Source organism: Holdemanella sp. DFI.5.55, assembly GCF_020593575.1.
GTDB lineage: Bacteria > Bacillota_I > Bacilli_A > Erysipelotrichales > Erysipelotrichaceae > Holdemanella > Holdemanella hominis.
The window spans coordinates 1-47,473 of record NZ_JAJDMK010000011.1 but is presented as its reverse complement, the minus strand read 5'-3'; the positions used below and the strand labels follow the sequence as shown (position 1 = coordinate 47,473).

Sequence of the window (47,473 nt, the reverse complement as noted above, 5' to 3'; positions counted from 1 at the left end):
ATGCCTCCCTGTCACGGAGGAGATCGTGGGTTCGAGTCCCATCTGGACCGCCATTCATGCAGATGTAGTTCAATGGTAGAACACAGCCTTGCCAAGGCTGATACGGGGGTTCAATTCCCCTCATCTGCTCCATTTAAAATTAAATATTGGTCCAGTGGTGTAGTGGTTAACATGCCTCCCTGTCACGGAGGAGATCGTGGGTTCGAGTCCCATCTGGACCGCCATTTAGAAATTTAAGTCATCTTAGGATGATTTTTTTTCTTTATATTGACTATTATTTTGTTTCTTAGTTTAATAAAACTATGATTATTAATGCGAGTGGAAGAACAGATATTGTAGCATATTATATGGATTGGTTTGTGAACCGATGGAATGAAGGATATTTTGATGTAAGAAACCCTTTTAATCCAAAACTTGTCAGTCGTATCTTTGTATCTGATGTAGATATGATTGTATTTTGTACAAAAAATCCATTGCCATTGTTAGATGCGATTCATTTATTTCCTGTGCCCATTCAACTACAAGTCACTATCACCGGATACTTTAAAGATATAGAGCCTAATGTTCCAGATAAGAAACAAGTCATTGAATGCATTAAAAAGCTATCATCCTATTTAGGCAAAGAAAATGTATGTGTGCGATATGATCCAATCCTTTTGAATTCCAAATATAATGTTAATTATCATATTCGTGCCTTTAATAAATTATGTAAAATGTTAAAAGGATATGTATCTAAAGTGATTGTCTCTTTTGTGGATGATTATAAAAATGTTCGAAATAATCATTTGGATTATCATGAACCCTTTAATGAGGAATATCTTAAATTAAAAGAAGCTTTTGAAAAGAATGATATAAAAGTTGTGAGTTGCATGGAAAATAAATATCATATTGGTGATGAAAACGATTGTTGCGTCAGCATTAAATATGCCTTTGAAAGAACTGGCAAGCTCTTTAAAGAGTGGAAGGCAAGAGACTGCCATTGCGTAAATATGGTGGATATAGGAGCTTATAATTCTTGTTTACATGGCTGCAAATATTGTTACGCCAATTTTGATTCGAAACAAATTGCGTCAAACTATAAGATGCATGATATAAATTCTAGTTTGTTGATTGGACATTTGAGCTTGGATGATCAAATCAAGATACGTAAAAAATAAGAGTGAAGCTATTTTGCTTCACCCATTAATTTTGTATAGATTTGTGTTAATTCTTTTTTTTCGTCATCTGTCATTTTTCTTTCGGTCGCATCATGACTTTCTAATGTTCCTTCATGTCCATCAATGGCTTTTCCATTCTTTACAACCAACACTAGAGGAACATATAAGGTTAGAATACCTTCATCGTTATTTGACATATAATCTTGGATATATGGTTCAATAATCGCTTTTTGCTCATCTGTATAAAGACGATTCTTTTCTTCGTCTCTTACTTTTACATATTGGATGTCGATTCCATTGTCTTTTGCGACTTTCTTTAAAATGGGTTTAGCTTCTTTGCACCAAGGACAACTTGAAAATTCGAAATATAAAACACCCGATTTTTCTTGCGTGAAATATTGAATGGCTTCATCAAAGCTGATTTCATTGAATGTTGTCTTTGTATCATCTTTTGAATTACACGTTTCTTCTTCGCTTGTGACATCACAAGCTTTTTTTGAAGATGAAGCTGTGTATTTTGTCTGCGATTGACAGGCACATAGCGTTAAGCTTAAAAGAATCAATAATAATTTTTTCATGTCCCTAATATACAAACAATTCAAAAAAAGTAAAGAAAAAGCTCCGATTTCTCGAAGCTTAAAAATCTTAGTGGGGCGGCTGACGCGATTCGAACGCGCGAGTGACGGAGCCACAATCCGCTGTGTTAACCAACTTCACCACAACCGCCATGTTTGCTTGACGCTTAAATAATATACCATGTGATTCTGTACTTTGCAAGTAAAAAAACAAAATAAATTAAAAAAAGTGTATTTTTTTTCGTATAAGAGTATATGAAGGTAAAAGAGATGGAAGTGGAACAGCGCCCACGAGAAAAAGCGCTACGCTATGGCTTAGAATCCTTGAGCGATTTAGAGTTGGTTGCCTTGATTCTTCAAAGCGGGAATAAAAATCGTTCTGTATTCGAAATTGCATCCGATGTATTGAAAGAAAGTGAAGGTTTATCAAAATTAATGTCAATGCATGTAAATACACTGATGCAGATTCAAGGAATACGAGAAGTTAAAGCTTTACAGCTTCTGGCAAGTGTGGAACTCAGTAAACGTGTCATTAGATCAAAGGTGTATCATGCCTCCATTATGAGACCTGAAGATGTGATTGAATGGTTTGAATTTGAGTATGGCTCTATGCCACAAGAATGTTTTATTGCTCTGTATTTAGATACAAAAAGTAAACTCATTTCTCATCGCGTTTTGTTTAAGGGAACGTTGAATGAAAGTGTAGTACATCCTAGAGAAGTGTTTAAAGAGGCTTTTCTTCAAAACGCAAACTCCGTTTTACTTGCCCATAATCATCCTTCTGGTGATTGTACACCATCCAAAGCAGATTTTGAGGTAACCTATAAAATGGTTCATGTCGCAATGACAATGGGAGTGAATTTAATTGATCATATTATTGTAGGACAAAATCAATATTATTCATTTAAAGAGCATAAATATCTCGATTGAAAGAAGGAGGCTTTATCGCTATAATATAAGTTAGTTTGGGGGATATTATGCGTAAATTTACTCGAATTCAAAAAAGATTACTTACGACAATTGTCGTTTTATGTATACTAGCATGTGCAATGTTTGGCTTAAGACAAAACTCCATCACGAATATTGGATATAGTGCATGGACATACTTAAAATATGGATTAATTCAATATCCGTTGTCTTCAATCGGAAATGCAGTTAATGATTTTGCGAATCTTTGGCATGCTTATGATGATAATGAATATTTGTCAAAACAATTGGCAGAACAAAAGAATTATCAGACGGCATATGAAGATGAAAGAAATAAAAATAAACAACTTGAAGGGTTGCTTGAAATGAAAGGCGGATTTGGAGATGCTAAAACAATTAGTGTATCTGTTTTAGAACGTTCAAGTGATTCGTGGTTGCAGACAGTGACAATTTCAGCTGGCAAAAAACAAGGGGTAGAAAAGAATATGCTTGTGGCAACAAGTGATGGTGCCATTGGCTTGGTAGAAAGTGTTCAAACAATGACGAGCACTGTACAATTGTTGACAAGCCAGCATTTAAGTAATGATATTGCGATAAAGATGTCTTTGGAAGATGGTACAAGTGTAGAAGGTGTTTTACAATCGTATGATACAGAAAAAAAGGCATATCGAGTATCTTTGTTTGACAATGATGCGATTGTCACAAAAGGACAAAAAGTTGCGACAAGTGGTAAAGGTGGAAACTATCCGAGTGGAATTTTGATAGGTGAAGTAAAAGATGTATCTTTAAATGATGACTCCATTATTTCAACTGTCTATGTATCACCTGTATCCAATATGAAAAGTTTTGACTATTGTCTTGTGATTGGAAAAGAGGAGAGTAAATGATAAATAAGGAACGTTATTCATTTATTTTCTTAGCCATTTTAGCGATGTTAGATCAATTGATTGCTTCTTTGTTTGGCGTTGATTTTACATATTCCTCACTATCTTTAGTTAGCCATCTATGTTTTTGTGGATGTCTATTAGTAGTGTTTCATGAAAGAAGTTTAAATCGGTTTCTATATGCTTGTTTATGTGGCCTTTGTGTGGGAATGTTTTTTACTTCAGACTGGCTTGTTAAGATGCTTTTGTTTGGCTTGTTTGGCTGGGCTATTGGCTTTTTTCAAGAAGCGATGGATCAAGATCACTGGGTACAATTCGGTATTGTATTCCTAATGATGTTTGCGAATGATTTAATTTGTTTTTTTGGCGCAAAGATCTTCGGATATCTCACAATGAGCTTTGTGAAATGGTTTATTCACATTGAAGCTTTGACTTTGATTTTTAATGGTGTGGCTATATTCGTGTTGATCTATATTATTACAGTATTCATGCGATATGCGACAATCAAAGATATTCGATTTAAGCGGATGGAAAAGTTGAAAATGCAAAATATTCGAAGGAAATGAGTCAGGGATTCGTTTCCTTCTTTTCATATATGTTAAAATAGAAGAAAAGAGGTACGCGTATGAAAAAACTATTATTATTAGATGGAAACTCCATGCTATTTCGTGCATATTATGCAACGTTATATACACATAGAATGACTACATCCAATGGCATTCCAACCAATGCGGTTTATGGCTTTGTGATGATGTTGAACAAGGCAATTGATATTATTGAACCAGATAAGATTTTAGTGGCTTGGGATGCAGGAAAACCTACGTTTAGGCACAAACAATTTGAAGCGTATAAAGGAACACGAAAACCATTGGATGAAGAATTGATTGTACAATTTCCAATTGTTAGAGAATACTTGGATGCGGCTGGAATCAAACGTTATGAACAAGAAGGCTATGAAGCTGATGACATTATTGGAAGTATGGCCAAATGCTGCAAAGATGTTCAAACTACAATTCTGACTAGTGATCGTGATTTATTACAGTTGATTGATTCAAGTACACATGTTCTTTTGATGAAAAAGGGCTTAAGTGAAATGGATCTAATGGACGAACAAAATTTAATGGATACGTATGGAATTACTCCAAGTCAAGTTATTGATATGAAAGGATTAATGGGTGATACAGCCGATAATATTCCAGGCGTAACCGGTGTTGGTGAAAAGACAGCCTTGCGTTTATTGAATCAATATTCCACTGTAAAAAATGTTTATGCTCATATTGATGAGGTAAAAGGGAAATTAAAAGAAAAGCTAGAAAAAGATAAAGATAATGCCTTCATGTCTTTAGAATTGGCTACTATTTATACAAAGATGGAATTGCCATTTGAATTATGCGATTGTGAGTTTACAGGAATTCAAGATAATGTGAATGCATTCTATGAGAAATATGAAATGCGATCATTGGTAAATCGTACTAAACAGACTAAAGAGGAAAAATGGCCTTTAAAAGAAGTGGACCATTTTGAATTTGAAAATATGGATGACGTTATGGTTATGCCAGTATGTACTCAAGAGCCTTATTTAGATCAAAAATTGTATGGTTTTATGATTCCAAAAGATAAAACTGTTTATTATATTTCAGTAGAAAACGCATTAGAGGATACAAATTTTAAAACATTGTTGGAAACAAAAGAAATGAGTACATGGGATACAAAGGAAATGATGCATCTATTAGATCGCTATGGATTTAAATGGAATACTTTTAGTAATGACTTGCATATTGCTGGATTCTTATTGAATTCTACCGCAACAGATAGTGATGCAGTCTTAGAAGCACTTCAAATTCACCTTCCAGAATCTTTCCATGATGTATCTAAGAAGACAAAAGAGTCTCCTGCTTATAGTTTGGAAAGAGAAAAGGCAATCTATCATAGCTTGACTCAGCAACTATATGAAAAAAAGGATAAGCTTCGTGCTTCTTTAAAAGAAGAAAATGTATTGTCTTTATATGAAGATATTGAAATGCCATTAACACATGTCTTGTTTTCAATGGAACAAGAAGGTATTTCGATTCAAGAAAGTTTTTTAGATGAGTATGGAGCTTCATTAAACGAGAAATTGGGTGCTCTTGCTCAAAAAATCTACTCACATGCAGGTATGATTTTTAATATCAATTCACCAAAACAATTGGCGAATGTCTTATTTGATGAGTTGAATTTAAGTTCAGGTGGAAAAAAACGTTCAACATCCGCAGATGTATTAGAGAAGCTTCGTGGAAAACATCCAATCATTGATGATATTCTTGAGTATCGAAAAATTGCGAAGGTATCCAGTACATATATTGATGGCTTGAAAAAACATATTCGTTCGGATCAAAAGATTCATACTTCTTTTAATCAGACAATGACACAAACTGGAAGACTTTCAAGTAGTGAACCAAACTTACAAAATATTAGTATTCGAGATGAGTTAGGTAAAGAAATTCGTAAGGCGTTTGTCGCCGAAGATGGCTATCACTTATTGTCTGCTGATTATTCGCAGATTGAATTAAGAATGTTGGCACATATGGCCAATGAGGATCACATGATAAAAGCGTTTAATGAGGGTTTGGATATTCATACAAAAACGGCAACTTTAATTTTTGGGTGTTCACCAGAAGAGGTAGATGAACATAAAAGAAGAATTGCCAAGACAGTTAACTTTGGTATTGTATATGGACAAACTGAATTTGGTTTATCTTCACAATTAAATATCACACGAAAAGAAGCGGGTGAATTTATGAAGATGTACTTTGAAAGTTATCCTCAGATTCACGAATATATGAATCAATTGATTGATTTCTGTAAAGAACATGGATATGTCGAAACATTATTCCACAGAAGAAGAGAGATTCCTGAAATCAACGATAAGAATTTTATGACACGAGAATTCGGTAAGCGAGCTGCCATGAATGCACCAATTCAAGGTAGTGCAGCCGATTTGATCAAGATTGCGATGTTGAAAATGGATCAAGCTTTAAAGGATGCTAATGTAAAATCAAAAATGCTTCTTCAAATCCATGATGAATTGATTTTCTTGGTGCCAGATGAAGAATTGGACTTGATGCAAAAACTTGTTAAAGAAACAATGGAAAGTGCAATGGAATTAAAGGTTCCATTAAAGGCAAGTATTAGTGTTGGAAAGTCATGGTATGAGGCAAAATAATGCCGGAAGCACCAGAAGTACAAACCGTATTAAGTACGTTGGAAACACAAATTAAAGATGTTTCAATTGAAGATGTATTGATATATTATCCTAAGATTGTTGATAATGTAGAAGTAGAAACTTTTAAAAATCAATTAATTGGGCAAACATTCCATTCATTTAATCGACTTGGAAAATATTTGATTTTTGGTCTGGATGACTATGATCTAGTTGTTCACTTAAGAATGGAAGGTAAATTTTATCTTTATAATATGCTTTGTGAGAATAAACATATTCATATAGTATTTAAATTAAATAGTGGAACCTATATGTCGTATCATGATACAAGAAAATTTGGAAGAATGTATTTGTATTCTAAAAAAGAAGATATTCATGCATATCCTTGTTTTAAAAATGTTGGATATGATTATATGGATGAAAGAGTGAATGGAATGTATTTCTATACCTGTGTTCATTCGTTAAAACGAAATTTGAAGTCCTGCCTGTTAGATCAATCGATTATGGCAGGTGTTGGAAATATTTATGCGGATGAGATATGTTTTGCCTCAGGATTAGATCCAAGAAGCCGTGCCTCAAAGCTTTCAAAGAAAGATTGTGAGAAAATAGTTTTTCAGACAAAGCGAATCTTGCAGGGAGCTACACGTTTTGGCGGAACAACCATTCGTTCTTATACCTCAAGTTTAGGGGTAACGGGACGTTTTCAACTCTATTTGAATGTACATGATCAAACACAATGTAAAGTGTGTCATCATGCTATTAAAAAATTAACTGTATCACAAAGGGGGACTTATCTATGTCCAAATTGTCAAAAAAGAAAGTAATAGGAATCACTGGATCTATGGGTTCAGGAAAGAGTGAGATTTCTCGATATTTAAGAAAAAAATATCCTGTTTTAGATTGCGATCAGGTTAATGCGGATTTATTAAAAAAGGGAAATTTGGGTTATCAGAAATTAAATGATTTGCGTATTGTTGAATTGGATTCAAATGGACAAATCATTAAGGAAAGTTTAGCTTCATATATGTTTTCTAAGGCAGAACATAGAAAACAAGTGGAAGCCATCTTGCATCCTTTGATTTTTGAACAGATGCATAAATGGATTTATGAACAAGAGAGTTCGATTGTCTTTGTGGAAATGCCAATTTTATTTGAGATTTCTGCACAAGATCATTTTGACTCAATATGGTGCGTTGTGGCTGATTTAGATGTAGCCTTATCGCGCCTACAAACCTATCGCAATTTTACTAGGGAACAAGCTTTGGCAAGACTTGTATCACAGATGAATCCGGAAGAGAAGATGGCAAAAAGTGATATTGTACTGCAAAATAATGGTACGGTAGAACAGTTGCATAAACAAATAGAAGAAGCATTAAAAGAGGAGAAGGTACATGGCGATTGAAGTGCGTTGCATAGAACATTTATCTGTTGAACAAAGACAATCTTTGCATTTGTTGTATGGTCCTTTGATGGGGAAAAGTTCAATTTGTCTATATGAATTTTTAGGTTCTATTCAAAATTCTGTTGAATTAGAAGACGTATATTTACTGTTGAATATAAATGCTTCACAATTTGATAAGGCACGAAATTATTTAGAGCAATATCATTTAATTGAAACCTATGTTCATGAAGATGACATGTTGATTTTATTGTATGCTCCATTATTACCAGATAAATTTTTATGTCACGATACGTATTCAAGATTGTATTTGGCAAGTGTAGGATCGAAGTGTTTTGATAAAATAAAGGCAATGCTTCATAAAGATAAGACGATTTCTTCTGTATATACCAAGGTAGAAAGTTCTTTGGATGTTTCAATTTTAGATTCGTGGAACGAATCTAAAGAGATTGCGTACGAAAAGGTGAAACCGACAATCAACCAAAAATATAATTTTGATTTTGCAACACTCTTCAAAGGGATGGATCGTGTTTTTCCGGTGCGTTATCGAACTAATGAAAATTTAGATCGTATTGCACAGATGGCCCAAATATATGGAATTGATGCCAAAGATATGCGTAGATACGTGCAAAGAAGTATTAATCCTTCAACACATGTATTTGATTTGGACAAATTAAAAGAGATGGTTATGCGTAATCGTAAGGTTATGGAAACAAGTAAAGATCCATATCAGATGCCACCTGTTAAATTTTTGCAGAATAAACAAAATGGTATTCCTGTTGTGAAATCGGATCAGGCATTGATTGAACGTTTATGCACACAATTCCAGCTTTCAGTTGAAGTTGTGAATACTTTGATTGAATATACTTTACATCAAACACATCAACAATTTTCTCGAAATTACGTTGAAAAAGTTGCGGCAAGCTGGGTTCGCCTGGGCGTGGATTCTAGGAAGAAAGCATTGGAAATTATCAACCAAGCGCCAACAGAAAATAAAAGAGAGAAAAAAGAAGAAAAGGTTGTACTTGATGAGAAGTTCTATACGCAAAAGGAAGAAAAATCAGATACGCAAATCCAACAGGAGATGTTAGAACTTCAAAAGATGTTGAAAGAAGGTAAGTTGTAGTGAATTTAAATATTAAACTTTCAGAAGAGCAAATGATGGAAAGACAAAAGAATATTGCTCGTTTAAAAGAGAATGAATGGATTCAAATATTTCTTGAACAGAATCATTTAGATGCATCTTTTGTAGAAGAAAATAGTGGCGTTTTGTTGCAGTGGATCAAGAGTGTGAGCGTATGTAGAAACTGTAAAGGATTGGATTATTGTGTACAGAAGATTCGTGGTAAAGCTACAAAATTAAAAATTGACGATTCTGGTTTCTTGAATGAATATTATGCTTCTTGTCAGTATGAACAAAAAAGAGATCAGCAATTGGCTCATCAAAGTAAATTTCGCTTCTCTCATATGTCTTTAAATGATTATTTAATCGATTTAAATGATGCCTGCTTTTTAAGTGCTGTCAAAGAAAAAGATTATATGACAGCTTATACCCAAAGTGTGAGTAGTATACCACTAAATCAAGGTGTGTATTTATATGGAAATCCAGGGACTGGAAAGTCTTATTTAATGAAAGGAATCTGTAATTACTATGCCAAAAATAATAAGAGTGTTTCTTTTGTACAGGTTCCATTATTAATTCAGGAATTGAAACAGTTTATGACAGATAATGAATATCGTCAAAGAGTGATGAACCATTTACGCTACAGTGATGTTTTGGTTTTAGATGATATTGGAGCTGAAAGTATTACGCAATGGACGCGAGATGAAATCTTACTTCCTGTTTTAGATGAGCGTATGAATAAAGGAATGAAAACATACTTTACATCAAATTATTCAATGGAAGAATTAGAACAGCAGTATCGTCTTGTGAATAAACCGAATAATACAATTGCGAGTCTAAGAATTCTAGAAAGAATTCGTACTTTGTCCAAACCTGTTGAATTATCCGGAAAATCACGTCGTTAGTTAATAATTTCACTTTTCAAATTAGGCGTTATGGAGTAGAATAGTTATGACAGAAATGTTTAAAGGAGGAATAGAGTAATGTTAGTATCTGCTACTGAAATGATCAACAAAGCTCACGAAGGGCACTATGCGATTGGTGCTTTCAACATCAATAACTTGGAATGGACAAAAGCTATCTTAGCTGCTGCTGAAGAAGCTAAATCACCAGTTATGTTAGGAGTATCTGAAGGTGCTGCTAAATACATGTGTGGTTTCAAAACAGTTGCTGCTATGGTAAAAGAAATCCACGATGCAATGGGAATTACAGTTCCTGTAGCTTTACACTTGGACCACGGTTCATATGAAGGTGCAAAAGCTGCTATCGAAGCAGGATTTACTTCTGTAATGTTCGATGGTTCTCACTATGCATTTGAAGAAAACTTAGAAAAATCAAAAGAAATGATCGCCTTAGCACACTCAAAAGGATTATCAATTGAATGTGAAGTTGGTGGAATCGGTGGAGAAGAAGACGGTGTCGTATCTGCTGGTGAATTAGCTGACCCTGAAGAATGTAAAACTATCGCTGACTTAGGTGTAGACTTCTTAGCAGCTGGTATCGGAAATATCCACGGTAAATATCCTGCAAACTGGGCTGGATTAAACTTTGATCGTTTAGGAGAAATCCAAAACGCAACAAACGGAAAACCATTAGTATTACACGGTGGTTCAGGAATTCCTCGTGAACAAGTTCAAAAAGCTATCACATTAGGTGTTTCTAAAGTTAACGTTAATACTGAATGTCAGTTAGTATTTGCTGAAGCAACTCGTAAATACATCGAAGCTGGAAAAGACCAAGAAGGAAAAGGATACGATCCACGTAAATTATTAAAACCAGGTGCTGATGCAATCACAGCATTATGTAAAGAAATGATGGAAAACTTCTTTGGTTCTGCTGGAAAAGCTGAATAATTAAAGTTTTTAAATAAAGCAGGCTTTAAGCCTGCTTTTTGCATAATTTGGAGGGAAAATACATGAAGTCAGTTGAAATTAATGATTTATTGTCTTATCACTTTTATGGAAATTTAAAAGTGAAAGATGAAGTAAAAGTTTTTGTTGATGGAGTAGTAGCAGAAAAAGAAAATGCTTATGAATATACTTTAAAATGCGTAAAGGACGATAAAGTATATGATTTAACTTCTTTTGGAAAAGAAGCAGGGTTTTATATCGAAAATGAAAATTCGGTTCTATTCTGTGGAAATCGTAAAAATATTGAAAAATCTACTTCTTTATATCGTTTATCTTTGAATGGTGGAGAAGCCAAAGAAATCGCTCGCTTTGATAAACCAGGAATGAATGTTTTGGGATATTTAAACGAGAATACTTTGGTTTTGATGACTAAAGAAAAACTTGTTGAAGAAGAAAGTGATTATGAAGTGTTTGATGAGATTCCTTTCTATATGAATGGTCAGGGAATCACCAATAAACATCGTACGCATTTATATACATATGATTTAGACACAAAAGAACTTGTTTGTGTTACAGAAGGTACTTTTGATGTGTCAAACGCAAAGATTCATGATGGTGCTTTGTATTATACAGGACAAAATTGGACAAGAAAACAAGCTTTATATGAAAATCTTTATAAATATGATGGGTCTGTAAGTACAGTTGTAGATGCTAAGGAAAGAAGTATTCAAAGTTTTGATTTTGTGGATGGTAAATTGGTTCTTATCGCAAGCACACATGAAAAATATGGTTTGAATGAGAATCCAAAATTCTTTGATCAAGACTTTAATTTAATTGCTGATTGGCAAGAATGTGTTGGAAACAGTGTAGGTACAGATTGTGCTTTAGTTGCAGGTAATGCGACTCTAGTAAATAAAGATGCGTTATATTTTGTTTCTACGATCTATGATCACAATAATTTGTATAAATTAGAAAATGGAACCATTGAACTTGTATTTGAATGGCCAGGAACAATTCAATCTTTCGCATTTGAAGATGACACATTATATTTTATTGGAGCTGATGTGGCAAGTCTTCAACAATTGTATAAAGTTGTAGATGGTAAAGCCGTTCAATTATCTGATTTTAATAAAATGGAAGATACATATGTGGCAGATCCTGTAGAAGTTAATTTTAGTGAAGATTTAACAGGATGGGTATTATTGCCTAAAGATTATGATGAAACAAAAAAATATCCGGCTATTTTAGATATTCATGGTGGACCTAAAACAGTATATGGAAAAGTGTTCTATCATGAAATGCAAGTGTGGGCAAGTAAGGGATACTTTGTATTCTTCTGTAATATTCATGGTTCAGATGGACGTGGCAACGAGTTTATGGATATTCGTGGAAAATATGGTACGATTGATTATGACGAATTGATGCAGTTTACAGATAAAGTCTTAGAAACATATCCTCAAATTGATTCAAGCAGAGTTGGTGTAACTGGAGGAAGCTATGGTGGATTTATGACAAACTGGATCATTGGTCATACGGATCGTTTTGCGTGTGCTGCTAGTCAAAGAAGTATTGCCAACTGGATCTCATTCTCTCAGACAAGTGATATTGGACCATACTTTGCACAAGATCAACAATCTGCTACATATGATGAAAATCCAGAAAAATTGTGGTGGCATTCACCATTGAAATATGCACGTAATGTGAAAACACCAACATTATTTATTCACTCTGATGAGGATTATCGTTGTCCACTTTGTGAAGGCCTACAAATGTTGAATGCTTTATTAGATCAGAATATTGAAGCTCGCATGTGCTTGTTCCATGGTGAAAATCATGATTTATCACGTACGGGACTTCCTCAACATCGTTTGCGTCGTTTAAATGAAATCACAAATTGGATGGAAAAACATTTAAAATAGATGGCTTTTGGAATTTACAATATTTTTCTAGATTATCCGGATTGAATAGGCTATAATAGATAGGCATTACCTTGAAATGGGGGAAAATGAATGGAAAAAGTCATTAAAATTGAAGGTGGACATGATTTAAATGGAACAGTACGTATTAGTGGTTCAAAGAATGCGACTGTGGCTTTAATTCCAGCATGTGTTTTAGGAAATGAGCCGGTTACAATTTATGGTGTACCTAATATTTCAGATGTACAGTCTTTGATCGTTTTATTAAATGAACTTGGTGTTTATGTTGAAAAACGAGATGAAGAAACATTATATATAGATCCTACTCATATGGAAAATATTCCTATGGTATCTAAGGCTGTTTCAAAATTAAGAGCAAGCTACTACTTTATGGGAGCTTTGTTAGGAAAATTTGGTCATGCAGAAATTAAGATGCCTGGTGGATGTTACTTGGGTCCTAGACCTATTGATTTGCACTTAAAAGGGTTTGAGGCTTTGGGTGCAAATATTCAATATGAAAATGGATGTTATATATTGGATGCGAAAGAATTAAAAGGAACAAATATTTTCTTAGATATTTCGAGTGTAGGAGCTACAATCAACATTATGATGGCAGCTGTTTACGCAAAAGGTAGAACGGTTATTGAAAATGCCGCGCGTGAGCCTGAAATTATTGATATCGCAACATTATTAAATAAAATGGGTGCTAGAATTCATGGTATGGGGACAAGTACTCTTGTGATTGATGGTGTTGAATATTTAAAAGGCTGTATTCATGAAATCATTCCAGATCGTATTGAAGCAGCAACTTATGTGATTATGGCAGCTGCTATAGCCAATGACATGCGCATCGAAAATATTATTCCTCAACACTTGGAAGCCATTGTTATGAAACTTCAAGAAGTGGGAATCAATATGGAAGTTGGTTCGGATTTTATTCATGTATTTAAAACAGATAAACCTTTGAAACGTACAGAAATCTTGACAAAACCATATCCAGGCTTTGCCACAGATGTTCAACAACCATTTACTGTATTATTAACACAATGTGAAGGCCAATCTGTAGTAACAGAAACAATTTATACAGAACGTTTCAAACATTGTGCAGAGTTAAATAAGATGGGTGCTGACATTGATGTACACACACCAAGTGCGTTTATCAACGGAAAGACAAAGTTACATGGTTCTAAAGTAACTGCAACAGATCTTCGTTGTGGTGCTGGACTTGTCATCGCAGCTTTAATGGCTGATGGTGTGACAGAAATCCATGATATTTATCATATTGATCGTGGTTATGATAACTTGGACGGAAAGTTAGCTCATTTAGGAGCCAAAATGTGGCGTGAAGAGGTAGAAGATTAAAAGGTGTATGGTGACATACATCTTTTTTCTTTGTATAATCATCTTATGAACATGATGGAAATAACGGCGCAGATGCGCGAAAATAAAAAAATAGAATTCAAAGATCAATTAAAAATCGTCATTTTATTATCTGTACCTGCAATATTAGAACAATTAGTTGGAACGGCCATGAGTTATATTGATACAGCTATGGTTGGATCACTAGGTTATAAGGCTACGGCAGCCATTGGTGTTGTTGCCAGTACAACATGGCTTTTTGGAGGAATTTGTACAGCTGCGGTATTAGGTTTTTCAGTGCAGGTAGCTCAATATTTAGGGGCTGGTAAAAATAAACTGGCAAGACAGGTAGTATGTCAGTCGATTCTCTTTAATATCATCTTTGGTTTATGTATGGCATTGGTTGTGGTAGCATCCAGTTTTTATTTGCCAAAATTATTGGGAGCAGACCCATCAATTTGTAGAGATGCCACTTTATATTTGGCAATAGTAGGTGCTTTTGTTCCATTTAATATGATGGCGATGTTACATTCAGGAATGTTAAGATGTTCAGGGAATGCCGTGCTTCCAAGTCTTATGAATATTTCAATGTGTGTATTTGATGTTATTTTTAACTATTTCTTTATTTATATACTAAATTTAGGTGTTGCCGGAGCTGCACTAGGAACGGGAATGGCGCAATTGGTTGTAGGCTTTATCTTAATGTATATTGTAGTCAAAAAGGAAAAATCATTACGACTTCTAGGTGATGAATCGTGGAAATTTGATAAAGATATCTTGAAGAATGTAGTGAATCTTTCAATTCCAGCAGGTCTTGAAAGAGTGACACTATCCTTAGCTCAAGTTGTGATGACGGGTGTCGTTTCAGGAATGGGTGCAATCAGTGTGGCTATTAATTATGTGGCTGTTTCAGCAGAAGGATTATGTTATTTGCCAGCTTATGGAATTGGTGGTGCTGCAACTACATTGGTTGGACAAAGTATTGGGGCCAATCGAAAGGATATGGCAAAACGATTTGCGTATTTAACAACCTTATTATCTTTTGTTCTAGTGATATTTATGAGTGTTATCATGTTTGTGTTTGCCCCATTTTTGGCTTCAACACTAACGAATAGTCAAGGAGTTATTGATGGAGCTAGTGAGTGCTTAAGAATTGTTTCTTTTTCTGAACCATTATTTGCGATTAGTATTGTAGTAATGGGGGCATTACGTGGGGCTGGAGATAGTAAACGTCCTTTTATTCTAAATGCGTTGAGCATGTGGGGAATGCGTGTTTTACCAATTATTATTTTCACAAAGCGATATGGTGTTATTGGTGTATGGGCTACAATGACTTTCGAACTGGTATTTAGAGGTATTATATTCTTGATCCGTATGGTTCGAGGTAAGTGGTTAGATCAAAATTCAGTTAAATAAAAAAAATGAGTGGAAATTCCACTCATTTTCTTATTCGCCAGGATTTGATTTTAATACTTTACCTGTATTAAATAATTCAGCGGCTCTTTTAGCAGCTTCTAAACGATCTTCTTCGTTTTTATAATCAACATGAACTGTATAGCAGCCACAATCCATGCATTGTGCATAGAATCCGTTTCCTTCTTCTTCTAGAATCGAACCACCTTCACATAGAGGGCATTCGTGTAAATTAACTAATTCATCAATGTTTTGCATAAGAATCCTTCCTTCTTTTATTCTTATCTATTGTACAATCAAATGCTAAGAAAGTTAAGAGAAATTTAAGGTTTAATAAAGGAATGAAATGATATAATACATCGGTAACAATAAGGGGATGTTATTATGGATCAAAAGGATCGTGTATTTACACCTGCATTTGTTGCGAATTTATTTTTGATTGCAGGAACTGTTTTCTTGCTTTTAAAGGGGAAAATAAACGCATATGTAGGAGTAGATGGCTTAAAGCATGAAGGAATGGCTTTGGCACTCATTGGATTTAGTTTCATGGTTGTCGGAATGTGCATATGGATTGTAATATGGATTAGTTGCAGGATGAATAAATGAATTCATCCTTTTTTTGTGATAATTTCATTTTCTTAATACAATAATAGTATGAAGAATAAGAAAATGAATCATTTCTCAAAAATAATACGTTTTTAAATGATGGCTTCAGCCTGTATTTTGATTATACTGATTTTAATCATCATTTTGATGGCATCACGTATTCAAGGGATGGCTCGTGTTGTCAATTATGCAGGATTAGTACGTGGAAAAACACGGCAGATTATTAAATTGGAAGATGCAGGAATGCCTCCAGATGAAATGATTCCGGATGTGGATAGATATATTAAAGGACTTCGTTTTGGCAGTGAAGTACTAGATTTAGTATCTTTAGATGATAAGGCTTTTCAGGTCAAGATGGAAGAATTAGATGCGTATTTTGATACATTAAAACAAGAAATTGATCTTGTTCTACAAGTTGGATATGAGAATACGAATATTATTCAAAAGAGTGAAACTTTCTTTTCTCTATGTGATGTGGCCACAGGGAAACATATGCACAAAGAATCGCAACACGCTTAGGATAATTTGAAGCATTGACAATCATTGATATTGTAATCCTCATCTTTATGATTTTATATGAGCTTATCAAGGCTTTGCGTTATGCCAGAGTGAATCGTGAGTTAAAGAACAAAGTTTATTTAGATGAAGCAACGGGATTGCCAAATAAAAATAAGTGTGAAGAGATTTTAACTTTAGAAGCTGAACAAAATATGTCAATCTGTGTGTTTGATTTAAATAACCTTAGAATCATCGACAATCAACAAGGACACGAAAGAGGTAATTTATATATCAATTCGTTTGCGAAAAATCTTCGTAAAGGTGTGGATGAAAATCAATTTGTAGGTCGCTGTGGCGGTGATGAATTTATTGCCTTCTTTAAAAATGTGACAAAGGAAGACGTAAAAAGAAATTTAGAAAATATCAAAAAAGAATGTACTAAATGTTCAGAAATTCCATTAAGTTATCCGGCTGGTTTTGCGTATTCAAATGATTTTTTCAAAATTAACAATGCGCGAATTGTTTTGTCAGGCAGATAAAAATATGTATATTGATAAAAACCAGTCGAAAATCAATGAGGCTACAGAAAAACGTGATTTGATTCTTCGTGTTATACAACAATTAAAAGATAAAGGGTATAATTTTTCGGATTGTATTTATTGTGATGCCAAAATCGATGCATATTTTACTTTACGGGCTAGCTATTCCTTTTTCTTAGCAGAAGATGGCATCTACTCGGGTGCAGTTGAGCAAATTCTAAATGAATTGTTTGAAGAGAATAAGAAGGAAGAGTATCGTCATGTGTTACAGCTTGACTATTTAAATGAGTGTCTCACAAAGGAAAATCCTGTATTAGAAATTTCATTTTGTCATCAAATTAAGCGTACAAAATTAAAAGGGAAAATTATAGCCGTTTATTTAGATAGCGATGAAAAGAATCATCTGCATCATTTTGCGTTAGGTTTTAAAATTTATTATGACAAAATTGAAATGGATGAGAAGCAACAATTGATGCGTTATTATGATCAGTTGAAACAATCTATTTTAGAAAACGATCATTATATTGAAGCTTTGATGGCAATTGCACGATTAGTTTTCTCCGTGAATTTAACGCAGAATCAAATCGATGGTATTTACGACAATTATATGTGTGCAGATAAAAAGCCAAATTTACCATGTGATTATAATGCATATTTTAAACAATTAAAGGCGAATGTGTTAGAGGATTGTTTGGGAAGCTTTAGCGTTGTTGAATCGAGTCAAAGCCTTTTAAATTGATATAGAGCAGGGGACAAACATGTTACGGTTGAATATCAGATTCAAATACCACATCAAGGTGTGATCTGGATTCAAGAAATGATATTGATGAGTGAAGATGTTATTTATGATATAGATATTCAAAAGGAACGTAATATAGTACGTGCTATTATTTTGTTCAGAAATACATCGGCATTTCATGAGAAAGAAGATAGAGAAAAGAAAAAGTTACAATTAGCATATCAAAAAGTAGATTTAGAAAGTAAAGCTAAAACTGATTTTATGAATCGTATGAGCCATGATGTTCGTACGCCAATCAATGGTATTTTAGGTATGATGCAGATTATACGTAAAAACTGGGGTGATATGGATAAGTTGGATGATTCTTTAAATAAGATGGAAGTTTTGACAAAACACTTAAATGAATTGGTGGAAGATGTTTTGAATATGTCTAAATTAGAATCAGATCATATGGAGATTGTGAATGAGCCATTTGATTTAAATTATATGGTTGAAGAATTGAATAGTTTGATTGATGCCCAAGTATCCCTTCAAAATATTACATATCACAAGCATATGGAGAATGTAGTCCATACGCATTTAATTGGAGATGCATTACAACTTAGAAGAATTCTCGTAAACCTATTAACGAATGCCATTAAGTACAATAAGTCAAATGGCACGATTGATACGTATGTCAGAGAAATATCGAGCGATGATTCAAAAGTTACATTTGAATTTGAAATTAAAGATACGGGAATTGGTATGAGTGAAGATTATATTGAGAATCACTTGTTTACGCCGTTTTCACAAGTTAAACAAGATGCCAGAACAAGATATGAAGGAACTGGTTTAGGTATGTCGATTGTGAAAGGCTTAGTGGATAAGCTTGGCGGAAGTATTGAAGTCAAAAGTGAAGTGGGTGTAGGTACACAAATTAAGGTCATTCTTGCTTATCAATTGGATACATCCAATACCGCAAAACAAGATACTTCAAAATTGGATTTAAAGGATAAAAGAATTCTTTTAGTAGAAGATAATGAAATCAATATGGAAGTGGCAGAGTTTTATTTAAATGCCGTACATGCCAATGTAGATAAGGCATGGAATGGATTAGAAGCAGTTGAAAAAGTTAAGGAACAACCAAATAAGTATTCTTTGATTTTGATGGATATTATGATGCCAAAAATGAATGGGGATGAAGCTGCTAAATGCATTCGTAAAATCAATCCATCCATTCCAATTGTCGCCATGAGTGCGCAATCAGAATATAGTATGAATCAAACGATTATGAATGATTCGATCTCAAAACCAATTGATGAACAAAAGCTTAGTCATATATTAAGTAAATATGTGGCATAGATAAAGACTTGATTTGAATTCAAGTCTTTTCTAGTATATGCAACTGTAAATTGATAAATTGACAAGCCAGGTTGGTGGAATGCAACCGCAAATTTTAGTAAACTTTGGCTAAGGAGGAAGAACAATGATTCTAGCTGATAAAATAATTGAAGAAAGAAAAAAGAATGGGTGGACACAAGAAGATTTGGCACAAAAACTAGGCGTATCTAGACAGTCGGTTTCAAAATGGGAAAGTGCAGGAGCAATTCCAGATTTAAAAAAGATTATTCAGTTAGCTGACTTATTTGGAGTGAGCACAGATTACTTGTTAAAAGATGAAGTTGAAAAAGAAAATACAGAGACAATATGCGATACAGATTGTGAATTACATCGTGTGAGTATGGAAGAGGCGAATACATATATGGATGAAAAGAAAAAAGCAGCACCTATGCTTGCGAATGCGACAACATTATGTATCTTAAGTCCAATTCCTTTGTTTCTGATTTCAACTTTCAATGATGGCTTAGCCATTGGAATTGCATGTGCCATATTATTAGGTATGGTTGCACTTGCAGTATTTATCTTCATTAAAAAAGGAATTAAATTGAGTTCTTTACAATATTTAGAACAAGAACCTTTTGAAACAGAATATGGTGTAACAGGACTTGTCAAAGAAAAGAATCAAAACTATCAAGAACATTATTCTTTCTGTCTAGCATGCGGTGTTGTTTTGTGTATTTTATCTGTAGTCCCATTGATCATTGTAGGTTGCATGGAAGCATCTGATTATGTGTGTACATTATGTTTAGCTGTATTATTAATTTTGGTTTCCGTTGGCGTGAATATTCTAATTCGTGTTTCCACAATAAAAAGTAGCTATGAAACATTGCTGCAAGAAGGGGATTATACGAAAAAAGAAAAGCGTGCAAAGAAGAAAACTGAAACATTCACAGGTGTATATTGGTGTCTTGTAACAGCTGTTTATCTTGGTTGGAGCTTATGGACAAAACAATGGGATATCACCTATATGATTTGGCCTGTTGCTGCCGTCTTATATGCAGCATTGTATGGAATTGTAAGAATGGTCATGAAATTAGAATAGGGTAGAGGGATAAAATTATCGCCCCTCCCATTGAACTTATCCCGAATTATGTATTATCCCGAAAAACAGGTTTTCACTATAGAAAATCAAGTAAAATTCGGGATAATTTTTTATTTAAGTGAGTATAGTTTCTTTAAAAGTTCTTCATCATCAAAGTCATAATTATTAGTGCTACTATCTATGATATTAATCACAGGTAAAGCTGCATTGATAGCCTTCCGCTTCATTTCGGTATCAGCGTTGGCATAAAATTCTCTAGTGGTATTAATTTGTGCATGACCTAACCATTCAGATACCAAAGGAAGAGGCATACCATTACGATAAAGATGCATGGCTCTAGAATGGCGAAACATATGGCAATATATATGCCTTGGAAATTTTGAATCAACATTATTGGCCATGATACAATATCGATCGATTAATTTTTGGACTGTATCAGGATTCATTTTTGTTCGTTCTCCATGATGAAGTGTAAAAAAGACATAATCGTCGCTATTTAAATCATAATCGTCCAAATATCTTTTAAGATGTTTGACGGTTTTATCCATTATTGGAACTATGCGCATTTTTTTTCCTTTTCCGTAGATAGCAATATGTGGAGATGATTCTAACGAGATATCTTTTATTCTTATGTTTAATAATTCCTGTATTCGAGCTCCTGTGTCGTATAAAGTAATCATCATTGCGAGGTTTCTTCTATCTTTAATATTTGATTGGTTAGGTTGGTTAAGAAGAAGTTCTAATTCTTTCTCACTGAAGAAATCAATAACAGTTCCTTTAGTTACTGATTTTATTGGAATTGTCATAAGTTTTAGGTAAATATCAATTAACGTTATATCGTGATTAGCTGAATACTTGTAGAATGATCTTATTGCAGCTAATTTTAAATTTCTTGTTTGAGCTGACCAGTGATATTCGTTTTCTCCATATTCAAGAAATGATTCAACAAGTTCAATAGTCGTATCATTAAAATCAAAGTCTCTGAGTTTGATACCCAAATAATCTTTAGCGAAATCTAAGAATTGATTCATACAAATCTTATAATTCTTGATAGTATGGTAGCTTGCTCCTTTTTGATTCGGCAAAAAAATTTCAAAGTAATCTCGAATTGTTTTAAAATATTTTAGTTCTTTCTTTTTCATTGCGATACCTCTGGAATAATCGATTCCATCTTTTCCCAATCAATAGCTTTTGAATTTTTTAATCTATCGGGTAATAAATGGATATAATATGCAGTTTCTTCAAAACTAGAATGTCCCATATAGGAACTCATATATGGCAATATATTATTTAAATCTTTTCCTTCATCAATAAATTTCATCATGAGTGTTGTAGCAAAACGATGCCGTAAATCGTACACTCTAACTCTAGCTGTATTAGATGGGTCTTTAACTTCTTCCCATAATTTTAAAAATTCTGTTCTGAGCCAAGTTGATTTATAACAATCAAATTTAGGCGAACTAAACAGATAAGGGCTGTTCATTTCAAATAAAGAAGCCTTTCTCATATAATCTTTGATCATTTCAGAAATATCATCAGATATCGGTATGATTCTCTCCTTATGTGTTTTATTTTTTCTTATGAAAATCGTTTGATTGTTTAAATTGATGTCACTTATCATTATTTCTCTTCCTTCGTTAGGCCTAAGTCCACAATAAAAAATCAAACGATAGATAATAGATATAACGAGTTTCTTGTATGATTTAGGATCTTGAATACTAATTCTAATAGCTATATTAAATAAGTCGCTAAGTTCCTGGTCAGTGAAAATATACGGAACATATCGTTCTGTTTTAGGGGTAAAACTCGTATCTAAAATAAACTCACAAACACCTAACGAATAGACAAATATAGTAAACTGTCTGAGATTAGACATCCTTGTTTTGAAACTATAGCTTTTTTCATTAGATCTTGTGATGCACCAAGGAAAAACCATTTCCTTGGTGATGATTATTTCATTTGGATAAGTATTTCTAAGATATCTTGAAAAATCCTTTATATAGTATCCTGGATTTCTGATGTCTAAGCCAAGACTACTACGATATTCAAGATAATCGTCCGTATATTCCCAGCAATACTTCATCGTTCATCACCTATTACATCATTAAAACATAGTGTGCATTTTCTTAGACCTTCTACATCTAAATCAATATATTGTCTAGTTGATTTTAATGATTGATGGCCAAGTATTTGAGATACGGTATAAACAGATTGATTAGCCTTTATCATTTCTGTCGCAACCATTCTTCTAATCCCGTGTATTGTATTTTTACCACCAACCGTTACGCCTGCATTCATAGCTCTTCTTCTTAAAATATTATTTATCGATACGCCACTATTAAATCCTTGAAATGGAGCCAAAGATCTAATGAATAGCTTGTCAGATTTAGTGCAAGGTCTTCCATTCAAAACATAATCAGCTAATGCTCCACAAATATTATCATTAAGCGGCAATTTTAAGTAAGAATTGTTCTTTCCTTGAATGATTACGATTTCTTTATTTTTCCAATCAATATCAGAAATTCTAATATTAATGATATCTCCGGCTCTAATCCCTGTAGTGCAAGCTAATACGATAATTGCGTAATCTCTTTTACCCATGGCACTGTTTCTATCAACTGTATCTAGAATCTTCGCAATGTCGTTTACATCTGCGGCTTTTCTAATTTTTTCGTTTTTCACTCTATTCACCTTTATCAGATGTGAAATATCATCAAAAACAAGATTATTATCAACAAGACTTCGCATATATTTAGATAAGGCAGTAGCTACTTTATCAATAGTTCCAGGCGAAACTAAAGATACAATTTTTATGAACGATATGATGCACTCATAAGTTATGTCCTGATATGTATAAATTCCATTTTCTATCAAAAAATTCGAGAATTTATCAAGTGTCTTTTTTTCGAAGTTTATATTACGAAGATTTAAATCTCTAGTTTGAATATAGCGGTCAATGGAATCGGTAAAAAAATTAGTAATTGTGTTATCGTTTGACATTTTAAACTTCCATTCAAAACGTCCTGTTTCTACTACTTCTTCAAGAATTTTCAGACCTCTTAAACGTTTATTAAATGTGCTTTTACTAAATTGACCTGTTTCTAGGTAAGATTGATATATTTTTTCAATCTCTTCGTTAACAGATCTGTCATAATAATCTTCTCCAACTCGTTTATATTCTATTAGAATTGGATTGAAATGAGTTTCACGATACTGTTCTTTATAAGTATCATTTCCTAATGCATCAAAAAATGCATTCATAGCTGAATTAATAGCTTCAGTTATCAGTACTTTCATTATGATTACCTCCTGAAGCCATTATAAAAAAATTATCCCGAATTTTACTTGATTTTCTATAGTGAAAACCTGTTTTTCGGGATAATACATAATTCGGGATAAGTTCAATTATCCAGAATTATGGATAACACCACCGTACGTACGGGTCTCGTATACGGCTCTACATTTATATCGAAACTATAAAGAATCACAAAATCTCAAGATAGTAAATAAGGGGATTGACCAAACCTGGCCTATCTCCTTTCTTTATGCCTAGAACAGTGGGAGAAAGAAGAAAATTCACAATATTCCCAGTACTTCTCCTATACCATCCAAGTCTAGAGTTAGCACATTTAAATATGTCATCATGCGTGAATTTACATCTACATGCTATATTTAGTTTCATAAGATTCTTGTATATAGTCCTTGGTCTTTTCCATTGTTTAATGATAATACATCTCACTTTATGGCGTAACCATTGACCAAATTCTTCCAAGAACACTTTGATACTTGAAATTTTAAAGTATTGTATCCAACCTCTAATCATTTGATTCAATTTCTTAAATGTAACTGATAGCGGTCTTGAAACCGCGTGTTTTCTTTCCAAATATTTTTGGATATTTGAGTAAAGACGCTTCTTCCTATCTTTAGTAGGAGTACATTTCCATACTGTTTTAGCTTTGTAAAATGTAAAACCAAGAAATTGACCTTTAGTTGGTCTAACCACTTTAGTTTTTGTTGCACTAACCTTCAAGAATAGTTTTCTTTCTAGCCACGATGTCACTGATTTCATTACACGGTTTGCACTCATTTCGCTTTTAACGAAAATGATACAATCGTCGGCGTACCTAGCGAAGCGAAGATTTCTAGATTCTAATTCTTTATCAAACTTGTCTAAATAGATGTTTGAAAGGATTACACTAATCGGACCTCCTTGTGGGGTTCCAATGGTTGAACTTCTTACAAGTCCTTTATCCAAAACTCCTGCTTGCAGATAAGCTCGTATCAAATGTAATGTTCTACTATCATTGACACGCTCTCTTAAGATTGAAATTAATTTATCATGATTTACTGTGTCGAAGAATTTCTCAATATCCAGGTCAACAATCCATTCATATCCGTCATTTAAATATCCAAGCACTTCCTCCATTGCCATATGTGCACTACGATTTGGTCTAAAACCATAACTGTGGTCACTAAATATTGGCTCATAGATTTCACTTAGTACCTGTAACATAGCTTGTTGGATTACTCGGTCTACAACAGTTGGTATTCCTAGTGGTCTTTGTTTACCATTAGGTTTAGGAATATAGACTCTTTTGACGGGCATAGGTTTGTATTGTTTATTCGAAATTTTGGAAATAAGTTCTTCTTTATATTGATTAAACCATTCCTCAACCTCTTGCACAGTCATTTTGTCCACTCCTGGCGCGCCTTTGTTCTTCTTGACCTTGCGGATTGCTTTCTGTAGATTTTCTTCACTTAAAATCTTTTCAATCAATTCCATTTGCTGCTCCTCCTTCTATTTGTAAATTTATTTAGAAACATCCCAATTACCTTTGCCATCTATGGTTACGTTCCATAGTAATAGGCTATTCTCATATTCGGACTATCCAAACATTGCTAATAGAGATTTGCACTCTATAAACGTTTCAGTCCTTCAGTAATACTACCTACTATGACTTCATCTGAATTCTCATGGTTAACCTTTTTCGCTACAAGGGTACTATCACTGATTTTAAAGTTTACTAGAATTCCTTGTCCATGAGACCTCCCGGGGTAAGACATGGGTCCTATTTCTTTCACAACGTCTTGATTTACTGTCTTGGTTTTACGTTTACCTTTTGGACTTCGATTTGATTAGCAATCTCATCCACCATTTAGCCTAATCAAGTTTCTGTACGTGCGCTCAAAAGAATCGCTACACCACTTCCTTCACCCATGACATCACTGTCAACGGCTTGTGGTCCACTACACTTGGCGGTAACTACCTGTGGTTGGTTTATCTCCAACTGAACTCATGCCATGCCCGGCACACTAAATAAAAAGATTGTACGTTACTTGTACAATCTTTTTTAGTCGTCCATTTTAGATACTTTATTAAAAATTAGGTATCCAATCACAAACATGATGGAGAGAGCGGCAACACCTATGTTTTGTTTACCCGTAATCTGTGTTACAACACCAATCAACATAGTTCCTAAAAAGCTAGCGCCTTTACCACAGATATCAAATAGTCCGAAGTATTCACCACTGGCATTTTCTGGAATGATTTTTGCGAAGTATGATCTAGATAAAGCTTGAATACCACCTTGGAAACATCCAACCGCAACCGCTAATACCCAGAATTCCCATTGTTTATCCAATTGTACGGCAAATAAAGCTATTAAGAAGTATGCGATGATCGCAACCTTAATCAATGAAGCAGTATCTTTTGTTTTGGATAATACAGCGAATGTTAAACTTGCAGGGAAGGCAACAATTTGAGTCAATAATAGGGCTAATAGAAGACCAGTTGTATTTAATCCTAAACTTGTTCCGTAGGCGGTAGCCATATCAATAATTGTATAAACACCATCAATATAGAAGAAGAATGCAAATAAGAATAAGAAGACTTTCTTTTGTTCTTTTGCTTTCATTAAAGTGTCTTTTAAACGAGCAAACGTATCTAAAGCAGGATGTGCTTCTGGTTCAATATAGTATTTTTGTTTGTAGCTTTTTACTAAAGGAAGTGTAGATGCTATCCACCATACCGCATTTAATATAAATGCGATCATCATGGCTGTCTTTAATGTCATTCCTATTTTGTCATACATTAATACAAAGATTAAACTAATAATAAAAGGAACAACACTAGCGATATACCCCCAAGCATATCCTTTTGAACTTACGGCATCCATTCTTTCTTCTGTAGTAATGTCTGTAAGCATTGAATCATATACGATCAAAGATAAAGAATAGGCAACTTTGGCAGCAATAAATAGGACTAGAAATGCAAGCCAAGAACTTGGGATCCAGAAACAAGCTAATGCTAATGCACCTAGCATTGCACAAGTTAAGAAGATTTTTTTCTTGTGATCTTTATAGTCAGCCAGTGTTCCAAGAATTGGACCAGCAAGTGCAACAATTAATGTTGAAAGACTTGCTGCATAGCTCCAATAACTTAGGTAGTTGTGTTCGGCTACACCTTGTGAGCTTGAAAGATAATTAAAATAGATAGGAAGAATTGTCGCGACTAATAAAATAAAGGCAGAGTTTCCCATGTCGTAACAAATCCACTTGAATTCAAGTTTTGTTAATTTGTTTTTCATTTGATTTACCAACTTTCCAAAAATAATTATAACAATCCCATGTATTGAACATGTTAACTATTCGTTAATTCAATGATATATGTTTTGTCTCGAATAATCTACAACAAACTGAACATATTTTGTAAGTTGTTGTTATTTTCATTTGAATACATGAAAATTAATGAAAAATGAGTATAATAATACTGATAATAAAAGAAAATGGAGGAGATTATGGGTTATCGTATAGGATTCGACATTGGAAGTACAACAATCAAAGCGGTTGTTTTAGATGAAAATAACCAAATCTGTTATAAAAGTTATGAAAGGCACAAGGCGCAAGTGCGTCAAAAAGCTTTAGATAAATTAGTAGAATTAAAGAAATATACAAAAGAACCATTTAAATTCGCAATCAGCGGATCAGGGGCTTTAGGATTAAGCGAACAAGGAGAATTACCTTTTGTTCAAGAAGTATTTGCGAGTGCGACTGGAGTTAGTAAATTATACCCGGAAACAGATTGTGCTATTGAACTTGGTGGAGAAGATGCGAAAATTCTTTTCTTTCAAGGAAGTGTAGAACAAAGAATGAATTCAACTTGTGCTGGGGGAACAGGAGCTTTTATTGATCAAATGGCTACCTTATTAAATATGTCTTTGGAAGAAATGAATGAAGCTAGTTTAAACTATCATCGTTTATATCCCATCGCATCTCGCTGTGGTGTGTTTGCGAAAACAGATATTCAGCCATTGATCAATCAAGGTGTGGATAAATGTGATTTATGTGCCAGTATTTTCCAGGCGGTAGTGGATCAAACCATTACTTCACTAGCACAGGGAAGAAAAATTGAAGGAAACATTCTGTTTTTAGGCGGACCACTTTACTTTATGAGTGGATTAAGAAATCGATTTGTTGAAACTTTAAAATTAAGTGATGTACAAGTGAATTGTCCTGACACAGCCATTAACTTTGTAGCTTTAGGAACTGCCATTTGTGCAGATCAAGAATATACATATGATGAATTGTATAAGGCTTTAGAAGATTTGGTGCATGCACCGGCTAAATTAACTGAATCAAAACCTTTGTTTGAAAGTGACGAAGACTATCAAAAATTTATTGAACGTCATAAATCACATGATGCGAAGTTCACAGATTTAAAAAATTATGCAGGTAAAGCTTATTTAGGAATTGATTCGGGTTCAACAACCACAAAACTCGTTTTACTCGATGAAAACGATGCGATTCTATATGATTCTTATACATCAAATAAGGGAAATCCATTGGATGTTGTGTTAGAAGATTTAAAGAAAATTTATGAAACAAATCCAAATATTAAAATCTATGGATCCTATGCGACAGGTTATGGTGAAGAATTAATGCGTCATGCTTTCCATTTGGATGGTGGAATCGTTGAAACAATGGCACACTATACAGCTGCTCGATCTTTCAATCCGGAAGTAGACTACATTCTAGATATTGGTGGGCAGGATATTAAGTGTTTTAAAATTCGTGATGGACACATTGATGATATTGTATTGAATGAAGCTTGTTCAAGTGGATGTGGTTCATTTATTGAAACGTTCGCAAAATCATTGGGGTATGATGCGAAAGAATTTGCGACACTTGGATTAAAATCGAAACACCCTGTTGATTTAGGAACTCGTTGTACAGTGTTTATGAATTCAGGGGTTAAACAAGCCCAAAAGAATGGGGCAAGTATTGAAGATATTTCGGCTGGACTTTGTAAATCTGTTGTAAAGAATGCGTTATATAAAGTTATTCGTGCAAAAAATAAGAACGATATTGGAAAGCATATCGTTGTGCAAGGTGGAACTTTCCAAAATGATTCTGTACTTCGTTGTTTTGAACAAGAACTTGGACTTGAAGTCATTCGACCAAGCATTGCACCTTTAATGGGTGCTTATGGAGCAGCTTTATATGCGAAAAAATTACATCGAACAAGAAGCAATATTTTGAATTATGAACAACTTGTTAAATTTACGCATAAATCACAATCTGTTGCTTGCCAAGGCTGCAACAACCATTGTTCATTGACAATTAATACATTCAATGATGGAACGCGCTTAGTTGCGGGAAACAAATGTGAAAAGATGGTTCATAATTTAGATATAAAAAAGGAAGAGTTACCAGACTTATACAAAATCAAAACGGACATGTTGAATGCACAAAAGAAAAAAATTAAACATGATAAAAAAATTGGTATGCCTTTAGTTTTAAATAACTATGACTTATTGCCTTTCTGGACGCGTTTCTTTGATAGTTTAGGCTACGAAATTGTGTGGTCAACACCTAGTACTAAAGAAATGTATCATTCAGGACAACAAAGCATTCCTAGTGATACGGCATGTTTTCCTGCTAAAGTTGTGCACGGACATATTCAACAATTGATTGATAAAGGTGTGGATGTAATTTTCTATCCATGTATGACCTATAATGTAGATGAACATCAATCGGATAACCATTATAATTGTCCATTGGTTGCCTACTATCCAGAAGTGATTGCGGCCAATATGGATTTTGATAAGGCAAAAATTGTATATCCATTTATTAATTTTGATCATGATGCGACTTTTGCGAAGGCCATTCGTATGCATTTTGAAAAGGTGGGTATTCATTTTAGTGAAAAAGATATTATTATTGCGAAAAATGCAGCTACAAATGAGTATGAAGTATTCCATGAACAATTAGTAAAGGAACATCGAAAAGCTGTAGCGTATGCACGCGAAAACAATCATCCAATTATTGTGCTTTGTGGACGCCCATATCATTTAGATCCACTGATTAATCATCAAATGAATCAGTTGTTGACACAACTTGGCTTTGTGGTTGTTAGTGAGGAAAGTGTCCCTCGTCAAAAGAATCATAAAGTGAATGTTTTAAATCAATGGACGTATCATGCAAGACTTTATCAAGCAGCACATTATGTAGTTGAGAATAAAGATATGAATTTAATTCAACTTGTTAGCTTTGGCTGCGGTATTGATGCCATTACAAGTGATGAGGTTCGAGATATATTAAAGGATGGAAATAAATTTTATACTCAAATCAAAATTGATGAAATTGATAATTTAGGTGCAGCAAAAATTCGTTTGCGTTCGTTGAAAGAGGCGATTGGCCAACAGAAAGGAGCATAAAATTGAGTTTAGAATATACATTATTTAATTCAGATATGAAGAAGGATTATACAATTTTAGTTCCGTCTATGCTTCCTATCCACTTTCGCTTATTAACACCTGTCTTTGCGAAAAGCGGATATAAATTAGAAGTTTTGACAAATGAAGGGGAGCAAGTACGTGAAGAAGGTTTAGCACATGTGCATAATGATACTTGTTATCCAGCGTTGTTGGTTATTGGACAGATGATTGATGCGTTAAAAAGCGGAAAATATGATATAGATCATGTAGCCTGTGCTATTACACAAACGGCAGGAGGTTGTCGTGCAAGTAATTATCTTTCTTTATTGAGAAAAGCTTTGGCTATGGAAGGATGGCAACGCATTCCTTGTTTATCTGCCAATGCGAATGGTCTAGAAAAAGGCAGTAGCGTTGAATTTACAATGCCTTTGATTCTTCGCATTCTTTATGGAGCTTTATATGGTGATGCTTTAATGTGGTTAAGCAATCAGGTGAAGCCTTATGAACTTGAAAAAGGAGCCACAGATAAGGCGGTAAATCAGTTTATTGATGAATTGATTCCAATGTTTGAACATGGTGCTTATAAACAATCAAAGCGTATTTATAAAAAGATGTTGGAAATATTTAAGACAATTCCACAAGATCGTAGTCAGATAAAGATTCGTATTGGAATTGTTGGAGAAATCTATATGAAATATTCTCCATTAGGAAATCAACACTTAGAAGATTATTTAATTGAAGAAGGCTTTGAACCAGTGCTTTCTGGTGTTATGGATTTTGCACTGTATTGTGTAGAAAATTCAATTATTGATTATGAGTATTATCATATGCACGAAAAAAATCACTATATATACAATATAGTAAAAGATGTGATTATGCGTATGCAAAAAACATTTAGAGATATAGTTAAAAAAGATGGAACTTTTATTGCACCAGACGATTTTAGTGAAGTCATTGATAACGGAAAAGCATTTATTGATCCAGGTGTAAAAATGGGTGAAGGTTGGCTTTTAACAGGTGAAGTTGTTTCACTTATTAAATCTGGCGTTACCAATGTGATTAGTGCACAGCCATTCGGTTGTCTGCCAAATCATATTGTTGCCAAAGGTATGGTTCGTAAGATTAAGGATGAATATCCGAAAGCGAATATTGTTGCGATTGATTATGATCCAAGTGCATCAAAGGTAAATCAGGAAAATCGTATTCGATTGATGTTGGCAAATGCCAAGTTAAGTGAAGAAATGAAGGCAAGTATATGATGGAATTTGTATATGCCTATGCCTACTTTATTTTGTATGCCTTTTTAGGTTGGGTTTGTGAAGATTTATATTGTGGAATTCCCACAAAGAAATTTATTAACCGAGGCTTCTTTTATGGCCCGTATTGCCCAATCTATGGAGTAGGTGCTTTACTGGTTTTATATCCTTTATTGTTTGTGAAAGATTATCCTATACTTGTGTTTGTTTTAGGCGTCATTATTACGAGTGCATTGGAATATATTACAAGTTGGGTAATGGAAATTTTATTTAAAACAAGATGGTGGGATTATTCGGAAAGATTTATGAATATTAATGGGCGCGTATGTTTGTTGAATTCCACTTTATTTGGCATTATGTCTATTGTGGTGATTTATATCATTCATCCTATAATTCAAGATATCGTAATGGATATTCCTTTTACGGCATTGATGAGTTTTTTATCGGCTTTTACAATTGGATTTGGTATCGACTGTGTATTTACTGTACTTGCCTTACTTCGTCGCAAACAAGTATTCCAGAAAGTGCAAGTTCAAATGGAAGCTTTCAAAAAGGATTTCGAAGCAGAAAGTCAATTGCGTGTTCAAGAGGCGCAAGAAGCTTTCCAAGAATGGATGTTATCTCGTCCTGATTTATCCGAACGTATAGAAGAATTCCAAAGCAGTTTGGAAAACTTTTCTTTAGAAGCAAAAAAACATATTTCAAAGGCTTTCCCAGAACGTCATATTTCTACAGAAATTCGTAATATTGTAGCGGATGGTAAATTAGCACTTGAAAGAAGACGATTAAATGCGAATAAGCAAGCTGAATATTGCGAATTAACAAATATGGTTATGATTCAGGATGAAAAAGGTAATGTGTTAGTACAAAATAGCAAAAATCCAAATGGATATACATTACCAACCGGTCATATTGAACTTGGTGAATCGTTTGTACAATCAGCAATGCGTGATGTGAAAGAAAAAACTGGTTTAAATGTTGAACAGTTATGTTTGTGTGGAACAAAACAATTTATCTCGAGTGATAATTGCAGACATATTGTTTTCTTATATAAAACAAATGTGTTTAATGGAATCGAAAATGAAGAATCAAAGTGGATTCCACTGTCAAATATTCATGATTATAAGTTGATTTCAGGTTTAAATGATGTTCTAGAAGTGTTTGAAGGAACAAAATATAATGAGCTTTACTATAATGCTCAATATCAATTAAAAAAATATTAGACTTTGTGGTTTACAAGCAAAGTCTTTTTTTGTTATAATAAATAGGCAGGTTTATGCCTGTTCTCTGCTTCGTAAGAAGCCAAAAAGACCAAAGGGAGGTGTACACATGAAAAAATATGAAATTATGTACATTGTGAATGCATCTTTAGATGATGCAGCGTTCAAAACAGTTTCAGATCGTTTACATGCAACAATCACTGATAACGGTGGTTCAATTGACAAAGTAGATGACTGGGGTGTGAAAGAATTCGCTTATGAAATCGATCACATGAAAAAGGGACACTATGTAGTTATCAATGTAACTGCAAACAATGCAGGAGTTTTCGAATTCCAACGTTTGTCTCGTATCAGCAACAATGTAATTCGTGTTATGGTTGTTAAAACTGAAGGCGAAAAATAATCGAGGTTAAATAAATATGATTAATCGAGTAGTATTAGTTGGGCGTTTGACGCGTGATCCTGAATTACGTAAAACGCAAAGTGGAACAAGTGTTTGCTCATTCACAATGGCAGTTGGTCGTCGTGTTTCAACACAAGGACAGCCAGATGCAGATTTTATTAACTGTGTTGCTTGGAATAAAACAGCTGATTTAATGACACAGTATTTACACAAAGGTTCATTGATTGGTTTAGAAGGACGTATTCAAACTCGTTCTTATGACAATCAACAAGGACAAAGGGTATATGTTACAGAGGTCGTCGCAGAAAGTGTTCAATTCTTAGAACCTAAAAATGCACAATCAGGTTATTCAGCTCCAAGCCAGGATTATGGAATGAATCAAGGTTTTGCTCAAAATACATATGCTGCTCCTGTACAGAATGGATATAATCAAAATCCATATTCAAATCCTGTGCAGAATACAAATAACGCATTTGAATCAACATTCAATGCAGATGATTCACTAGATATTGCTAGTGATGATCTACCATTTTAGAAAGGAAGGACTTACTTATGGCATTTAAAAAACAACGTATGGGTCGTAAAAAAGTTTGTTACTTCACTAAGAACAAAATTAAGGAAATCGACTACAAAGACGTAGAATTATTAAAACGTTTCATCAACGCTAACGGGAAAATCATTCCTAGACGTGTGACTGGAACTCGTGCAAAATACCAAAGAATGTTAGCAACAGCTATTAAACGTGCTCGTCAAATGGCTTTGTTACCTTACGTGGTTGACTAATTAGACTTCATATATTGAAGTCTTTTTTTTTATTTTATATAATAGTCGTATGATAAAAACGAAACAAATTACTACAGGTGCGATGGTTTGCGCTATTTATGGAGCTTTATTATTTTTAAATCAACAGAGTGCATTGATGATTGAATCCAGTGCTTCTTGGATTTTTGCATTTCCTGTACTTATTTATACAGTCATGAGTGGTGTTAAAATGGGTGCATTGGTTACCATATGCATGGGTTTGATGACGATGTTTTTTGGTGGCTTTACAACCTGGTTTTATAGTTGGACCTCATTATTAATTGGATTTATATATGGGGCGGGCGTGTTTAAGCATGCTAAGAATATGACTAATTTTATTATTTGTTTTATTCTTTCTATTATAGCTAATTTATGCATCATTCTATTGTGGAGTACTTTGTTTGGTATTGATTTTTATGAAGATTTCCGCTTGATTTCACAATATATTCCTGGTATAAGCTTAAAAGTATTTACATACTTGATGATAGGATTACTAGGTCTATTACAGGCGTTATGTATTCATTTAGTAGCATTAATGGTGTGCTTACGTATGCATATGGACATTATTCCTCCACAACCATTATCTAAGGTACAAAGCCCAAGATGGATAGGGATAGGTTCTGTTGTGGTGTGGATTGCGTTCTTTTTTGTTCAAAATGTGATAGAATGTCCAACGGGGATCGTTGATTTAGCACAAGTTATTTTCTTTTTGGATTGTACCTTGTTATTATATTTTGGAGTTGTTTATTTTATGAGTTTATGTGTCAAATACCAAAAGAAGAAATGGTCATTTCTTTCTATTTTTGGTGCGTTTGTGCCTGGACTTAATTTATTGTGGATGTTTATGGGAGAGTTGGACTGTCTTTTACAGTTACGAAAAGAATAGAGGTTTTCTATATGAAACAGTTTGAAAAATGGCGTAGTCTATGCGTTACAGGTCTAGCTTTGGGCCTTATACTATCAATCCTGTTGTTTTTAAAGAAAGAATATATATATATGATTGCTGCTTTGATTGTATGGATTGTTTTTATCTGTGCTTTCTTTGGCTTTTGGAAATCTTTAAAAGAACATGGAATGAAGACGGAAGTAGATATTTCAAGAGTTTTAGGTAAAGATGCCAAAGATGCTTTGAATTTTGGAAATGTGGGTATCTTAACTTATAACGAAGAATACATTGTAACTTGGGCTTCGCCTTTCTTTAAAGAGAAGGGTATTACGTTGACTAATAGTAAATTAACTAGCTGGATCAGTAATATTCGTACTTTGTTTGATGACGATGTGGATATGGTTATTGGTAAATCGGAAGGTCGAATTTACGAAATCACGAGAAAAAGAGATGCTCAAATTTTATATGTGAAGGATATTACAGATTACTATAATATGCGTCAGCAGTATTTAGACAATGAAATAGTGATTGGGTTATTGCAGTTAGATAACTATATGGAATATCAGTCTTATGAAAATGAAGAAATCATGGCCCAAATCAATACACATTTAAGAGCTGCTTTAGTAACGTGGGCTAAAGATAATAAGATGTTTGTTAGACGTTTACGTTCAGATCGTTTTTTGGTGATTTTGAATAAAGAAATCTTAACGGAAGTGCGGAAACAGAATTTTACTATTTTACAACTTATTAAGGATGAGGCAAATAAATTAGATGTTTCAATTACGTTAAGTATGGCTTTTGCGTATGGATCAAATGATTTTACGGTACTAGATGATATGGTCAATGAATTGATTGAACTTGCACAAAGTCGTGGTGGAGATCAGGCGGCTATTCGTTCAAGTGGAGGAACGGTTCAATTTGTGGGTGGAAACTCCGAAACAAGTTCAACACGTTCTAAAGTTCGTGTACGCATTATGGCACAATCTATTCAAGAAGCTATTATGGAATCGAAACGTGTCTATATTGCAGGACATGTTATGAGTGATTTTGACTGTATGGGAGCATGTCTAGCTTTATCTAGCTGGGTACATGCGTTAGGCAAGGAAGTATTTATTGTTTTAAAGGATGTTCCTAGAGATGAGCAGCTTCAAGAAATGATGAATTCATTTGTTACTGTCATTCAAGAAAGACATACTTTGATTACTCCAGATGAGGCGATGGATTCTATAGATTATAATAAAGATTTATTGATTATGGCTGATCATGGTATTCCTGCAATATCAAGTGTCAAAGAATTTGTGGATCGATGCAATCGTATTCTTGTGATTGATCATCATAGACGTAGTGATGCGTTTGTTAAGAATACTTTGTTGACATATGTTGAAAGCAGTGCAAGTTCAGCGTGTGAATTAATTGTTGAATTGCTTCAAAATATTCCAAATCATATTCCTATTTATGAAATGGAAGCGACGATTATGTATTTGGGTATTTTAGTGGATACAAATCGTTTTAAAATGCATACGGATGCCCGTACGTTTGAAGCAGCAGCTGCCTTACAAAATTGGGGAGCTAATACAAGTCGTGCTGAAAAAGCTTTGTGTGAAGACTATTTGTATTTCTCTATGAAGAATGCATTGATTCAGCAGGCAAAGCCTTATTACAATCATTTTATGATTGCAGCGATTGATGATGAAACATTAGATAAGACGATGATGGCTCAGGTTTCACAAGCTTTATTATTGATTAAAGGCTGTGTTGCTAGTTTTACCATCGCAAAGGTAAAGACAAATCCGAATGCCGTTGCGATAAGTGCTCGTAGTGATGGGTCTTATAATGTTCAAAAAATTATGGAAAAATTAAATGGTGGCGGCCACTTTAGTGCGGCTGCTGTCGAAAGAGAAGGTGTATCCGTGCAACAGATGAAGGATATGATCTTAAATTGTATAGAGGAGGAACTTAAAAATGAAGGTAATATTGCTTAAAGATATTCGTAAATTAGGAAAGAAAGATGATGTAGTTGAGGTAAGTGATGGCTACGCAAGAAATTTCTTATTTAAGAATAAATCGGCGATTGCGTATACAAAGGGTTCTGCCAAAGTTTTAGATAAACAAATGGAAGAAAGAGCTGAACACGAGGCTGAGTTAAAAAAAGAAGCTGAAGCTTTGAGTGAAACTTTAAAGGGTATTACTTTAGAGTTTACTTTGAGTACAGGTAAAAATGGAGCTACTTTTGGTTCTGTTTCTAGTAAACAAATTGTGGAAGCTTTATCTAAAAAAGGGATTCGTGTTGATAAAAGAAAACTTCAATTGGAACAATCTATCGCATCTTTAGGGGTGACTCGTGTTCCTGTGGATTTATATCGTGGACAAGTGATTGGTGAAATTGTTGTTCATGTAAGTGAAAAGGCATAATATGTCGCGTGAAATGCCTAACGCAGTTTCCTTAGAACAATCAGTGCTTGGCTCTTTGATGGTATATCCTAAAGTCATTCAAGATTGTCAGGAACTCGATCTACATGTAGAAGAATTTTATTTGCCTTCTCATCAGCAGATTTATCAGGCTATCTGTACAATTCATGAAAATGGCCAACCTATTGACATGAATACGGTGGTCAATCGTTTACAGGAAACAGATCAGTTAGAGTCTAGTCAAGGAGCAGATTATATTATTCGTTTGGCAGACTCAGCTATTTCGAGTGCAACATCAAGATCTTATATTGAAACGATCAAAAATAAGGCGCAGCTAAGAAGGTTGATTTATGTTGCGGATAAAATTAGTGAAGAAGGCTATTCATCTGGCGAAGATATTGATACAGTTTTAGATGATGCGGAACGCTTAGTTATGGATGTAACTAGACATCGTAGGGGAAGCGAATTTGAATCAAGTGAAGAAATCGTTACTCGTGTCATTAATGAATTAAAAGAGCTTCGTATGATGAAAGGTGTAACTGGAATTGAAACGGGTTATGTCTTATTGGATCGTATGACGAATGGTTTTCAGCGAGGTGATTTAATTATTCTTGCAGCTCGTCCTGCCATGGGAAAGAGTGCCTTGGCTTTAAATTTTGCAGCTCAAGTTGCGAAACGTAATGAAGGAGCTGTTGCGATATTTTCACTGGAAATGCCTAGTGATTCGATGATGAAGCGTTTAATGAGTTCGGAATCTCAGGTATATTCGGATAAGCTTCGTAGTGGTAAATTGACAAATGAGGAAATGTCTCGTTTATATGAGGCAGGTTCACATTTGAGTGAAAGAAAGATTTATATTGATGACACAAGTAGTATCAAGGTATCTCAGATTTTCTCGAAGTGTCGTAAATTAAAGAGTGAAAATGGCTCTATTTCTTTAGTTGTAATTGACTACTTGCAGCTGATTACGGGAACACGCGCAGATTCTCGTCAACAAGAGGTTAGTGATATTTCGCGTAATTTAAAGATTTTGGCAAAAGAAATGGAATGTCCAGTTATTGCACTTTCTCAGCTTTCTCGTAAGGTTGAAGAAAGAACGGATCATGAACCGCAATTGTCTGATTTACGTGAGTCTGGATCAATCGAGCAGGATGCCGATATCGTAATGTTTCTATATCGTAGTAATTATTATGATAAAGATAAGGAATCACAAGAAGAAACAGAAGTTGTTGATTTATCTTTGGCAAAACATCGTAATGGCGGTATTGGAAAGATTCAATTGGCTTTTGAAAAGAATATATCTCGTTTTACAAATTTAGAAGCCTCTGGAGATGATATTTATGCGCATTGATTTATTGTGTAGCGGCTCAAAAGGCAACAGTTGTTTGATTCGTCATGAAGATACGCAATTGTTGATTGATTGTGGTTCAACAAAAAAGTATTTGATGGAAAGCTTTAAAAAGGTTGGAGCTTGTGTTGATGATACAAATGGTGTTTTGATTAGTCATGCTCATTCGGATCATGTTTCGCAGTTAAAGCATTTTAAGCATTTGGATGTGTATTCTTATTGTGATTTAAAGGATGTGTTAGATAAACATGATGTAGTACCGAATCAAAAGTTGATTATCAAAGATTTGAGCATTCAATTTCTAGGTTTGTCTCATGATTCGCCACATACAATTGGTTTTGTGGTAGAGTCGGATAAAGAAAAGCTTGTGTATGTAACGGATACAGGTTATGTACCCAATCAAATCAAACCGTATATTGCGAATGCAGACCATTATATCTTTGAAAGCAATCACGATGTGGATCGTTTGATGCATACAAAGCGTCCGATGTTTTTAAAACAGCGTATTTTGAGTGATAATGGGCATTTGAATAATGAAGATTCAAGTTTAAATTTAACTTCCTTGATCAATGCGAAGACAAAAAATATTGTTCTTGCGCATTTGAGTGAAGAGGCGAATACGCAAGATCTAGCATTGGATACATTTTCGAATGTACTATTACGAAAGGACTTACATCCTTCTGGAATTGATGTAAGAGCGGCAAAGCAGTTTGAAGTTTTGACAATTGATTAGAATTGTTTAATGATAAAAAACAGAATATTCATATACTATAACACTGGAAGTTTTGGAGGATTCCATTTCTTTCAGTGTTTTCTATTATGGACAAGGATGGTATAATTATGACTATAAAGGTAGGTAATTTAAATGTTAAAAGTTATTGATCATCCGTTGATTAAGCATAAATTAACAGTTATGCGAAAAAAAGAAACGGGAACGAAAGATTTTCGTCAAAACTTAGATGAAATTGGAGGATTAATGGTTTATGAAATCACTCGTGATTTGCCTTTGAAACCAATTGAAATCGAAACACCAATTTGTCAGTACACAGGTTATGAATTGGCTAAAAAAGTTGTGATTGTGCCAATTTTACGTGCTGGACTAGGTATGGTAAATGGAATTCAGGATTTGATTCCAACCGCAAAGATTGCGCATGTTGGTATGTATCGTGATGAAGAAACGCTAGAGCCACATACTTATTTTGAAAAATATCCAAAGAACTTAGAAGATGCGATCACAATCGTTGTGGATCCAATGCTCGCAACTGGTGGTTCAAGTGTAGCAGCAATCGATATGGTTAAGAAGCAAGGAGCTACAAATGTGAAGTTGGTTTGTTTGGTTGGTGCACCTGAAGGTGTTAAAACAGTTGAAAAAGCACATCCAGATGTAGATATTTACTTAGCTTCACTAGATGACCATTTAAATGAACATGGATATATTGTTCCAGGTTTAGGAGATGCTGGAGATCGTATTTTCGGTACGAAGTAATTGATGAAACCTTATGCTTTTTCGGGAATGTTATGCACAAGCATGCTCATATTTGGGCTTATCGGTTATAATATTGATGGCTGGTTACATACTACGCCTTTATTTGTGATTGTAGGTTTAATGTACAGTATTATTGGTAGTATTATTTTATTAATAAAAAAATCGAGGTAAAGCAATGCAGCAAATGAATAAAAAAATAGTAAAGTATACTTTGATATTTAGTTTATTTTGCTCTTTGGTTTGTGCAGTTATTTTTCATTCTCAAATGATTCAAGTATTTATAGCTGTTTGGATAGGTTGCCTTACAGGTTTAGTGGGGTATCGTAAGATTGTTCAAATGGCTTTAAATATTCCAACAGATGAAATAGCTGGAAAAAAGATAGGTACACAAGAATATATGAAAAGATATCTTATGTATGGTCTAGTTTTAGTTATTTGTCAATTAATGGAGTTGCCAATTTTGGCAGTTCTTGTTGGGCTTATGTGCAATAAAGGAGCTATTCTTTTATATGCACTAAAAGAAAAGGAGGATTTCCATGAGTGATGTAAGTGCAATTATCATTCACATTGGAAAGTTCTCTTTACAGATTCAACAATCTATTCTTGTATGGCTTGGAATTTGTGTTTTCTTTGCGTTCTTCTTCTACTTTGCAGGAAAGAAAATTGAAAAACAAGATCCTTCAAAAGCTAGTAAAGGGATTGTGTATATTTGTGAGGAGATCTACAACTTAGTGCTTTACGTAATTAAAGATAACTTAAGGGAAACTACAAAGAAATATATTCCTATGTTTGGCACTTTGATTGTGATGATGATTGTAAGTAACTTGATTGGTTTGATTGGGCTTCAAAATCCAACGAGCAATGTAAGTTTTAATGCGACATTGGCCGTCACAATGTGGTTGATGATCCAAGGTAATGGTATTAAAAAAGGTGGATTATTAGCACGAATGAAAGAGTTGACAGAGCCGATGTTCTTGTTGACACCATTGAATGTCATAGGAGAGTTGGCGTTGCCTATCTCATTAACAATGCGTTTATTTGGTAATATTTTGGCAGGATATATCATTTCTATGTTGGTGTATACATTGATTAAAATGTTGATGCCAATAGGATTGTTAGGATTATTAGTAACGCCATTTTTACATATGTATTTTGATATATTCTCAGGTGTAATTCAGACATATATCTTCTTTACACTAAGCTCGTTCTTCTTAGGACAGCAAGTGGTGATTCAAGAAGATTAATAAATAGGAGGAAAATAAAATGTTTAATGAATTTTTCGTACGTGGTATGGCTTGCTTAGGTGCAGGTATTGCGATGATTGCTGGTTTAGGTCCTGGTATTGGTCAGGGTATTGCAGCTAGTAAAGGTGCAGAAAGCGTTGGTCGTAATCCAGATGCAGCAAGTAAAATTCAATCTATCATGGTATTAGGTATCGCCTTAGCCGAAACAACAGGTATCTATGCTTTGATCATTGCGATTTTATTGATTTTCATCAAAGGTTAATGATTGGGAGAATCGGTAATGATTGACTTTAATATTGACAATTATTTGCGAATTTCATTGACCGATGTTGTTTTAGTTTGTATTTCTACTTTTTTGATTGTAATGTTTGCCAAAAAATTCTTTTGGGAAAAATTACTAACATTAATTCAAAAACGACAAGATTTAATTCAAGAAAATATCAATTCTTCAGTAGCTATTAAAAAGCAGGCTGAAGATGTTAAAGAACAGTATGATGAAAAATTGCGTAATGTATCGCAAGAAGCTCATACCATTATTGTTTCAGCTAGAGCACATGCGGATCAAGAAAAACAGCAGATTATAAAAGAAGCAAATGACGAAGCTTTGCGTATTAAGAAAAACGCAAATGAAGATATCGAACGTCAGAAGCGTGACGCTCAAAAAGAAATGAAAAAAGCAATTAGCGATGTCGCATTAAGCGCAGCTAGTCAGTTGATTAAAAAAGAAATGGATGAAGAAACACAGAAGCAGTTTGTGGAAGATTTTATTGAACAGGCAGGCGATAAACAATGGTAGATTACACGCCTTATGCTCAGGCTCTATTTGAATTAGCACAAGATTCAAAGCAAGAAATGGCTTGGATGTCAGAGCTAAAGCAAGTAGCGCAAGTGATTACTTCAGTACCAGAATTAAACAAGATTCTAGCACATCCAAGTATTTCTCGAGTAAAGAAAAAGGAAATCATCCAAACAGCTTTCGAATCCGAATTAGATACAACTGTATTTCGTTTCTTGCTTGTGTTAAATGAGCATAATGAACTTTCTCATCTTGATAAAATCAGTGATGCGTATGAAGAGTGTTATCGAAAGAAACATAGAATTGAAATCGTTAAAGTAACGAGTGCATCAAAATTAGATGAAGATCAATTATCAAGATTGAAAGAGATGTTAGAGAAAAAAATGAATAAGACACTTGAACTTGAAGTACAAGTGGATCCATCTTTGATTGCAGGTATTAAAGTACAGGCGAATGATTTAGTGATGGATAATACGGTCATTGCGAAGATTGACGCAATGAAGGAAGCAATTAATAGATAAGCAGGTGATATGATGAGTTTAAATCCAGCAGAGATTTCAAAATTAATCAAAGCTCAAATTCAAAGTATCGACCAGGATCTTGAAATGAATGAAAGTGGTACTATCCTAACAGTAGGTGATGGTATTGCAACAGTATATGGATTGAAAAATGCCATGATGAGTGAATTGTTGTTATTCCCTCACGATGTATATGGTATGGTCATGAACTTAGAAGACGAACAAGTAGGTGTCGTATTACTAGGTGATAATTCCGATATCAAAGAAGGTGACGTTGTAAAACGTACAGGTCACATCATTGAAGTTCCAGTTGGTGATAGTTTGATGGGTCGTGTTGTCAATGCATTAGGACAACCGATTGATGGTTTAGGTGAAATCAAAACAGATAGAACACGTCCAGTAGAACGTGTGGCCCCAGGTGTAATGACAAGAAAGAGTGTATCGGTTCCATTACAAACGGGTTTAAAAATTATTGACTCTATGATTCCAATTGGTCGTGGACAACGTGAGTTGATCATTGGTGACCGTCAAACAGGTAAAACAGCAATCGCAATCGATACGATTTTGAATCAAAAAGATCAAAATGTAAAATGTATTTATGTGGCGATTGGTCAAAAGGCAAGTACTGTAGCTCAAATCGTTGAAAAATTAAAACAACACGGAGCTATGGAATATACTACGATCGTAGCGGCTACTGCATCTGAAGCAGCGCCATTACAATATATTGCACCTTATGCAGGTTGTGCAATGGGTGAAGAATGGATGGAAAACGGAGAAGACGTATTAATTGTTTATGATGATTTATCAAAACATGCCGTAGCTTACCGTACACTGTCTTTACTTCTTCGTCGTCCTCCTGGACGTGAAGCGTATCCTGGAGATGTCTTCTACTTACATTCACGTTTATTAGAGCGTGCAGCACGTTTAAATGAAAATTATGGTGGTGGATCTTTAACTGCTTTACCAATCATTGAAACACAAGCCGGAGATATTTCTGCCTATATTCCTACAAACGTAATTTCAATTACGGATGGACAGATTTTCTTGAAAACAGATATGTTTAATGAAGGCGTTCGTCCAAGTGTAGATAGTGGTTTAAGTGTAAGTCGTGTAGGTAGTGCTGCACAGACAAAAGCTATGAAGCAGGTTTCTGGTTCATTAAAGCTTGAACTAGCTCAATATCGTGAAATGGAATCTTTTGCGAAGTTTGGTTCAGATTTGGATGCGAGTACAAAAGATGTATTGGATCATGGAGCAAGATTAACTCAATTATTGATTCAAAAACAATATTCACCATTAACAGTGCCTGAACAAGTATTATCTTTGTATGCTGCAAAAAATAGATATTTAAAACCTGTTGAAGTAGATCACGTTGGTGAATTTGAACAAGGAATGTTGGAGTATGCACATCGTGAATATCCTTATGTTTTAGATCAGATTGAAATGAAAAAGGCAATTGACGATGAATTAGAAGCGGATATTAAGAAGGCTTTGGATGCATACGCAAAACAATATGCACTAGAAAAGGGTGCGCAACATGGCACAGAGTAGACAGGCTATTCAGGCTCGAATCAGTTCCGTTAGTTCAACTAAAAAAATCACAAAAGCAATGCAGCTGATTGCTTCAAGTAAATTAACTAGACAAAGACAAATTATGGAAGAAAACCGTAGTTATGCACAAGGTCTTCAAGAACTATTCACAATGGTACTTCGTAGTACTGGAGATGATTCTATATATTTAAATGAGAATCAAGGAAAGCCAGGCTTTATCTTTGTGATCACAAGTGATATGGGACTTTGTGGTGGTTACAACGCAAACGTGTATCGTATGATACAAGATGAGTTTTCTGAAAAGGATCATGTAGTTATGATAGGAATTCGTGGTTCTGCATGGATTTCAAAACGTGACTATAATGTTGAAACTGTATTAAGTGATCTTGACGAGGATGATGTATATAATGCTTTATCGAAATGTATGCAGGATGCATTAGACTTGTTTGAAAAGAAAGAGATTTCAAAAATTCAAATTTTATATACGCACTATAAAAATACATTGACATTTGTTCCTACTTTAGAAACTGTTTTACCTGTTTCTAAGCCTCAGGAAGAAAAGAAGTCAGGCATGCATGCGGATATGATTTTTGAACCAGATAAGGAAACAATGCTACAAAACATGATTCCTATGGTAACAAAATCAATTCTTTACTCTCGTTATTTAGAGAGTAAAACAAGCGAACAGGCTTCTCGAAGAATGGCAATGGAGAGTGCAACTGACAATGCAGAAGAGTTGCAGAATAATCTTGAACTTGCATATAACCGTGTACGTCAAGGAGCTATCACGCAAGAAATCACTGAAATTGTCGGTGGTGCAAATGCACTTTCATAAAGGAGGGTAAACATGAGTCAAAATATTGGAAAAGTCGTTGAGATCATTGGTCCGGTTGTGGATATTCAATTTTCACAAAATAATTTACCAGATTTATTAACGGCAATTGAAATTGAACGCCCAAATGAAGAAAATCTAATTGTAGAAGTCGAACAAGATATCGGTGCTGATAGAGTACGTTGCATTGCGATGGGAAGTACAGATGGTTTGGTTCGTGGTATGGATGCCATTGATACTAAAAAACCAATTCAGGCTCCTGTCGGAGAAAATGTATTGGGTCGTATGTTTAATGTTTTGGGTAAACCAATTGATGGTTTAGGTGATGTAGATGCTCAAACTATGCCAATTCATAGAAAAGCACCAGCATTTGATGAACAAAGTACAACAAGCGAACCATTGGAAACAGGTATTAAAGTTATTGACTTACTATGTCCTTACGCAAAGGGTGGTAAGATTGGATTGTTCGGTGGTGCCGGGGTAGGTAAAACCGTATTGATTCAAGAGTTGATCCACAATATTGCCAAAGAACATGGTGGTAAATCCGTTGTAGTAGGCGTTGGAGAAAGAACTCGTGAAGGAAATGATATGTATCACGAGATGAAAGACAGCGGTGTATTAGATAAAACAGTATTGGTTTATGGACAGATGAATGAAAGTCCAGGAGCCAGAATGCGTGTTGGATTAACTGGTCTAACAATGGCAGAATATTTCCGTGATGTAGAACACCAGGACGTATTATTGTTTATTGATAATATCTTCCGTTTTACACAGGCAGGATCTGAAGTTAGTGCCTTATTAGGACGTGTTCCTAGTGCTGTAGGGTATCAGCCTACATTAGCTACAGAAATGGGACAGTTACAAGAAAGAATCACATCAACAAAAGATGGCTCTATCACTTCCGTACAGGCTATTTATGTACCTGCGGATGACTTAACGGACCCAGCTCCAGCAACAACATTTTCTCACTTGGATGCAAAAACGGTATTAGACCGTGACATTGCGGCATTAGGTATTTATCCTGCCGTAGATCCACTTGAATCAAGTTCACGTATTTTGGATCCACTTGTAGTTGGTGAAAAGCACTATAAAGTAGCTCGTGGAGTACAAAATATTCTACAGAGATATAAAGATTTACAGGATATCATTGCCATCTTAGGTATGGATGAATTAAGTGAAGAAGATAAGAAAGTTGTTAACCGTGCACGTCGTGTTCGTAACTTCTTGTCGCAACCATTTAATGTTGCTGAAGTATTCTCTGGTATTCCTGGAAAATATGTACCTTTGGAAGATACAATTCGCAGTTTCGAACGCTTATTAGCAGGTGAATTTGATGATCTTCCAGAACAAGCATTCATGTTTGTTGGAACAATTGAAGAAGCACAGGAAAAAGCTAAAAAAATGGCTGGTGAATAGTCATGATTGCTTTTAAAGTAGTAACACCAAAAGGCGAATATTTAAAGCAGGAAGTTAAAAGTATCCATGTAAAGACGGTGGTTGGAGAAACAACAATTTTACCAAATCACATGCCTATCTTTGCATCTTTGGTGCCTTGTAAGCTTGTTTTGAAAAACGAAAATGATGAAGAAGAAATCTTTGCGATTTCTGGTGGCTTTTTACAATTCAACAAAAATGAAGGCATGATTCTAGCTGATGCGATCGAAGGAAAAAAAGATATCGATCTTGAGCGTGCAAAAAAATCAATGGAACGTGCTAAAGAGCGTTTAGAGAAAAAAGATTCAGATACAAATCTAAAAAGAGCTCAGTTATCATTGGAAAGAGCAATTAATAGAATTCATGTATATGGCGGGTAACCAAAATCATTTAGGGTTTTAGCGCAATCATTTGGGGTCTAGTTCGGGGTCTGTGAATATTCGTTAAAATTTCAAATTCAAAAGAGATGTAAATCTGTATGTTGGTACATGCAGAAATGCATCTTTTTTTTAGTTGTGTTTTTCTTACTGTGATTATTAAATTGTAGTTATATTTTTATATTATTTTTTCTTATTATATGATCCGCGTTTTTTTCCTTTATTCTTTTTGATCTCATCTTTTGGTTTAGGAATACCTCTAACGCTTGGATTGTCTCTTGTAGCCCAGAGAATGCGATTGCGTGTATAATTAAAATCAGAGAATCCTCTCGATTCTCTCTTAAGATCTTTCGGCTTTCGGTTGAAAGACTCCATAGGTCCATTGGAAAGACGTGCATAGTATTCTTGCTCGTTTCTTGCACTCTTTCTATAGACCTTTACTTTAATAAAGGAATTAACGATAGGTTCCTTGTTCTTGATAAGAAACAAGGCAAAATCACTAAATATCGACTGATCTGAATATTTATATTTGTTGATCAAAGCGTTTAGATTTGTCAGTACATCGAATTCACTTTCGTATTCCTGATTGT

At 34.3% G+C, this 47,473-nt stretch carries 50 protein-coding genes and 3 tRNA genes; 43 read left to right on the top strand and 10 right to left on the bottom strand.

Features of this window, described 5'->3' with window-relative positions; translation table 11 throughout:
• Positions 1 to 58 precede the first annotated feature (58 nt).
• The 3 genes from LJE08_RS04275 (at position 59) to LJE08_RS04265 (ending at position 1,157) form a co-directional block, all read left to right on the top strand.
• Positions 59 to 132, top strand: a tRNA-Gly gene (locus tag LJE08_RS04275).
• A gap of 16 nt (positions 133 to 148) precedes the next feature.
• A tRNA-Asp gene (locus LJE08_RS04270) sits at positions 149 to 224 on the top strand.
• Between the two features lie 78 nt (positions 225 to 302).
• Positions 303 to 1,157, top strand: a complete 855-nt coding sequence (locus tag LJE08_RS04265) for a DUF1848 domain-containing protein (protein WP_227402492.1) — start codon at positions 303 to 305, stop codon at positions 1,155 to 1,157.
• An 8-nt stretch (positions 1,158 to 1,165) separates the two neighbouring features.
• Here the strand turns inward: LJE08_RS04265 and traF are convergent, their stop codons facing one another.
• Entirely contained in the window at positions 1,166 to 1,735 is a 570-nt protein-coding gene (gene traF, locus LJE08_RS04260; RefSeq protein WP_186998825.1) for a conjugal transfer protein TraF, read from the bottom strand.
• A gap of 71 nt (positions 1,736 to 1,806) precedes the next feature.
• Positions 1,807 to 1,883: transfer RNA gene (locus LJE08_RS04255), tRNA-His, on the bottom strand.
• Between the two features lie 104 nt (positions 1,884 to 1,987).
• On the opposite strand from LJE08_RS04255, the gene radC reads away from it, so the two are divergent.
• The 12 genes from radC to LJE08_RS04195 all read left to right on the top strand — a co-directional run bounded on the left by radC (position 1,988) and on the right by LJE08_RS04195 (position 15,805).
• Positions 1,988 to 2,662 (top strand): DNA repair protein RadC, encoded by a 675-nt coding sequence (gene radC / locus LJE08_RS04250; protein WP_117925046.1) that lies wholly within the window; start codon positions 1,988 to 1,990, stop codon positions 2,660 to 2,662.
• A gap of 47 nt (positions 2,663 to 2,709) precedes the next feature.
• Positions 2,710 to 3,546 carry a rod shape-determining protein MreC gene (gene mreC / locus LJE08_RS04245; protein ID WP_117925048.1) on the top strand — a complete coding sequence of 279 codons (837 nt, stop codon included), beginning with the start codon at positions 2,710 to 2,712 and terminating at the stop codon, positions 3,544 to 3,546.
• On the top strand, positions 3,543 to 4,109 hold the full coding sequence (locus tag LJE08_RS04240) for a hypothetical protein (protein ID WP_186998827.1): 567 nt from the start codon (positions 3,543 to 3,545) through the stop codon (positions 4,107 to 4,109). Before mreC ends, LJE08_RS04240 begins: the two co-directional genes overlap by 4 nt.
• A 59-nt stretch (positions 4,110 to 4,168) precedes the next feature.
• Positions 4,169 to 6,745, top strand: coding sequence for a DNA polymerase I (polA, locus tag LJE08_RS04235; RefSeq protein WP_227402491.1), 2,577 nt, complete (start codon positions 4,169 to 4,171; stop codon positions 6,743 to 6,745).
• On the top strand, positions 6,745 to 7,566 hold the full coding sequence (gene mutM / locus LJE08_RS04230) for a DNA-formamidopyrimidine glycosylase (RefSeq protein ID WP_227402490.1): 822 nt from the start codon (positions 6,745 to 6,747) through the stop codon (positions 7,564 to 7,566). The genes polA and mutM overlap by 1 nt, the downstream gene beginning before the upstream one ends.
• Entirely contained in the window at positions 7,539 to 8,144 is a 606-nt protein-coding gene (coaE, locus tag LJE08_RS04225; protein WP_117925056.1) for a dephospho-CoA kinase, read from the top strand. The genes mutM and coaE overlap by 28 nt, the downstream gene beginning before the upstream one ends.
• Complete coding sequence (locus LJE08_RS04220) at positions 8,134 to 9,267, top strand: DnaD domain protein (protein ID WP_117925058.1); 1,134 nt, start codon at positions 8,134 to 8,136, stop codon at positions 9,265 to 9,267. The genes coaE and LJE08_RS04220 overlap by 11 nt, the downstream gene beginning before the upstream one ends.
• Positions 9,267 to 10,169 carry an ATP-binding protein gene (locus LJE08_RS04215; RefSeq protein WP_227402489.1) on the top strand — a complete coding sequence of 301 codons (903 nt, stop codon included), beginning with the start codon at positions 9,267 to 9,269 and terminating at the stop codon, positions 10,167 to 10,169. Before LJE08_RS04220 ends, LJE08_RS04215 begins: the two co-directional genes overlap by 1 nt.
• A 78-nt stretch (positions 10,170 to 10,247) precedes the next feature.
• Positions 10,248 to 11,117, top strand: a complete 870-nt coding sequence (fba, locus tag LJE08_RS04210) for a class II fructose-1,6-bisphosphate aldolase (RefSeq protein WP_117925061.1) — start codon at positions 10,248 to 10,250, stop codon at positions 11,115 to 11,117.
• 62 nt (positions 11,118 to 11,179) lie between these two features.
• Positions 11,180 to 13,033, top strand: coding sequence for a S9 family peptidase (locus LJE08_RS04205; protein ID WP_186998831.1), 1,854 nt, complete (start codon positions 11,180 to 11,182; stop codon positions 13,031 to 13,033).
• Positions 13,034 to 13,123: 90 nt separating this feature from the next.
• Positions 13,124 to 14,392: a UDP-N-acetylglucosamine 1-carboxyvinyltransferase gene (locus LJE08_RS04200; protein WP_117925065.1), complete on the top strand. Its 1,269-nt coding sequence runs from the start codon at positions 13,124 to 13,126 to the stop codon at positions 14,390 to 14,392.
• Between the two features lie 45 nt (positions 14,393 to 14,437).
• The gene (locus tag LJE08_RS04195) at positions 14,438 to 15,805 is read left to right on the top strand and encodes an MATE family efflux transporter (RefSeq protein WP_147346774.1); all 1,368 of its coding nucleotides are present in this window, start codon (positions 14,438 to 14,440) and stop codon (positions 15,803 to 15,805) included.
• A gap of 30 nt (positions 15,806 to 15,835) precedes the next feature.
• Here the strand turns inward: LJE08_RS04195 and LJE08_RS04190 are convergent, their stop codons facing one another.
• Positions 15,836 to 16,060, bottom strand: a complete 225-nt coding sequence (locus LJE08_RS04190) for a Lar family restriction alleviation protein (protein WP_117926846.1) — start codon at positions 16,058 to 16,060, stop codon at positions 15,836 to 15,838.
• 126 nt (positions 16,061 to 16,186) lie between these two features.
• On the opposite strand from LJE08_RS04190, the gene LJE08_RS04185 reads away from it, so the two are divergent.
• The 6 genes from LJE08_RS04185 (at position 16,187) to LJE08_RS04160 (ending at position 20,606) form a co-directional block, all read left to right on the top strand.
• Complete coding sequence (locus LJE08_RS04185) at positions 16,187 to 16,408, top strand: DUF3955 domain-containing protein (RefSeq protein WP_117926847.1); 222 nt, start codon at positions 16,187 to 16,189, stop codon at positions 16,406 to 16,408.
• Positions 16,409 to 16,504: 96 nt separating this feature from the next.
• Positions 16,505 to 16,927: a hypothetical protein gene (locus LJE08_RS04180; protein WP_227402488.1), complete on the top strand. Its 423-nt coding sequence runs from the start codon at positions 16,505 to 16,507 to the stop codon at positions 16,925 to 16,927.
• A gap of 14 nt (positions 16,928 to 16,941) precedes the next feature.
• The gene (locus LJE08_RS04175) at positions 16,942 to 17,445 is read left to right on the top strand and encodes a diguanylate cyclase domain-containing protein (protein ID WP_227402487.1); all 504 of its coding nucleotides are present in this window, start codon (positions 16,942 to 16,944) and stop codon (positions 17,443 to 17,445) included.
• 4 nt (positions 17,446 to 17,449) lie between these two features.
• Positions 17,450 to 18,184 (top strand): hypothetical protein, encoded by a 735-nt coding sequence (locus LJE08_RS04170; RefSeq protein WP_227402486.1) that lies wholly within the window; start codon positions 17,450 to 17,452, stop codon positions 18,182 to 18,184.
• A 60-nt stretch (positions 18,185 to 18,244) separates the two neighbouring features.
• Entirely contained in the window at positions 18,245 to 19,525 is a 1,281-nt protein-coding gene (locus LJE08_RS04165; RefSeq protein ID WP_227402485.1) for an ATP-binding protein, read from the top strand.
• Positions 19,526 to 19,649: 124 nt separating this feature from the next.
• On the top strand, positions 19,650 to 20,606 hold the full coding sequence (locus LJE08_RS04160; RefSeq protein ID WP_227402484.1) for a helix-turn-helix domain-containing protein: 957 nt from the start codon (positions 19,650 to 19,652) through the stop codon (positions 20,604 to 20,606).
• A 110-nt stretch (positions 20,607 to 20,716) separates the two neighbouring features.
• Here LJE08_RS04160 and LJE08_RS04155 read toward each other — a convergent pair whose 3' ends face one another.
• The 6 genes from LJE08_RS04155 to LJE08_RS04135 all read right to left on the bottom strand — a co-directional run bounded on the left by LJE08_RS04155 (position 20,717) and on the right by LJE08_RS04135 (position 27,193).
• Positions 20,717 to 21,748 carry a tyrosine-type recombinase/integrase gene (locus LJE08_RS04155; protein ID WP_154555467.1) on the bottom strand — a complete coding sequence of 344 codons (1,032 nt, stop codon included), beginning with the start codon at positions 21,746 to 21,748 and terminating at the stop codon, positions 20,717 to 20,719.
• Positions 21,745 to 22,689 (bottom strand): tyrosine-type recombinase/integrase, encoded by a 945-nt coding sequence (locus LJE08_RS04150; RefSeq protein ID WP_117926823.1) that lies wholly within the window; start codon positions 22,687 to 22,689, stop codon positions 21,745 to 21,747. The genes LJE08_RS04155 and LJE08_RS04150 overlap by 4 nt, the downstream gene beginning before the upstream one ends.
• Positions 22,686 to 23,903 carry a tyrosine-type recombinase/integrase gene (locus LJE08_RS04145; protein ID WP_117926822.1) on the bottom strand — a complete coding sequence of 406 codons (1,218 nt, stop codon included), beginning with the start codon at positions 23,901 to 23,903 and terminating at the stop codon, positions 22,686 to 22,688. The genes LJE08_RS04150 and LJE08_RS04145 overlap by 4 nt, the downstream gene beginning before the upstream one ends.
• Positions 23,904 to 24,090: 187 nt before the next feature.
• Positions 24,091 to 25,389: a group II intron reverse transcriptase/maturase gene (gene ltrA, locus LJE08_RS04140; protein ID WP_227402483.1), complete on the bottom strand. Its 1,299-nt coding sequence runs from the start codon at positions 25,387 to 25,389 to the stop codon at positions 24,091 to 24,093.
• A gap of 382 nt (positions 25,390 to 25,771) precedes the next feature.
• On the bottom strand, positions 25,772 to 25,894 hold the full coding sequence (locus LJE08_RS15005; RefSeq protein ID WP_255650304.1) for a hypothetical protein: 123 nt from the start codon (positions 25,892 to 25,894) through the stop codon (positions 25,772 to 25,774).
• Positions 25,895 to 25,957: 63 nt separating this feature from the next.
• On the bottom strand, positions 25,958 to 27,193 hold the full coding sequence (locus LJE08_RS04135; RefSeq protein WP_117926701.1) for an MFS transporter: 1,236 nt from the start codon (positions 27,191 to 27,193) through the stop codon (positions 25,958 to 25,960).
• A gap of 210 nt (positions 27,194 to 27,403) precedes the next feature.
• Here LJE08_RS04135 and LJE08_RS04130 point away from each other — a divergent pair, with 210 nt between their 5' ends.
• From LJE08_RS04130 to atpC, 22 genes are all read left to right on the top strand, one after another.
• The gene (locus LJE08_RS04130; protein ID WP_255650303.1) at positions 27,404 to 30,322 is read left to right on the top strand and encodes an acyl-CoA dehydratase activase; all 2,919 of its coding nucleotides are present in this window, start codon (positions 27,404 to 27,406) and stop codon (positions 30,320 to 30,322) included.
• Positions 30,323 to 30,324: 2 nt separating this feature from the next.
• Entirely contained in the window at positions 30,325 to 31,581 is a 1,257-nt protein-coding gene (locus LJE08_RS15000; protein WP_255650302.1) for a 2-hydroxyacyl-CoA dehydratase, read from the top strand.
• Entirely contained in the window at positions 31,578 to 32,801 is a 1,224-nt protein-coding gene (locus LJE08_RS04125; RefSeq protein ID WP_117926703.1) for an NUDIX domain-containing protein, read from the top strand. The genes LJE08_RS15000 and LJE08_RS04125 overlap by 4 nt, the downstream gene beginning before the upstream one ends.
• 106 nt (positions 32,802 to 32,907) lie before the next feature.
• Positions 32,908 to 33,201 (top strand): 30S ribosomal protein S6, encoded by a 294-nt coding sequence (rpsF, locus tag LJE08_RS04120; protein ID WP_117926704.1) that lies wholly within the window; start codon positions 32,908 to 32,910, stop codon positions 33,199 to 33,201.
• A 16-nt stretch (positions 33,202 to 33,217) separates the two neighbouring features.
• Positions 33,218 to 33,736 carry a single-stranded DNA-binding protein gene (gene ssb / locus LJE08_RS04115; protein WP_117926705.1) on the top strand — a complete coding sequence of 173 codons (519 nt, stop codon included), beginning with the start codon at positions 33,218 to 33,220 and terminating at the stop codon, positions 33,734 to 33,736.
• Between the two features lie 17 nt (positions 33,737 to 33,753).
• The gene (rpsR, locus tag LJE08_RS04110) at positions 33,754 to 33,984 is read left to right on the top strand and encodes a 30S ribosomal protein S18 (protein WP_003864783.1); all 231 of its coding nucleotides are present in this window, start codon (positions 33,754 to 33,756) and stop codon (positions 33,982 to 33,984) included.
• 49 nt (positions 33,985 to 34,033) lie between these two features.
• Entirely contained in the window at positions 34,034 to 34,888 is an 855-nt protein-coding gene (locus LJE08_RS04105) for a DUF2232 domain-containing protein (RefSeq protein ID WP_117926278.1), read from the top strand.
• An 11-nt stretch (positions 34,889 to 34,899) separates the two neighbouring features.
• Positions 34,900 to 36,870 (top strand): DHH family phosphoesterase, encoded by a 1,971-nt coding sequence (locus LJE08_RS04100; protein ID WP_227402482.1) that lies wholly within the window; start codon positions 34,900 to 34,902, stop codon positions 36,868 to 36,870.
• Positions 36,851 to 37,300 carry a 50S ribosomal protein L9 gene (rplI, locus tag LJE08_RS04095; protein WP_117572076.1) on the top strand — a complete coding sequence of 150 codons (450 nt, stop codon included), beginning with the start codon at positions 36,851 to 36,853 and terminating at the stop codon, positions 37,298 to 37,300. Before LJE08_RS04100 ends, rplI begins: the two co-directional genes overlap by 20 nt.
• Position 37,301: 1 nt before the next feature.
• Positions 37,302 to 38,648 carry a replicative DNA helicase gene (gene dnaB, locus LJE08_RS04090; protein ID WP_117926273.1) on the top strand — a complete coding sequence of 449 codons (1,347 nt, stop codon included), beginning with the start codon at positions 37,302 to 37,304 and terminating at the stop codon, positions 38,646 to 38,648.
• Positions 38,638 to 39,378, top strand: coding sequence for an MBL fold metallo-hydrolase (locus LJE08_RS04085; protein ID WP_227402481.1), 741 nt, complete (start codon positions 38,638 to 38,640; stop codon positions 39,376 to 39,378). Before dnaB ends, LJE08_RS04085 begins: the two co-directional genes overlap by 11 nt.
• A gap of 132 nt (positions 39,379 to 39,510) precedes the next feature.
• Positions 39,511 to 40,131 (top strand): uracil phosphoribosyltransferase, encoded by a 621-nt coding sequence (gene upp, locus LJE08_RS04080; protein ID WP_117926269.1) that lies wholly within the window; start codon positions 39,511 to 39,513, stop codon positions 40,129 to 40,131.
• Positions 40,132 to 40,134: 3 nt separating this feature from the next.
• Positions 40,135 to 40,302 carry an AtpZ/AtpI family protein gene (locus tag LJE08_RS04075; protein ID WP_117572072.1) on the top strand — a complete coding sequence of 56 codons (168 nt, stop codon included), beginning with the start codon at positions 40,135 to 40,137 and terminating at the stop codon, positions 40,300 to 40,302.
• A 4-nt stretch (positions 40,303 to 40,306) separates the two neighbouring features.
• Entirely contained in the window at positions 40,307 to 40,675 is a 369-nt protein-coding gene (locus tag LJE08_RS04070) for a hypothetical protein (protein WP_117926267.1), read from the top strand.
• Positions 40,668 to 41,375, top strand: coding sequence for a F0F1 ATP synthase subunit A (gene atpB, locus LJE08_RS04065; RefSeq protein WP_117926265.1), 708 nt, complete (start codon positions 40,668 to 40,670; stop codon positions 41,373 to 41,375). The genes LJE08_RS04070 and atpB overlap by 8 nt, the downstream gene beginning before the upstream one ends.
• Before the next feature lie 19 nt (positions 41,376 to 41,394).
• Positions 41,395 to 41,637 carry an ATP synthase F0 subunit C gene (gene atpE / locus LJE08_RS04060; protein WP_003864774.1) on the top strand — a complete coding sequence of 81 codons (243 nt, stop codon included), beginning with the start codon at positions 41,395 to 41,397 and terminating at the stop codon, positions 41,635 to 41,637.
• A gap of 18 nt (positions 41,638 to 41,655) precedes the next feature.
• Positions 41,656 to 42,171, top strand: coding sequence for a F0F1 ATP synthase subunit B (gene atpF / locus LJE08_RS04055; RefSeq protein ID WP_117926263.1), 516 nt, complete (start codon positions 41,656 to 41,658; stop codon positions 42,169 to 42,171).
• A complete protein-coding gene (gene atpH, locus LJE08_RS04050) occupies positions 42,165 to 42,692 on the top strand; it encodes an ATP synthase F1 subunit delta (protein ID WP_117926261.1) in 528 nt (175 codons plus the stop codon). Before atpF ends, atpH begins: the two co-directional genes overlap by 7 nt.
• 12 nt (positions 42,693 to 42,704) lie before the next feature.
• Positions 42,705 to 44,240 carry a F0F1 ATP synthase subunit alpha gene (gene atpA, locus LJE08_RS04045; protein WP_117926259.1) on the top strand — a complete coding sequence of 512 codons (1,536 nt, stop codon included), beginning with the start codon at positions 42,705 to 42,707 and terminating at the stop codon, positions 44,238 to 44,240.
• Complete coding sequence (gene atpG / locus LJE08_RS04040) at positions 44,227 to 45,075, top strand: ATP synthase F1 subunit gamma (RefSeq protein ID WP_117926257.1); 849 nt, start codon at positions 44,227 to 44,229, stop codon at positions 45,073 to 45,075. The genes atpA and atpG overlap by 14 nt, the downstream gene beginning before the upstream one ends.
• Before the next feature lie 12 nt (positions 45,076 to 45,087).
• A complete protein-coding gene (gene atpD, locus LJE08_RS04035; RefSeq protein ID WP_117926255.1) occupies positions 45,088 to 46,488 on the top strand; it encodes a F0F1 ATP synthase subunit beta in 1,401 nt (466 codons plus the stop codon).
• Positions 46,489 to 46,490: 2 nt separating this feature from the next.
• A complete protein-coding gene (atpC, locus tag LJE08_RS04030; protein WP_227402480.1) occupies positions 46,491 to 46,886 on the top strand; it encodes an ATP synthase F1 subunit epsilon in 396 nt (131 codons plus the stop codon).
• A gap of 180 nt (positions 46,887 to 47,066) precedes the next feature.
• Here atpC and LJE08_RS04025 read toward each other — a convergent pair.
• The coding region (locus LJE08_RS04025) for a transposase (protein WP_227402479.1) at positions 47,067 to 47,473 on the bottom strand (407 nt) is incomplete at its 5' end.

Coding starts and splice junctions, on each gene's coding strand:
- LJE08_RS04265 (WP_227402492.1), top strand. CDS start 303: ATGATTATTAATGCGAGTGGAAGAACAGATATTGTAGCATATTATATG.
- traF (WP_186998825.1), bottom strand. CDS start 1,735: ATGAAAAAATTATTATTGATTCTTTTAAGCTTAACGCTATGTGCCTGT.
- radC (WP_117925046.1), top strand. CDS start 1,988: ATGAAGGTAAAAGAGATGGAAGTGGAACAGCGCCCACGAGAAAAAGCG.
- mreC (WP_117925048.1), top strand. CDS start 2,710: ATGCGTAAATTTACTCGAATTCAAAAAAGATTACTTACGACAATTGTC.
- LJE08_RS04240 (WP_186998827.1), top strand. CDS start 3,543: ATGATAAATAAGGAACGTTATTCATTTATTTTCTTAGCCATTTTAGCG.
- polA (WP_227402491.1), top strand. CDS start 4,169: ATGAAAAAACTATTATTATTAGATGGAAACTCCATGCTATTTCGTGCA.
- mutM (WP_227402490.1), top strand. CDS start 6,745: ATGCCGGAAGCACCAGAAGTACAAACCGTATTAAGTACGTTGGAAACA.
- coaE (WP_117925056.1), top strand. CDS start 7,539: ATGTCCAAATTGTCAAAAAAGAAAGTAATAGGAATCACTGGATCTATG.
- LJE08_RS04220 (WP_117925058.1), top strand. CDS start 8,134: ATGGCGATTGAAGTGCGTTGCATAGAACATTTATCTGTTGAACAAAGA.
- fba (WP_117925061.1), top strand. CDS start 10,248: ATGTTAGTATCTGCTACTGAAATGATCAACAAAGCTCACGAAGGGCAC.
- LJE08_RS04205 (WP_186998831.1), top strand. CDS start 11,180: ATGAAGTCAGTTGAAATTAATGATTTATTGTCTTATCACTTTTATGGA.
- LJE08_RS04200 (WP_117925065.1), top strand. CDS start 13,124: ATGGAAAAAGTCATTAAAATTGAAGGTGGACATGATTTAAATGGAACA.
- LJE08_RS04195 (WP_147346774.1), top strand. CDS start 14,438: ATGAACATGATGGAAATAACGGCGCAGATGCGCGAAAATAAAAAAATA.
- LJE08_RS04190 (WP_117926846.1), bottom strand. CDS start 16,060: ATGCAAAACATTGATGAATTAGTTAATTTACACGAATGCCCTCTATGT.
- LJE08_RS04185 (WP_117926847.1), top strand. CDS start 16,187: ATGGATCAAAAGGATCGTGTATTTACACCTGCATTTGTTGCGAATTTA.
- LJE08_RS04180 (WP_227402488.1), top strand. CDS start 16,505: ATGATGGCTTCAGCCTGTATTTTGATTATACTGATTTTAATCATCATT.
- LJE08_RS04170 (WP_227402486.1), top strand. CDS start 17,450: ATGTATATTGATAAAAACCAGTCGAAAATCAATGAGGCTACAGAAAAA.
- LJE08_RS04160 (WP_227402484.1), top strand. CDS start 19,650: ATGATTCTAGCTGATAAAATAATTGAAGAAAGAAAAAAGAATGGGTGG.
- LJE08_RS04155 (WP_154555467.1), bottom strand. CDS start 21,748: ATGAAAAAGAAAGAACTAAAATATTTTAAAACAATTCGAGATTACTTT.
- LJE08_RS04150 (WP_117926823.1), bottom strand. CDS start 22,689: ATGAAGTATTGCTGGGAATATACGGACGATTATCTTGAATATCGTAGT.
- LJE08_RS04145 (WP_117926822.1), bottom strand. CDS start 23,903: ATGAAAGTACTGATAACTGAAGCTATTAATTCAGCTATGAATGCATTT.
- ltrA (WP_227402483.1), bottom strand. CDS start 25,389: ATGGAATTGATTGAAAAGATTTTAAGTGAAGAAAATCTACAGAAAGCA.
- LJE08_RS04135 (WP_117926701.1), bottom strand. CDS start 27,193: ATGAAAAACAAATTAACAAAACTTGAATTCAAGTGGATTTGTTACGAC.
- LJE08_RS04130 (WP_255650303.1), top strand. CDS start 27,404: ATGGGTTATCGTATAGGATTCGACATTGGAAGTACAACAATCAAAGCG.
- LJE08_RS04125 (WP_117926703.1), top strand. CDS start 31,578: ATGATGGAATTTGTATATGCCTATGCCTACTTTATTTTGTATGCCTTT.
- rpsF (WP_117926704.1), top strand. CDS start 32,908: ATGAAAAAATATGAAATTATGTACATTGTGAATGCATCTTTAGATGAT.
- ssb (WP_117926705.1), top strand. CDS start 33,218: ATGATTAATCGAGTAGTATTAGTTGGGCGTTTGACGCGTGATCCTGAA.
- rpsR (WP_003864783.1), top strand. CDS start 33,754: ATGGCATTTAAAAAACAACGTATGGGTCGTAAAAAAGTTTGTTACTTC.
- LJE08_RS04105 (WP_117926278.1), top strand. CDS start 34,034: ATGATAAAAACGAAACAAATTACTACAGGTGCGATGGTTTGCGCTATT.
- LJE08_RS04100 (WP_227402482.1), top strand. CDS start 34,900: ATGAAACAGTTTGAAAAATGGCGTAGTCTATGCGTTACAGGTCTAGCT.
- rplI (WP_117572076.1), top strand. CDS start 36,851: ATGAAGGTAATATTGCTTAAAGATATTCGTAAATTAGGAAAGAAAGAT.
- dnaB (WP_117926273.1), top strand. CDS start 37,302: ATGTCGCGTGAAATGCCTAACGCAGTTTCCTTAGAACAATCAGTGCTT.
- LJE08_RS04085 (WP_227402481.1), top strand. CDS start 38,638: ATGCGCATTGATTTATTGTGTAGCGGCTCAAAAGGCAACAGTTGTTTG.
- upp (WP_117926269.1), top strand. CDS start 39,511: ATGTTAAAAGTTATTGATCATCCGTTGATTAAGCATAAATTAACAGTT.
- LJE08_RS04075 (WP_117572072.1), top strand. CDS start 40,135: ATGAAACCTTATGCTTTTTCGGGAATGTTATGCACAAGCATGCTCATA.
- LJE08_RS04070 (WP_117926267.1), top strand. CDS start 40,307: ATGCAGCAAATGAATAAAAAAATAGTAAAGTATACTTTGATATTTAGT.
- atpB (WP_117926265.1), top strand. CDS start 40,668: ATGAGTGATGTAAGTGCAATTATCATTCACATTGGAAAGTTCTCTTTA.
- atpE (WP_003864774.1), top strand. CDS start 41,395: ATGTTTAATGAATTTTTCGTACGTGGTATGGCTTGCTTAGGTGCAGGT.
- atpF (WP_117926263.1), top strand. CDS start 41,656: ATGATTGACTTTAATATTGACAATTATTTGCGAATTTCATTGACCGAT.
- atpH (WP_117926261.1), top strand. CDS start 42,165: ATGGTAGATTACACGCCTTATGCTCAGGCTCTATTTGAATTAGCACAA.
- atpA (WP_117926259.1), top strand. CDS start 42,705: ATGAGTTTAAATCCAGCAGAGATTTCAAAATTAATCAAAGCTCAAATT.
- atpG (WP_117926257.1), top strand. CDS start 44,227: ATGGCACAGAGTAGACAGGCTATTCAGGCTCGAATCAGTTCCGTTAGT.
- atpD (WP_117926255.1), top strand. CDS start 45,088: ATGAGTCAAAATATTGGAAAAGTCGTTGAGATCATTGGTCCGGTTGTG.
- atpC (WP_227402480.1), top strand. CDS start 46,491: ATGATTGCTTTTAAAGTAGTAACACCAAAAGGCGAATATTTAAAGCAG.